The sequence below is a fragment of the Bacillus sp. EB600 genome (assembly GCF_024494385.1).
In the GTDB taxonomy this organism is placed as follows: Bacteria; Bacillota; Bacilli; order Bacillales; family Cytobacillaceae; genus JAEVLT01.
Window position 1 is genome coordinate 1 of the sequence record NZ_JAEVLT010000029.1, and the last position, 57,671, is coordinate 57,671.

At 38.9% G+C, this 57,671-nt stretch carries 47 protein-coding genes and 5 pseudogenes; 40 read left to right on the top strand and 12 right to left on the bottom strand.

Features of this window, described 5'->3' with window-relative positions:
- Window positions 1-303 precede the first annotated feature (303 nt).
- Window positions 304-513: a hypothetical protein gene (locus JN080_RS21405; RefSeq protein WP_256238010.1), complete on the bottom strand. Its 210-nt coding sequence runs from the start codon at window positions 511-513 to the stop codon at window positions 304-306.
- A gap of 544 nt (window positions 514-1,057) precedes the next feature.
- Between JN080_RS21405 and JN080_RS21410 the strand changes: the two genes are divergently transcribed.
- The 5 genes from JN080_RS21410 to JN080_RS21430 all read left to right on the top strand — a co-directional run bounded on the left by JN080_RS21410 (window position 1,058) and on the right by JN080_RS21430 (window position 5,238).
- Window positions 1,058-1,264: an SMI1/KNR4 family protein gene (locus tag JN080_RS21410; RefSeq protein WP_375141728.1), complete on the top strand. Its 207-nt coding sequence runs from the start codon at window positions 1,058-1,060 to the stop codon at window positions 1,262-1,264.
- Between the two features lie 475 nt (window positions 1,265-1,739).
- On the top strand, window positions 1,740-2,534 hold the full coding sequence (locus tag JN080_RS21415; RefSeq protein WP_256238012.1) for a DeoR/GlpR family DNA-binding transcription regulator: 795 nt from the start codon (window positions 1,740-1,742) through the stop codon (window positions 2,532-2,534).
- 36 nt (window positions 2,535-2,570) lie between these two features.
- On the top strand, window positions 2,571-3,554 hold the full coding sequence (locus tag JN080_RS21420; protein WP_256238013.1) for a Gfo/Idh/MocA family protein: 984 nt from the start codon (window positions 2,571-2,573) through the stop codon (window positions 3,552-3,554).
- Between the two features lie 39 nt (window positions 3,555-3,593).
- The gene (locus JN080_RS21425; RefSeq protein ID WP_256238014.1) at window positions 3,594-4,277 is read left to right on the top strand and encodes a fructose-6-phosphate aldolase; all 684 of its coding nucleotides are present in this window, start codon (window positions 3,594-3,596) and stop codon (window positions 4,275-4,277) included.
- Window positions 4,278-5,007: 730 nt separating this feature from the next.
- On the top strand, window positions 5,008-5,238 hold the full coding sequence (locus tag JN080_RS21430) for a hypothetical protein (protein WP_256238015.1): 231 nt from the start codon (window positions 5,008-5,010) through the stop codon (window positions 5,236-5,238).
- Window positions 5,239-5,531: 293 nt separating this feature from the next.
- Here JN080_RS21430 and JN080_RS21435 read toward each other — a convergent pair whose 3' ends face one another.
- The 3 genes from JN080_RS21435 to JN080_RS21445 form a co-directional block, all read right to left on the bottom strand.
- The gene (locus tag JN080_RS21435; RefSeq protein WP_256238016.1) at window positions 5,532-6,107 is read right to left on the bottom strand and encodes a GNAT family N-acetyltransferase; all 576 of its coding nucleotides are present in this window, start codon (window positions 6,105-6,107) and stop codon (window positions 5,532-5,534) included.
- 790 nt (window positions 6,108-6,897) lie between these two features.
- Entirely contained in the window at window positions 6,898-7,725 is an 828-nt protein-coding gene (locus JN080_RS21440) for an ATP-dependent DNA ligase (protein WP_256238017.1), read from the bottom strand.
- Window positions 7,726-7,846: 121 nt separating this feature from the next.
- Entirely contained in the window at window positions 7,847-8,248 is a 402-nt protein-coding gene (locus tag JN080_RS21445) for a YolD-like family protein (RefSeq protein WP_256238018.1), read from the bottom strand.
- A gap of 185 nt (window positions 8,249-8,433) precedes the next feature.
- Between JN080_RS21445 and JN080_RS21450 the strand changes: the two genes are divergently transcribed.
- The gene (locus JN080_RS21450) at window positions 8,434-8,622 is read left to right on the top strand and encodes a hypothetical protein (protein ID WP_256238019.1); all 189 of its coding nucleotides are present in this window, start codon (window positions 8,434-8,436) and stop codon (window positions 8,620-8,622) included.
- 528 nt (window positions 8,623-9,150) lie between these two features.
- On the opposite strand, the gene JN080_RS29505 is transcribed toward JN080_RS21450, so the two are convergent.
- Window positions 9,151-9,570, bottom strand: a complete 420-nt coding sequence (locus JN080_RS29505) for a helix-turn-helix domain-containing protein (RefSeq protein WP_305474636.1) — start codon at window positions 9,568-9,570, stop codon at window positions 9,151-9,153.
- A 678-nt stretch (window positions 9,571-10,248) separates the two neighbouring features.
- Here JN080_RS29505 and JN080_RS21460 point away from each other — a divergent pair.
- Both JN080_RS21460 and JN080_RS21465 read left to right on the top strand, forming a co-directional pair.
- Window positions 10,249-10,725, top strand: coding sequence for a hypothetical protein (locus JN080_RS21460; protein ID WP_256238020.1), 477 nt, complete (start codon window positions 10,249-10,251; stop codon window positions 10,723-10,725).
- A 433-nt stretch (window positions 10,726-11,158) separates the two neighbouring features.
- A pseudogene (locus JN080_RS21465) lies at window positions 11,159-12,483 on the top strand (IS3 family transposase); the annotation flags it as partial.
- A gap of 482 nt (window positions 12,484-12,965) precedes the next feature.
- Here JN080_RS21465 and JN080_RS21470 read toward each other — a convergent pair.
- Window positions 12,966-13,844 carry a LysR family transcriptional regulator gene (locus tag JN080_RS21470; RefSeq protein ID WP_256238021.1) on the bottom strand — a complete coding sequence of 293 codons (879 nt, stop codon included), beginning with the start codon at window positions 13,842-13,844 and terminating at the stop codon, window positions 12,966-12,968.
- 276 nt (window positions 13,845-14,120) lie between these two features.
- On the opposite strand from JN080_RS21470, the gene JN080_RS21475 reads away from it, so the two are divergent.
- The 22 genes from JN080_RS21475 (at window position 14,121) to acnA (ending at window position 42,043) form a co-directional block, all read left to right on the top strand.
- Window positions 14,121-16,196, top strand: coding sequence for a (Fe-S)-binding protein (locus JN080_RS21475; protein ID WP_375141725.1), 2,076 nt, complete (start codon window positions 14,121-14,123; stop codon window positions 16,194-16,196).
- A gap of 23 nt (window positions 16,197-16,219) precedes the next feature.
- On the top strand, window positions 16,220-17,986 hold the full coding sequence (locus tag JN080_RS21480) for a thiamine pyrophosphate-requiring protein (RefSeq protein WP_256238023.1): 1,767 nt from the start codon (window positions 16,220-16,222) through the stop codon (window positions 17,984-17,986).
- Window positions 17,987-18,101: 115 nt separating this feature from the next.
- A complete protein-coding gene (locus tag JN080_RS21485; protein ID WP_256238024.1) occupies window positions 18,102-19,118 on the top strand; it encodes a tripartite tricarboxylate transporter substrate binding protein in 1,017 nt (338 codons plus the stop codon).
- Window positions 19,119-19,208: 90 nt separating this feature from the next.
- Entirely contained in the window at window positions 19,209-19,661 is a 453-nt protein-coding gene (locus tag JN080_RS21490; RefSeq protein WP_256238025.1) for a tripartite tricarboxylate transporter TctB family protein, read from the top strand.
- A 13-nt stretch (window positions 19,662-19,674) separates the two neighbouring features.
- Window positions 19,675-21,180 carry a tripartite tricarboxylate transporter permease gene (locus JN080_RS21495; RefSeq protein WP_256238026.1) on the top strand — a complete coding sequence of 502 codons (1,506 nt, stop codon included), beginning with the start codon at window positions 19,675-19,677 and terminating at the stop codon, window positions 21,178-21,180.
- A 429-nt stretch (window positions 21,181-21,609) separates the two neighbouring features.
- Complete coding sequence (locus tag JN080_RS21500) at window positions 21,610-22,956, top strand: MFS transporter (protein ID WP_256238027.1); 1,347 nt, start codon at window positions 21,610-21,612, stop codon at window positions 22,954-22,956.
- 156 nt (window positions 22,957-23,112) lie between these two features.
- On the top strand, window positions 23,113-24,552 hold the full coding sequence (locus JN080_RS21505; protein WP_256238028.1) for an aldehyde dehydrogenase family protein: 1,440 nt from the start codon (window positions 23,113-23,115) through the stop codon (window positions 24,550-24,552).
- A gap of 88 nt (window positions 24,553-24,640) precedes the next feature.
- A complete protein-coding gene (locus JN080_RS21510) occupies window positions 24,641-25,816 on the top strand; it encodes an MFS transporter (RefSeq protein ID WP_256238029.1) in 1,176 nt (391 codons plus the stop codon).
- Window positions 25,817-25,982: 166 nt separating this feature from the next.
- The gene (locus tag JN080_RS21515; RefSeq protein WP_256238030.1) at window positions 25,983-26,750 is read left to right on the top strand and encodes an electron transfer flavoprotein subunit beta/FixA family protein; all 768 of its coding nucleotides are present in this window, start codon (window positions 25,983-25,985) and stop codon (window positions 26,748-26,750) included.
- Between the two features lie 39 nt (window positions 26,751-26,789).
- On the top strand, window positions 26,790-27,761 hold the full coding sequence (locus JN080_RS21520) for an electron transfer flavoprotein subunit alpha/FixB family protein (RefSeq protein ID WP_256238031.1): 972 nt from the start codon (window positions 26,790-26,792) through the stop codon (window positions 27,759-27,761).
- A 25-nt stretch (window positions 27,762-27,786) separates the two neighbouring features.
- The gene (locus JN080_RS21525) at window positions 27,787-28,980 is read left to right on the top strand and encodes a CaiB/BaiF CoA transferase family protein (protein ID WP_256238032.1); all 1,194 of its coding nucleotides are present in this window, start codon (window positions 27,787-27,789) and stop codon (window positions 28,978-28,980) included.
- Between the two features lie 10 nt (window positions 28,981-28,990).
- Complete coding sequence (locus tag JN080_RS21530; RefSeq protein ID WP_256238033.1) at window positions 28,991-29,959, top strand: hydroxymethylglutaryl-CoA lyase; 969 nt, start codon at window positions 28,991-28,993, stop codon at window positions 29,957-29,959.
- A 42-nt stretch (window positions 29,960-30,001) separates the two neighbouring features.
- Entirely contained in the window at window positions 30,002-31,162 is a 1,161-nt protein-coding gene (locus tag JN080_RS21535) for an acyl-CoA dehydrogenase family protein (RefSeq protein WP_256238034.1), read from the top strand.
- Window positions 31,163-31,188: 26 nt separating this feature from the next.
- Window positions 31,189-31,995, top strand: a complete 807-nt coding sequence (locus tag JN080_RS21540) for an enoyl-CoA hydratase/isomerase family protein (RefSeq protein WP_256238035.1) — start codon at window positions 31,189-31,191, stop codon at window positions 31,993-31,995.
- Complete coding sequence (locus JN080_RS21545; RefSeq protein WP_256238036.1) at window positions 31,961-33,424, top strand: MmgE/PrpD family protein; 1,464 nt, start codon at window positions 31,961-31,963, stop codon at window positions 33,422-33,424. The genes JN080_RS21540 and JN080_RS21545 overlap by 35 nt, the downstream gene beginning before the upstream one ends.
- Window positions 33,425-33,458: 34 nt before the next feature.
- Complete coding sequence (locus JN080_RS21550; protein ID WP_256238037.1) at window positions 33,459-34,292, top strand: fumarylacetoacetate hydrolase family protein; 834 nt, start codon at window positions 33,459-33,461, stop codon at window positions 34,290-34,292.
- A gap of 64 nt (window positions 34,293-34,356) precedes the next feature.
- Complete coding sequence (locus JN080_RS21555) at window positions 34,357-34,575, top strand: aspartyl-phosphate phosphatase Spo0E family protein (RefSeq protein ID WP_256238038.1); 219 nt, start codon at window positions 34,357-34,359, stop codon at window positions 34,573-34,575.
- 143 nt (window positions 34,576-34,718) lie between these two features.
- Complete coding sequence (locus JN080_RS21560; RefSeq protein WP_256238039.1) at window positions 34,719-35,858, top strand: cupin domain-containing protein; 1,140 nt, start codon at window positions 34,719-34,721, stop codon at window positions 35,856-35,858.
- 31 nt (window positions 35,859-35,889) lie between these two features.
- On the top strand, window positions 35,890-37,074 hold the full coding sequence (locus JN080_RS21565) for an FAD-dependent monooxygenase (protein WP_256238040.1): 1,185 nt from the start codon (window positions 35,890-35,892) through the stop codon (window positions 37,072-37,074).
- Window positions 37,075-37,213: 139 nt separating this feature from the next.
- Window positions 37,214-38,425, top strand: coding sequence for a CaiB/BaiF CoA transferase family protein (locus tag JN080_RS21570; protein ID WP_256238041.1), 1,212 nt, complete (start codon window positions 37,214-37,216; stop codon window positions 38,423-38,425).
- 14 nt (window positions 38,426-38,439) lie between these two features.
- Window positions 38,440-39,381, top strand: a complete 942-nt coding sequence (locus tag JN080_RS21575) for a hydroxymethylglutaryl-CoA lyase (RefSeq protein ID WP_256238042.1) — start codon at window positions 38,440-38,442, stop codon at window positions 39,379-39,381.
- A gap of 22 nt (window positions 39,382-39,403) precedes the next feature.
- Window positions 39,404-42,043 (top strand): aconitate hydratase AcnA, encoded by a 2,640-nt coding sequence (gene acnA, locus JN080_RS21580; RefSeq protein WP_256238043.1) that lies wholly within the window; start codon window positions 39,404-39,406, stop codon window positions 42,041-42,043.
- A 1,344-nt stretch (window positions 42,044-43,387) separates the two neighbouring features.
- Here acnA and JN080_RS21585 read toward each other — a convergent pair.
- The 4 genes from JN080_RS21585 to JN080_RS21600 form a co-directional block, all read right to left on the bottom strand.
- The gene (locus tag JN080_RS21585) at window positions 43,388-44,431 is read right to left on the bottom strand and encodes an AbrB family transcriptional regulator (RefSeq protein WP_256238053.1); all 1,044 of its coding nucleotides are present in this window, start codon (window positions 44,429-44,431) and stop codon (window positions 43,388-43,390) included.
- Window positions 44,432-44,534: 103 nt separating this feature from the next.
- Window positions 44,535-45,515: a VOC family protein gene (locus tag JN080_RS21590; RefSeq protein ID WP_256238044.1), complete on the bottom strand. Its 981-nt coding sequence runs from the start codon at window positions 45,513-45,515 to the stop codon at window positions 44,535-44,537.
- Between the two features lie 62 nt (window positions 45,516-45,577).
- Complete coding sequence (locus JN080_RS21595; RefSeq protein WP_256238045.1) at window positions 45,578-46,747, bottom strand: acyl-CoA dehydrogenase family protein; 1,170 nt, start codon at window positions 46,745-46,747, stop codon at window positions 45,578-45,580.
- Window positions 46,748-46,771: 24 nt separating this feature from the next.
- The gene (locus tag JN080_RS21600; protein ID WP_256238046.1) at window positions 46,772-47,668 is read right to left on the bottom strand and encodes an alpha/beta fold hydrolase; all 897 of its coding nucleotides are present in this window, start codon (window positions 47,666-47,668) and stop codon (window positions 46,772-46,774) included.
- 167 nt (window positions 47,669-47,835) lie between these two features.
- Here JN080_RS21600 and JN080_RS21605 point away from each other — a divergent pair, with 167 nt between their 5' ends.
- Window positions 47,836-49,641, top strand: coding sequence for a V4R domain-containing protein (locus JN080_RS21605; RefSeq protein WP_256238047.1), 1,806 nt, complete (start codon window positions 47,836-47,838; stop codon window positions 49,639-49,641).
- A 357-nt stretch (window positions 49,642-49,998) separates the two neighbouring features.
- On the opposite strand, the pseudogene JN080_RS21610 reads toward JN080_RS21605, so the two are convergent.
- Window positions 49,999-50,961, bottom strand: a pseudogene (locus JN080_RS21610) (MFS transporter); the annotation flags it as partial.
- A 669-nt stretch (window positions 50,962-51,630) separates the two neighbouring features.
- Here JN080_RS21610 and JN080_RS21615 point away from each other — a divergent pair.
- The 9 genes and pseudogenes from JN080_RS21615 (at window position 51,631) to JN080_RS21650 (ending at window position 56,605) form a co-directional block, all read left to right on the top strand.
- Complete coding sequence (locus JN080_RS21615; RefSeq protein ID WP_256238048.1) at window positions 51,631-52,104, top strand: flavin reductase family protein; 474 nt, start codon at window positions 51,631-51,633, stop codon at window positions 52,102-52,104.
- 52 nt (window positions 52,105-52,156) lie between these two features.
- Window positions 52,157-52,435, top strand: a pseudogene (locus tag JN080_RS21620) (hypothetical protein); the annotation flags it as partial.
- 174 nt (window positions 52,436-52,609) lie between these two features.
- The gene (locus JN080_RS21625; protein WP_256238049.1) at window positions 52,610-52,813 is read left to right on the top strand and encodes an aspartyl-phosphate phosphatase Spo0E family protein; all 204 of its coding nucleotides are present in this window, start codon (window positions 52,610-52,612) and stop codon (window positions 52,811-52,813) included.
- A 189-nt stretch (window positions 52,814-53,002) separates the two neighbouring features.
- Window positions 53,003-53,481: pseudogene (locus tag JN080_RS21630) on the top strand (hypothetical protein).
- 21 nt (window positions 53,482-53,502) lie between these two features.
- Complete coding sequence (locus JN080_RS21635) at window positions 53,503-54,225, top strand: FAD synthetase family protein (protein WP_256238050.1); 723 nt, start codon at window positions 53,503-53,505, stop codon at window positions 54,223-54,225.
- Window positions 54,226-54,544: 319 nt separating this feature from the next.
- A complete protein-coding gene (locus tag JN080_RS29975) occupies window positions 54,545-54,715 on the top strand; it encodes a biotin carboxylase N-terminal domain-containing protein (protein ID WP_375141727.1) in 171 nt (56 codons plus the stop codon).
- A 65-nt stretch (window positions 54,716-54,780) separates the two neighbouring features.
- Window positions 54,781-55,209, top strand: a pseudogene (locus JN080_RS29980) (ATP-binding protein).
- 31 nt (window positions 55,210-55,240) lie between these two features.
- Window positions 55,241-55,351 carry a hypothetical protein gene (locus JN080_RS21645; RefSeq protein WP_256238054.1) on the top strand — a complete coding sequence of 37 codons (111 nt, stop codon included), beginning with the start codon at window positions 55,241-55,243 and terminating at the stop codon, window positions 55,349-55,351.
- A 741-nt stretch (window positions 55,352-56,092) separates the two neighbouring features.
- Window positions 56,093-56,605 carry a hypothetical protein gene (locus JN080_RS21650; RefSeq protein ID WP_256238051.1) on the top strand — a complete coding sequence of 171 codons (513 nt, stop codon included), beginning with the start codon at window positions 56,093-56,095 and terminating at the stop codon, window positions 56,603-56,605.
- A 379-nt stretch (window positions 56,606-56,984) separates the two neighbouring features.
- On the opposite strand, the gene JN080_RS21655 is transcribed toward JN080_RS21650, so the two are convergent.
- Window positions 56,985-57,155, bottom strand: coding sequence for a hypothetical protein (locus tag JN080_RS21655; RefSeq protein ID WP_256238052.1), 171 nt, complete (start codon window positions 57,153-57,155; stop codon window positions 56,985-56,987).
- Window positions 57,156-57,671: the final 516 nt, after the last annotated feature.

The window sequence follows — 57,671 nt, forward strand, 5'->3', positions numbered from 1 at the left end:
ACTGTATAAGAATTTAATTATTTATGATATGGGTTACAATCAGGAGAAATTTCGTTTGAGACAACAGAATTATTGTAAAATAAGGCTACGGCTTTTTTTCCCTTTTTAACAATGAAATCGTCTTAATCGTATGAAACTAACGGAGTAGGTTATTTTTAAGAAAATAAGATATAAGGGAATTTATTAGCTTAGGGGGTTATAATGGCTCACAATTTATAAATCTAAGCCTACCTCAGCTTATGGAATAACTTGAAACACCCAGATTATTTATGCTGCTTATCCCCAATAAAAATAAGCATCCAATTATTCGGATGCATACTTAATTATTCCATGTAAATAAACTGAGTATTCTCTATGTACATATTCTCTTAATTTAATTTTTTGTTCTGTTTCTAAAAGTCTAACCAATTCTTGAATCTTTTTTTCATCTTCTTTTGTAGTAGGAATTTCTAATGAAAACATATTACCTCGACTACCATTTAATAATCTTTTTAATAACTCAGCTTTATTCATTGAGTCATCCCCTTTAGCTGTTATATTCGACATAAAGTGGACTTTTTCCTTGGAATATCTTATATTGTTTCAAGTTTACCGACTTTCCACTAAAAGCATCTGATTACAGGTACCCTGATAGAAATGGATAGCTTTTTTTATTTGCTTTTTTTTGTACCAGTTGCTATCGCCATCTTCATTTAGCCTATATAACTTATTGGTAAAAACATTAGTATAAAAATCTCCATTTCTTAGCCTCATAATATCCCACCTCTAATGTATATAAACTGTATTATGCCCAAGATACCCACCTAGAGTCATTAGACATGTACAGTCCAAAAATCCCATGGATATACATGGAAAAGACGTGACAATCAAGGGCGTAGGGACAGAGCATGGAAAGTATGTAAAGTAAGGAATACCTGCAGCTGAATTTTTCCTTATTCAGCTAACGGACAGGATTGTTTAAGAAGGAAATATGAGTATCGTTCTTGAGAGGGGTATTGTGGAAATGGAATTTTATAAGTGTGAAGGTTTTTGGAACAAGGATAGTAAGTATAAACAGATTGAATATACGATAAACGACGAAATAATAAAAAAAGCAGAAGCTACTTTGGGAATTAAATTCCCTCAGTCATTTATTGATTTAATGAAAATACAAAATGGTGGAGAACTAAACTTTCCTTATTTTTTATTGCCTGATTTAACAGAAAAACAAAAAATTCCTAGCATTGAACCTATTCATTTTAAAGAGGATGATTTGAGTAGTTAATTCACATAAGCGATTTTATCAGCAATCAAAAAAGACCTTCGGCTGGAAGCTCCTTTTAGCTGCTTGTTCAATTAAAGCGCCTTTTAATGGAATCTAAACTTAATAGAGTAACATATAAGACAAGTCTAAAATTATAATTCGTATATTTGCCCATCATCCGAATGTGATAAATCAATCAAAGTAACAGCAGCCACATTAACACTAAATTCTTGTTCAATTATTTGTTTATTTACACTAACTTGTATTTTTGCAATTTCATTTTGGTTTGAAATGCACGTGCCAACTTTTCACAGGTTTTCCCCTGAATAAAGTTGAAATCTACGATATTAATCTTTTGCTATTACGTCCAATTTCGGAGGTTAAAAATTTATTTATTGTAAATGGAGGATAATCTTAATTTATTTTTTTGCATATATGTAAGTATTTTTTTATGAAAAATAAAAAAACTTAAAAATGCTTAACAAAAGTACTTAATATGACTTATAATGATTTTAAAAAGAAGATGATTGATATTTACCAAGAGGAAAGATTATTGATGATTTTAGAATATCTAAAAGATCAAAATAAGATATCCAATCAGGAAATCTGTAATATGTTGAACATTTCTCGTGATACTGCACGTAGAGACATTATCAAATTAGTTGAGGAAGGAACTGCAATTAGAACCCATGGAGGAATTGCATTACCACATCTGAAAGATGAAATAAAAGCTTATAAAGAGCGATTACATACTTCAACAAAAGAGAAGTATTTGATTGGAAAAGCTGGTTCAACTTACATTCAAGAAGATGAATTATGTTTCCTTGATGTCTCAACAACAGTTAAATGTCTTTGTGAAGCATTGGAAGTCCCCTCAACTCTGTATACTCATTCACTTGATAACGCAGAAGTACTATCAAACAAAAAAAATATAAAGGTACACTTAATCGGAGGAGCACTTAATTTCGAAAATCGATTTTTTTATGATCCAGACATTGCTATAAAATTAAATAATATTTACTTCGACAAAGTCTTTTTAGGGGCAACCGGATTTTTAGAAGATGGAGTTTACTTTGCAAATCGAGAAGATGCATATATTAAAAAGATTGTGGCAAAGCGTTCTAAACAAGTCATTCTTTTAGCAGACTATGAAAAGTTTAATCACACTAGCCGCTATAAAGGATTCTCATTTTCTAGTATAGATACGTTGATCACGGATAAAGAGCCACCTCCTATATTTTTAGAAAAATTGGAAAAATCAGATGTAGAAATTGAAATCGTTAAAGAATAAATGAAGAAGTATTAAAATAAGGAAAGAGGTTGGAGAATGGTACGTGTTGGGGTAGTCGGTACAAATTGGATAACAGACCAATTGCTAGATGCCGCAAAACCAGTTAAAAACTTTGAACTAACAGCTGTTTATTCCAGAACGAGTGAAAGAGCAAATGAGTTTGCAAATAAGTATAATGTTGAAAACATTTTTACGAATCTTGAAGAAATGGCCTCAAGCTCAATAATTGATGCAGTATATATCGCTACACCGAACTCCTATCATGCACAACAAGCGATATTATTTTTAAAAAACCGCAAACATGTTTTATGCGAAAAACCTTTAGCAGCAAATGCAACAGAAGTAAAGAAAATGGTTGAAACTGCAAAATTAAATAATGTGTTATTGATGGAGGCCATGAAATCGACACTTCTTCCTAACTTTAAAATCATCCAAAACAATCTACACAAAGTAGGCCAAATTCGAAAATTCTTTTCAAGCTATTGCCAGTATTCATCGCGTTACGATAAATATAAAGAAGGAATTGTACTAAATGCCTTTAATCGAATTTATGCAAACGGAGCATTGATGGATCTCGGTATATATTGTTTATACCCATTAATAGCATTGTTTGGAGAACCACGTGATATAAAAGCAACTAGTATTATGTTGGAATCAGGTGTAGATGGTGAAGGTAGTGTGCTACTTAAATATGAAGATAAAGAAGCAGTCGTTATGTATTCAAAAATTAGCAACTCTTACTTACCTAGTGAAATTCAAGGTGAAAATGGCTGCATGATTATAGATAAATTGCACACACCAGAACAAGTAGAGATCCGTTATAATGATGGATCTATTGAACAATTGACAGTTGAACAACCGTATCCCGTAATGTATTACGAAGTAAAAGAATTTTTAGATTTAATCGAAAATAGAGATACAGAGTCTTCAATAAACTCTTATAAAAATTCATATAAAACAATGAAAGTGATGGATAGAATAAGAGAACAAATCGGCCTTAATTATCCAAATGATAATTAGTGTAAATCTGATCTTATTTAAAAATGAAAGGATGTTGAAATGATGTTATTAGTGATTGATTCAGCTAACATAGAGGATATTAGAGAACTTGTTGACTATTTTCCAATTGACGGTGTAACTACAAACCCTAGTATTATAGTTAAAGAAAAAAAGAACTTTTTATATTTACTTAAAGAAATTAGAGATGTAATCGGAAATGATAGAGAGTTATACGTACAAACATTAACATTTAAAGCCACAGAAATTATTGAAGAAGCAAAGTATATTATCGAAAAAGTTCCAGGTAAAGTGGTCATTAAAATTCCTGTTACAATCGAAGGGATAAAGGCAATTAAAACATTAAAAACATTAGGTATCAGAACAATGGCGACGACAATATACACACCGCTACAAGGATATGTTGCAGCAAAAGCAGGTTCATCTTATGTAACTCCCTATGTTAATCGCATTGATAATCTTGCAGGAGATGGTATACAAGTTGTTAAAGAATTAACACAAATATTGGATAAACATAAGTTTAACTGTCAAGTACTTGCTGCAAGTTTTAAAAACGTTCAACAAGTTCATAATGTTTGTATTAATGGAGCACATGGTGTAACACTTGCACCAGATATTATTAAAAATTTACTTTCACATCCTTCAACTGAAGCAAATGTCAGCATGTTTAACGATGACTGGTATAAAGAATATGGTGTAAAATCCTTATTAATAAATAATGCTTAAGCTACCGACACGTTTAAGGCTACCTTCAAGTAACGAGTAAGAGTCTGAAATTGAAATAAAACTAAAGAAAGACGCTCAATCTCGTCTTGTCGTGCCAGATACTCTTTGGCAAGTGATTGTCAACACACCTGGATGGTTTTTCAATTGAAGATTTAAAAAATGAAGGTTTGTAAGTGAGAAATTTGGCTTTTTCTTATTTGAATTTCCTTAACATTGTAAATGTGCGGTTATCTATACTTCAGAGTAAAAAATCTTGGTTTGATAAGCGTTTTACATTGAAGACATGTAAACAATGTAATCGTCTTGATAACGAGCATCGCCGTCTCAAATTCTACTACCGTTTGTTGCCTTGAAGGCAACTAAAACGCCTTAAGGCGTTCTCTATTAGTAGAATGCTTTTGCTCTTCACCGGAATAACACATATAATGGCACAGTTTATCCAAGCATGTTTATTCGCTGCCTTTTTATTTTTAATCTTCACTACTTTGAATACATTGTTTACTGAAGTTAAGATATCAAGTATTCAAAGTAACCTTTCATTCAAGTTTTCTTCTTAGAATATTTTAAATACTAATGATTTTCTTAGTATAGATAACCGCACTTTCCTGATGCTACCCATTTTTAGAACAAGTTATTTTTTAGGACTTAGTAATTGTTGAAAAAGTAAAAAAAGAGGAGTTTTATTCCTCTATGTCAAATTAGAATAGAAAAAAGAAGGGGGAGAATAAGATTGACGCAGAGGGCACTTGGAATGTTTATGATTCCAGTACATACTAAAGTCCAATTAGAGAATGAGTTTAAGGAAATAAAAAATAAATACGAACAATTGAATCCTAATAAGGAAATCATATTAGATGTTAGACCGAACCTATCTGGTGTGGAATTTAATGGGACTGAGGACATTAATTTTTATGTTACAGTATCATTAAAGCTAAAAGGAAAAGAAAAGACAATCAATTAGGCTACAGGATTTCGTTTCCTTCTAGCTTTTAGCTAATTTTATAAAAGGGACAGAAAATGATATGCTGCTATCTCTACATAATATCCATTACATAAAAAACACGTATTGAGGCGACTTTTTTTCTCCAGTTTAGCATCCTTGGGGTCCCCACATTTCTTAGTTCTGGAATGAAAGTAAAGCCGATCCAGCTTTCAGGTGTTCAGTAGCAAAAGGAGCCATCGGAAAAGCTTTCGGTAGCCAAACTATGTTCCTTTCCGATGAATTAACAAAAAGGAGAAGAGTTAAAAATCCATTTACAGATTTTCTAATAAATTTTCATTTTTATTTTCTTGATTAAAGGTCAAAACCTTACTAACTGGTTCATATGATTCTCCATAAAAATAATGGTCTTTATAGGTGTGAATCAAATCATATGTTTCTTTCATAGCTTCAAAGATCTTTTCTTCCGACTCATTATTAGGAGCCCAATAAAGAATCTCCATCTCATTAACCTCTTTTGTTGCCAGGGATCTTCTTCTATACCCAATTGACATAGCATGCTCAAACCCTTCACGCTTATAAAAATGTAGTCTTTTTTCAGTATCACTGTCTTCATAGTTAACTGGTTCTACCTCAAGTAATATCGGTTTATTTTTTTGTTTCATCTTTTCTATAAGCTTATGCCCTAGCCCTTGACCACGGGTATTTTTTGAAACAAAAAGGTAATCAATAAATACAAAATTGTCTAGTTCAGCGTACATTAAAACATGATTAGGACCCTCATTTTTATGATATATATCTGATCGCTCTTTAAGTAGTGTTTCCATGTGCTTTTTTGATTTCATTTCTTCTACGGGAAAATATTGATTTAACTTTTCATACCAATGCATTATTATACTCCTTTTAACGTTTTTCCTGAAAAGTATTCAATTAAAACAGAAATGTCTTTAATGCAAGTATTCGTAAATTTTCTTATTTAATACGAATTTTTTTTAAAAGCCCCATCCTTGCATCAAAGATAGTGATTGTTTCAAATCTTCATCCAAGTTGAGGTTAAGGGGATGATCATGATCTTTACAATGATCAGCCAATGACAATATAGAGATCTCATCTAGAGCAAGAATGTTCTATATTTCTAGGTGATTACCACATTGTGAGAGAAAACGGAAAAAATGAGGAAGCCCGGTAGGACACCCGGACTTCATGCTATGGTTTGCAATTGTTGTCTGTCAAGAGATAAGGAAGATCTAGGTAACGCATTTAATATGTCATTGATTGTTTACAGTTTAGTTAATGGATAGGAACAATTTGGTAACATTCTTATTAAAAAAGGAGATTGACCGTGAACCAAGAAAATTGGGCATTTTCTCAGTAGTTTCCCCTGGGCTAAAATTCTGTTCGTTGACAGAACAATTTGACAAGGTTCTAAAAAGCATACTTTTAAGCAAGCTTACGGGTGAAGATGCTTAGACGGAATGCTCATACATCTAGACTTTGATGTCGATCGACTCTTTTCTATCAGTGCTCAAGCATATAAAAATAGTCATCCACTTTTGAAGGTGAATGACCATAGACCAGAGCAGTAGAAAAACTTTGACGAGTTGCTTTCCCTATTTTATGAAACATACTTCTAATTAGGCTAAGGTGAAAAAAAGAAGGTCTGTCCAAGCAGACGGTCCTTTAAAATTTATACTCTACAAAAGAGGGAAGTCTCAATAAACCTGCTTTTGTGAAATTTCTAAACTTTACTCGACATTTAATTTTCGGTTCCAGGAAGATAAACTTCTTGTTTTCTTCTTTTATTAGATCTTGATACTGTTTATAAAATACTTTCTTTGCTTCAGGGACCATAAACTCCATTATTCCACCTGGTTTTAAATGGCCATTTTCCTCAACCGCCAGCAACAATCCGAATTTATCTTTCCTTAAACCGGTTACGAATACATCCTTATATTGATAGTTGATGACTTTTAACCAATCTTTTGAGCGTTTATTTATTTGGTATTTCGATGATGCCTTTTTCAGCACAATACCTTCTAGCTCTTTTTGTTTTACAACATCATAATAAGCTTCTGCATGGCCATACATCCATTGAACCTTCACAACCGTTTCAGTTTGTTTAAGAACGGAATCAAGCAATTCTTTTCTTTCGATTAACGATAGGGTTAATTTTTCTCCTTTAAAATAGATCATATCAAACACACAATATTGAATCTTGTGTTCAGATCTTCGTGACTGAAATCTTTCCATCATTGCTTCAAAATCTGGTCTTCCGTATATATCAGTTACAATGATTTCTCCATCTAACATTGTACCGTCAGGAATATCAAGATTGAGCAGTTCAGGAAACATAGAAGTTACTTCATTATTGTACCGGGTGTAAAGTTTTATGGTGTTATTAAATTTAGATAGGATTAATCGTATCCCGTCTAACTTTAATTCCGTTATATATTTATCATCATCAAAGGGATGATCAATTTTGTGTAATAACATTGGTGAAACAAACAAAACATACCACCTCAACTTAATGGTAACATATAAAACTACAAATTTACTTCTTCTTACAAATGGTAATTTAAAGTAAATAACTCTACATTAAGGGATTTGCCCCTTCTAAGAAATTGGTCTGTTAACGTGAAAAGTATGTTTCTATTGAATAAGTAACAAACCATGGGTCCTTTTTTCTTTTAGCAAAAAGGTGATGCAATCTTCTACTTAGTAAGGACGTCTGTAATGGATGAGAAATACTGATGGATTCCTGTTGATCCTGAATTTGAATTTTTTTCTTTAGAGGATCAATTTTCTTTACAAGTCCAACGCGTGCAGTAAAAAAACCGTTTTTCCATGTAATCTCTAATAGCATTTGAGTTTTCAGACTTTCAGATAGAAGCCGTTCCATCTCTTCTATTTTGGTTTCATCTAAAAGTGGTCTAGGTGTTTTCAAATCATCCAGCCGAAGTTCCTTCAACATTTTTATGTTTTCTGGCATTAAAAAAACTCGCCACTTCTTATTTCCCCGATCTCTAAGCATAAAAATTCCTCCATTCGATTTATTATAGGAACATTAGTTCTATAAATTCAAGGCGTGTCTACCGGAAAATTTTATGATATGCCTTAATTCTTCGAAATTTACTTCATTAACTCACCTTCTGGAATTATTGAGAGGAGCTGAATAATTTCCTTTTTTTTGTTCATATTAAACTGGAGGTGAAACGTATGAAAGAAAATAAGTGGAAGTTAATTGGCGACGCAAAGGAGTACCTTAATGACTTCAGAGGAGCTGAAGCCAGGGAGATGAGCAAGGAGGAAATAGCTTCCTTCAGAGGGATTCTGAGTGAGCTTGAAAGGGAAATAAAAGAGGTAAATAGTGAGCTGGACTTTGCTGAGAGTAATATTGAGAGCTGAGATGATTACACCGCATTTCAAGAAATAAATTCAGATAGAAGTGTTCAAACATATGCACCATTCGCATTAAACAATGATACTCCTACAGTTCAAGTTGATTTCAATAGTAATTTGTTTAATCAGAAACTTACATATGAAATACCAGTTCAAGGCAGTTGACCTATGCCTCCAAATTGGGGAATACTCTACTTTTTGCAAAGTTCTTCTTAACATATTTCACTACATTTTCAACCTTCCCTTTGCTCTGGGGATCTGCCTTTCTACATAGATAAATCCGGAATCCACGTTCTTGCTTATACGCTTGGAATTCACCAGTTAAGATAATATCACCGGCATTTTCACTGACGGTTATCAATGGTCTTGGTCATAAACAATTTCCTTCGGAATTCCTCCAAAGAATTGAAATGCTTTTTCGTGACACCGAATAGTATCCCTTGTAGTGAAAGGCCTATCCAACCATTCCACATATTTATAACGAGAATGAGAGAGAACGAAGGTAATAAAATATAATTTAATAGGCTTTTTTTCTTAATTCTTAACTGTTATTTCCCCCCAATCCACTTGAATCTGTTGCCTCATTGGCAGTTCTTCGACAGCTTCATGGTGCCGAATACGAATTACCTTAGGAATATGGTAAATATCCCTTAGTTCACTGACATAACCTCGAACAGTACTACTACCAATTTCTATTGGAGGAAATTTCTCTTTTAACCAATCCTCCACTTGAGCAGAAGAAAGATCTGGATTTTCCTTGAGCCAGCTTAAAATAAGATCCCGGTGTGCATCTAATTTCTGCCTTCTATCTCCTGTTGATAATACCAACTCTGATGCTTCATTGAAGCTCATATTCAAGTACTTATAAACTGTATTTCTAGAAATCTCTAGTTTTTTTGCAATCGCTGCTATTTTAAATCCCTGCCTTTTTAGTTGATGTATATCTACGTACAACAGTAACTTTTCCACCTTTCAAAACCTACGGCTAACAATGATGATATAAAATCATGATATAGTAACTGTTGGCTAATTTGGTAAAAAAGTGTTCAATTCTATCTGGCAGAAACTGTTGACTTTAGTTTAGCAGTTACAAACGTATGTAATGATACAAAATAACCAGATTTCTAACTTTGTGGAAACATTATCTACAGTTATTTTTATAGTATTCAACGTATTCAAAGGTATGGGAAAATGGACTTGGGCAACAGGAGAAAGAAACTACCTTGAAGTTTAGTGTGGAAGTGTAATTCTTCCAGACTAAACTTCAAGGACAGCAAGCGAAAGCGCGGTAGGTGTGATAGATAGACTCGTTGCCTGATGGAAAAACTGCTACAGCCTTCAGGATCAATTATATCCACAGGGGGCTCAAGTCGAGCCCATAGTACGTGTATCTATGACTACATGTAATCAATGATAAAAGGTGCATTCTTTCAACTTTTTTGAGCTGATACTGTAGATAATGGCCCTTTAATAGAATAAGACTCACAAGCAAAATTGAATATTTATGTTGACTACAAAATGAAATTTGTGAAGAATTTCACTTAAAGGTTCGGGTTTGTGAAATAAAGTTATATGAAAATATATGGATAAATTAGTATAGTAATGCACACAATAAACTTTGGAGGTGCTATAATGAAAAACTTAAAATTATATTATTTCGCTTTGCTAATCCTACCTTGGCTAACAGTTCTATTCCTAGGTCGAAATTCATTTAAAAAATATCTTCCAGCAGCTATTTTTATGAGTACAGTCACAACAGCTTTAGATTTATTCGGTGAAAAGAAAAAATGGTGGCGATTTTATAAAGAGATACCTCCTTTAAAAAGTATGAACCTTTTTAATTGGGGTCCTTACTTGGTTTCAAGTCTTTGGATGTTAAAAATAACTTATGGGAAATTCCCATTATATATAATCTCTAATACGATTCTGCACATTTGTTTTATTTATCTTGGAGGAATAAAATTTGGTAAACATTTTAGAATATTTAGCTTTGAGAAATTAACAAAATTTCAATACTTGGTTATCGACTTTTTAAGGGCTTTAATTCTTTATGGTTTTCAATTCATAAATAATTTTAGTCAAAATGCAAAAAATGTTTCTCACAAGTAATGAAAGTTAAAAATTTATTGCAAATTTCCCTAAAAACTAAACGCTGTTCCTTGTACTTACATATGGAAAAAAACTAACGTTTTTTTGATTAAAAAAGCAGGCATCGAGCCTGCTACGGCTGCAGTAGCAGCCTAAAACCTTTGAAAGAATGATTCAAGGAAAAGAAAAAACTCAAAATCTTTAAAATATAGACATAAAGAATAAAAGACAAAAGGAAACAGCCTATTTTCGCCATGGTGCAACTGTTCATAAAACAAACAGATTTATGATTTCCCATTAGAATAGAAAGATCTTACAAAAACAAGCGCAAAGGAGAGGCTCTATTGAAAACTTGTCCATATTGCGGCAGCAACATTGAAAAAATGGATCATCAGCATTATTATTGTGATTTTTGTTGTATGAAGCTTCATTTCTTGATTGTTAAGGAGAATCACGAGCGTCTAGCTTTTTCACTAGTAAGGAAGTAAAATCTCTATCCAATAATCCATATGTCAAATCTGTTAGTTCTAAGGGTATCACCTACACTGATGAGTTTAAAAGGATTTTTGTAGTTGAAGATGAGAAAGGAAAATTACCAAGACAGATTTTTGAAGAAAATGGTTTTGATGTTGAAGTTCTCGGTATAGTGAGAGTACATAGGGCTGCTTCTAGATGGCGAGGTGCTTATAATAAATCTGGAGTATTGGGACTTCGAGATACACGTAAAGATAATTCAGGAAGACCGACTAAAAGGGAGCTTAGTTTAGAAGAAAAAAATGCAAAATTAGAAGCTCAATTTCAATTGTTGCGAGCTGAGAATGAATTATTAAAAATGTTAGATATGATGGAAAGGGGGCTGGAGAAAAGCGAGTAAAAGTCTCTGCTGAAGAGAAGTTTCTTTTAATTCTCTCAGTCATTGAAAAGTACCAGCTTAAAGATATGGTTAGTTTTTTATGTGAGATTTCGGAAGTATCACGTTCAGGTTATTATAATTATTTTTCATCGGAATCTAAAAAAAAAGAGATCGACGTGAGAAAGAGGATTTGATACTAAAAGAAAATATCTTAAAAGCTTTTCAGTTTAAACAACGCAATAAAGGTGCTCGTCAGATTAAAATGACTTTAGAAGGACAGTTTCATATTACTTACAACTTAAAACGAATCCGAAGGATTATGAAGAAATACAACATAGTTTGCCCTATTAGAAGAGCCAACCCATATAAGAAAATGTTGAAATCTACTCAAGAGCACTCAGTAATGCCTAACTTATTAAATCGGGAATTTAAACAAGACATCCCATATAAGGTATTACTTACAGACATTACTTATTTATATTACGGAAATGGACAAAAGGCTTATTTGTCCACAATTAAGGTAGTTCAACGAATGAAATGTTAGCCTATAACGTTTCAACGTTAGATTTAGCTACAGATACATTAGTAGAGTTAAAGAAAAATAGACGGGTAAAGTTTGCAGAAGGAGCCTTTATTCATTCAGATCAAGGAGTACACTACACTAGTCCTACTTTTCAAAAGCAGGTAAAAAAACTAGGACTTGGACAATCAATGTCAAGAAGAGGAAACTGTTGGGATAACGCTCCACAAGAGTCTTTTTTCGGTCACTTTAAGCATGAGGCATTTATAAAACCGTGTAATTCTTAGAGGAACTCAAAAAGGAAATACGAAGTTATATTATCTACTATAACAATTATAGATATCAATGGAATTTAAAGAAGATGACCCCTGTTGAATACAGAAATCATCTTCTCCATGTGGCATAACCTTTTTTAAAAATGTCCTTTACAAAGGGTACACTTTAAATATCTGGCTGACCTTATAATACGAACGAAGCAGGTTAATTTAATAGTTCTTCTTTAAAATAAAAGCAATAAATGAATTAAACCAAGTGATAGTTACATTTGATTAAAAAGGAAGTCATTCTATCTTATTATGCTCACGGGTACGTTATAAGTAAAAGGATGCCACATATAAATATGTCAAATATGTGGCATCCTATATTTTTTATGACTATTTACGATTTAGTTCTTGATAATTGACATTATGTTGAATTTGTGTTTTGGTCATTGTTTTTTCTATATGGACATAAAAAGACCGATCTCCATTAAAGATATTCAATTTAAGTACACCGAATGATGGTTAGTAGATCAAAAATGTTGAGAAATTAAAAGAGTAGCATTGGTAAGCCTTAAACTGTCGGGTCTAGTCCACTCCATGGAAGTGGACAGTTTCATAAATAGTTCAATCAAAACATCTCAATAAACCGCTGGGCACCTTTCGATAGAGGGCGCTCTTGGTCCCAAATAAGAGAAATTTTATTTTGCAGAGGGCAATCCTCTATTTCAATAATTTTAATATCGTCTGACGGGTGAATGGAAAATGTTGATTTTGGCATAGCAGCTGCTCCCATCCCGGTTGCGATAAAGGAAAAGATAATGGCAGCGTCATGGGATTCGCAAATAATGTTCGGTTTTACTCCTTGCTTTATACAGGCATCCTGGAAGGCGGTATATTTTCCATGCTTGTTTTCTCGTACGAACATGATAAACGGAATGTCTTCGAGATCCTTCATACGGATAGATGTTCTAGACGCATCCCACTCCCATTTACTTGGTATGAATAATACATATGGCTCTAAGAGTAATGTTTTTGATTCATAATCTAGATGCAAGTCTGAAACGAAGCGAACGACAGCCAATTCTACTAATCTATCCTCTAAAAACCTAACAACTTCATGAGGGTGGCCGTCCTCTATACGAAACGTAACGAGTGGATATTGTTTGTGGAACTCTTGAATTCTTTCCGGTAAATAGGCAACGGCACATGATTTTGCAGTACCGATTGAGAGCTGTCCCCGCAAACCGTCTCCTGTTTCTTTTACTTCCATTACAGTGTCATCGATTTGAGTTAGAATACTAATTGCACGTTGGTAGAGAAGCATTCCAGCCTCCGTTAACTCGACGCTTCTGCTATTCCGGATAAACAAAGTGGCCCCTAGCTCTTCTTCGATTAGCTTTAACTGTTGGCTTAAGGGCGGCTGAGCCATATTCAATCTTTTAGCAGCTCGTGTAATTTGTCCTTCATCTGCAACCGTTACGAAGTAACGTAATTGACGTATATCCATCTGAAAATCACCTATCCATATTTTAATCATATCGCAAATCTATTAAATAGATATTTGAAATATTAGTATATCAAATGCTACTATGAAAATAAATAATATTCATAATATTTTAAACTTAAACAACAATTGTTGGAGAAAATCTAGCAAAAGACCATGCGCATGGTTTCAAATGCAAGAATGAAGAGTTAAGGATATAAAGCCCATTCAATCTAAAGTAAAAAGCAAATGGTTGATGGAAGCTTCAGATATATATTAATTAGGAAAGGGAGTGTATTGGTGCTGATATATTTGAATCTAGCAGCTGTTCTAGCTGTGACAGGATATGCGTTTTATTTATTTTTTCAAATAGTATACAGTCGGTATTTGTTTGTAAAGCTCGGCAAGAAACCCGCTTTCGAACTAAACCTCAATGAACGATTGAATAGCGTGTTAGTCAATGGATTTGGTCAAAGGAAATTGTTTAAAGACAAGAAAAGCGGTCTAATGCATTTTATTTTGTTCTATGGCTTTTTCATCATTCAAATAGGGCTTATCGAAATCATCATTAAGGGATTTATCAAAGGATACGAGTTCCCATTCGGTGTCGTACACAAATATTTCAGTCTCATGCAGGAATGGACAACCTTCCTCATGCTGTGTGCTATGGTATTTGCTTTTTACCGTCGTTATATTGAAAAACTAAAGCGTTTGCAACTCAGAAGGGATGTTAAAGCGGCTGTGGTCATCATTGCACTGATCACGCTGACGGTGTCCATCCTGCTGACGCTGGGGTTTGAAACTGTGATGCTCGGACATGAACGGAATTTTGTCTATAGACCGTTCTCCAGTGTGGTTGCAACAGTGTTCTCCGGTATTGGTACAACGGCAGCAACAGTATTGTTTTATGTATTTTGGTGGGTGCACCTGCTGACAGTGCTGTCCTTCATGGTGTTCGTTCCTCAGTCGAAGCAAGCACACGAGTTGTTCGCATTGTTCAACTTGTTCTTCAAGAAACTCGGACCTGTCGGAAAGTTAAGGAAGATTGATTTCGAAGATGAAGAGGTTGAAGAATTCGGTGTTGGAAAAATTGAGGATTTTACCCAGCAGCAACTGATTGATCTGTACGCCTGTGCAGAATGCGGACGATGTACAAATATGTGTCCTGCCTCAGGGACAGGCAAGTCTCTTTCTCCAATGGAATTGATCATAAAAATGCGAAACCACCTGACAGACAAGGGAGCAGCGATCACATCCCGATCGCCATGGATGCCTGTCTTTGCCTTTAAGAATACCAGAGCAAATCAATTGGCACTGCAGGGGGGAGCGGATGCCTATTCAGAGGTGGCAGCAACCGTAGAAATGCCAAACTTAATCGGGGATGTCATCACGGAAAATGAATTATGGGCTTGTACAACATGCCGAAATTGTGAAGATCAATGTCCGGTCATGAATGAACATGTGGACAAAATTATCGATATGCGACGATTCTTGGTCATGACGCAAGGGGAGATGCCTGCTGAAGCTTCACGCTACTTCAATAATATCGAGAGACAAGGAAACCCCTGGGGCACAAACCGCAATGAACGAATCAAATGGCGTGAAGGCATGGAGGATATCATCAAGACTGTTGATGAGGCCCCTGAATTCGATGTGTTATTCTGGGTTGGTTCGATGGGGTCGTACGATATTCGCAGCCAGAGGATTGCCCGATCCTTTGCCCGTTTGATGCACAAAGCCGGTGTGAAATTTGCCATTCTGGGCAATGAAGAGAAAAACTCTGGTGACACTTCACGCAGGATGGGGAACGAGTACTTATTCCAGGATTTATGTTCTCAAAACATTGAGACGTTCCAGAAGTACGGTGTGCGCAAAATTGTGACAACCGATCCCCATGCCTTTAACACCTTTAAAAATGAGTACCCAGAGTTTGGGCTGGAAGCGGAAGTTGTCCACCATACTCAACTTCTGGCTGACCTGCTAAAAGAAGGCAAGCTCAAGCCTACTAAGAGGGTTGAAGAGAAAGTTGCCTATCATGATTCATGTTATATTGGACGCTACAACGATATCTTTGAATCACCAAGGGATATCCTTCGTGCCATTCCGGGAGTTGAACTGCTTGAGATGGAACGAAATCGCCAAAATGCTCTCTGCTGCGGTGCCGGCGGAGGAAGAATGTGGATGGAGGAGCGCGAAGGGACGCGGGTGAATATAGCTCGGACAGAAATGGCGCTTCAGGTAAATCCAACTGTTATCGGCAGCAATTGCCCATATTGTTTAACGATGCTTACCGATGGCACAAAGGCTAAGGAAGTCGAGGAGCAGGTGCAGACACTGGATATTGCCGAGATTATTGAAAAGTCCGTGGAATTTTAATAAATAACAAAGGGGTTAAACTCATGAACGATGTACAAAAGTTAGACAGGCATACGGCGACAGACTCTTTGTCAGACAGGTATACGGGGGCAGAGGCTTTGATGGAAGCACTGCAGGAAGTCGGTATTTCCTACCTGTTTTGCAATCTGGGCAGCGATCATCCTTCGATGATCGAGGCCCTGGCTAAGGCCAAAGTGGAAGGAAAGGAACTTCCAAAGGCCATCATTTGCCCGCATGAGAGTGTCGCTTTAGCTGCAGCTCAAGGCTATGCGATGCTGTCTGGCCAAGCACAAGGCGTGGTTATTCATACGGATGTGGGGACGCAGAATTTAGGAGGGGCCATTCATAATGCATTCCGGGCTCGTGTTCCGGTATTCATTTTCGCCGGAGAAACACCGTTCACTATGGGTGGAGAGCTTCCTGGCACCCGTAATTCTTATGTCAATTTCCTGCAAAATGTATACGATCAGCGTGGAATCCTGCGGTCCTATGTCAAATGGGAGTATGATATCCGAACGGGAAAGAACGTGAAACAGCTCATTTACCGTGCGATGCAGATGGCTCAAAGCGACCCGGCCGGACCTGTTTATTTGACCGGAGCGAGAGAGGTTCTAGAGGAGAATGTGGAAAAACTCCCGGATACATGGGGGAAATGGGCGTCAATTGAACAGGCATCCTTATCCAAATGGGGGATTGAAGAAATTGTAAGTGCTTTATTGGAAGCTGAAAATCCATTGTTGATTACTACTTATTTAGGGCGGAAAACGAAAGCAGTTCAAGAATTAACTGAATTTTGTAAAAAATTGGCAATGCCTGTGGTAGAGCAAATTCCAACCTACGTCAACTTTCCGAGGGAGCACCCTTTACATCTGGGGTACGATCCAAATCCATTGATTCCCGAAGCGGATGTCATAATCGCCATTGATACGGATGTCCCTTGGGTTTCTACACTAGTCCAACCAAAGGATGATTGTAAAGTTTTCTTTATCGATTTGGATCCAATTAAGGAAGAAATCCCATTGTGGCACATTCCGGCCATGAAGAATTATCGTGCAGATGCCTATGCGTCCTTAAGTCAATTAAATGAAGAACTTGCCCAGAGGAATATTGATGAGGATCAAGTTCGGGAACGTTATCAGCGTTTAGCCGAAAAACATAAGGAGCAGCGTGAGGCCTGGAAGCAGGAAGAACAAGTGAAAGGAAATACGATTACGCCGGAATGGCTGACAGCTTGTTTGCGAAACGTGGTGGACGAAGAGACCATCATATTAGATGAAACAATCACGAATACCATGACCGTTTCCAAGCATTTGCCGCGCTCCAAAGAAGGAACCATGTTTGGCAGCGGGGGTACCTCCTTAGGATGGAATGGCGGCGCAGCCGTTGGTATCAAGCTTGCTGATCCATCGAAAACGGTTGTTACCTTAACTGGTGATGGTTCCTACTTATTCAGCGTTCCATCAGCCGTTCATTGGATGTCGCGCAGATATCAAGCTCCATTCCTAACCGTTATTTACAATAATGAAGGCTGGAATGCTACAAAGATGAATGTATTAAAGCGCTATCCGGATGGTTTGGCCAAACAAACGGACAGTTACTGGGTGAATTTTGATCAATCTGCTGATCTAGCAAAAATTGCTGAAGCGGCAGGTGGGGCATACGCCAGGACGGTGACGGATCCATGGGAGTTACCTGAAGTATTGCAGCAAGCAATGAATGAAGTGAAAAACGGAAAATCTGCTGTGGTGGATGTCCGCCTTAAGAAAATTTCGGATCAGAAAGATTTTTAATCTATGTCCTTCTGAGAGTTTTATTTTATTGGGAGGTGATGTCTTAGTGCTGATTAGTTAAACATGTGTTGGTTGGAATAGATCAGAAATTAAATATTAGGGGGAAAGTTGGTAAATGAAAAAACTCCTTGCGATCTTTTTGTCACTTCTACTAATTGCACTGGCAGGTTGTCAGTCTTCACAATCAACAGCATCCAAGAAAGCTACAGCATCCGATAATAAAAAGCAGTCCAAAATTGAGTATCCGACAAAGCCGATTGAAGTGCTCGTACCGTTTGCTGCAGGCGGCTCGACAGACATTGGTGCAAGAATCATAGCAAAATACCTTCCGAAATATCTACCGAACGCTAATCTAGTAATTGTGAATAAGCCAGGTGGCAGTGGCTCGATTGCAATCTCTGATTTGTTTAACGCCAAGCCTGATGGATATACCCTTGCAATGTCTACACACCGTGCTATTTCCATGCAGCCTTTATATGGAAATGTAAAATACAACTATGACAGTTTTCAACCGATCTCCAAAGTATTCGGCAATCAGCAAATCATGATTGTAAAAGCAGATGCACCTTGGAAAACCTTCGACCAATGGCTTGATTATGTGAAGAAAAATCCTGATAAATTTTCATATGGAGTAGCTGGTGGACTTGGATCAGGTGCCCATATTCCGGTGGCAGAACTGGAAAAGCAGGCAGGCTTTAAAGCAAAGGCAGTATCATTTGAAGGAACGCCTCCAGCCATCACAGCCGTTTTAGGCGGTCATGTTCAGGGTGCCATGGTACAACCGAGCGATGCGAAGGCGCTCATTGAATCTGGCCAGCTCCGCGGATTATTTAATGTCTCAAGTGTACCTGTTCCTTATTTTAAAGATATTCCACTGTTGAAGGATAAAGGTTACGATGTTGCAATTGACAGCAATACCTCGCTTTTCGCACCGAAGGGTGTACCAGAAGAAGTCGTTACGAAGCTGGAAGAAGCAGTTAAGAAAACAATGGAAGATCCTGAAGTGAAAAAAGAATTCGAGAAGGCCTCTTTACAAAGTCAATATGGCGATCCTAAGGAAGTCCAAAAAGAGGTTAATGATGAGAATGTGAGATTTGCAAAAATCTTAAAAGAACTAGGTTTAATCAAATAAACCTTGTCATTGAACCATCATTGGGTACTCAGGTTGATTCCTGAGTGCCCGCCATTTTCGATTTGTTGGTGGAAGGGGATGAATTCTATCATGAGTAAAAACAGGTCAGGAATTTGGGCTGGAGCCGTCATTTTCCTTTTAGCTCTTTTCTTATTTGTAATGTCCTTGCAATATAACTATTCCGGTGCTCTAGGACTAGGACCGGGCTTTTTTCCTACTTGGTTGAGCGGTATCCTGATGGTCCTCTCAATTTGGTATATCTTTGAAAGCGTGAAAGGGAAAAATGCAAGCAGTGAGTCGTGGCCAACTGGACGTACTCTAAAAGATATTTTGTTTATTATTATCAGTTTGGTCCTTTTTATCCTTCTCTTTTCTTTATTCGGATTCCTGCTTGCGGGATTCATCTTTTTGGTTATTTTGTTCTACAAAGAGTATAGATGGTACACCACCATATTGATGTCGGCCGGAATAACAGTATTGTTTTACTGGCTGTTTAATTCGGTATTACAGGTGTACTTACCATTAAGCGGGGTTCTATTTTAAGGAGGACAGATAAATGGATTCATTGTTATTGCTTATGCATGGATTTGAAACGGCACTGAGCTGGTCGAATCTTCTCTACTGCTTAATTGGTGTATTGCTTGGGATGGTCATCGGCATACTTCCCGGTCTTGGTCCAGTGTCTGGAACTGCTTTGCTTATTCCTATTACCTTTGGGATGGAACCAGTATCTGCTATCATCATGCTTTCTGGAATTTTTTACGGAGCAATGTATGGAGGAACGATTACTTCTGTATTAATGAACGTACCCGGTGAGGCAGCATCGGTTATTACATGTATAGACGGTTACGAGATGACGAAGCAAGGTCGTGCGGGAGTGGCCCTTGGAGTGTCTGCAATGGGTTCGTTTATCGGCGGGATTGTTGCTGTAACTGCGCTTACATTTGTAGGTCCGGCTTTGTCTAAATTTGCGTTGAAATTTGGTCCTCCGGAGTTCTTTGCGATTATGCTTCTTGGTATGCTGATGATCGTGGCATTGATGGGAAAGTCCTTGGTCAGGGGATTAATTGCTGCCGTCCTCGGTTTATTGCTGGCCATGGTTGGACAAGACGCGACCAGTGGAGTACTCCGTTTCACATTTGGCTCCACAGAGTTGATGGATGGGCTTGATTTTACGGTCATGGCCATGGGTCTGTTTGGAATTTCCGAAATCTTGCTGAATGCGGAGAACCCAGCAAAAGTTACCAGACCAGAAAAGGTCAAAGGTCTTCTTCCTAAGCGGGGAGAATGGGGAGCAACTCTAAAAGCTGTTGGAAGGGGAACTGGTATCGGAATGATTCTAGGAGTTATCCCAGGTGCAAACTCCATTATCGCTTCAACCTTTTCCTACATTTTAGAAAAAAAGATTGCAAAAGACCCATCTCGCTTTGGAAAGGGAGCGATCGAAGGGGTAGCCGGACCTGAAACAGCAAATAATGCTCACAGCGGTGCAGCCTTAATTCCTTTATTTTCATTAGGACTGCCAAGCTCGCCGACCATGGCGGTTATTTTAGGAGCTTTCATTATGCACGGATTAACGCCAGGGCCAGCCCTGTTTACGAAAGATCCGGACTTTGTATGGGGCCTGATTGCCAGTATGTTTATTGGAAATGTTTTATTACTAATCATGAACATGCCTTTAGTTGGTATGTGGGCCAAAATTGCGATGATACCGTATAAATTATTGTTTCCGATTATCCTGATGGTCATTTTGGTTGGAACCTACAGTCTAAATGGCAGCCTTTGGGATGTTGGAATGATGCTGATTTTTGGGGTTATTGGTTATATCCTGAAAAAATTGGATATCCCGGTGTCCGCGATGATTGTAACTTTTATATTGGGATCACAATTGGAAACCTCTATGCTGCAATCCTTATCTATTTCAACAGATGGTTTTCTTATCTTCTTTACGCAGCCAATTTCAGCCGTTATTATGGGTATTGCCCTCATTATATTTGCCGCGAGCATCTTTAGCGTAGTGAAAAATAAGCGTGGGAATCTGGCAGACGATGTTGAAATGTAAGATAGGAGTAAATGAATGAAATAGACATATCGAAAGAACGGGGCAATTCTGCTTTGCGATTAAGCACGTTTACATCCCCACTGATATGTATGATGAATTTTATGAAAGGGCTTGCAAAAATGACGGATTCCTATAAAATTAGGTATCTTTTGAATGAAGAGGCCACAATGGGTCCATTAACAACCAACTTCGATATGAACAAACCATACTTAACCCGAAACAAGTGTTTATCGAGAAGCTAAAACGAATGGACAAGGGAGAGCAGAGGAAATTGCCTTACACATTACAGTGCAATTGGGGAATTTTCCTCTCCCATTTGAAAGAATTTCAAAGCATCGGTAGTTAGCTTTAAAATGATTCAAACAAAATGATATACCTTACTTCAATTTTGTTATATTTATCAGCTTAACGAGCATGAGGAGGAATAATATGGGAACTATTGATGTATCTGGAGTTATTAATGGAAGTAAGTTTTCCCGGTTTCATGGAGCATTACTTTTTTGGTGTGCCGTACTAGTCTTTTTTGACGGAATTGAGATTGGTATAATTGGTCCCATTGCGACTCCATTAATTAAGGAATGGTCATTAAATTCAGTTCAAGTTGGGGAGTTATCAAGTTATACAGCAATTGGAATGATTATTGGGGGACTACTAATAGGGCCTTTTGGTGATCGAAGCAGTCGTAAGAATATTATTATCGTATGTACATTTATATATAGCTTTTTTACCCTGATGGGTGCGTTCTCTCATGGACTTGTTGATTTTAGTATTTTTCGTTTTATAGCAGGTATAGGAATTGGGGGAATTGTTCCCAATGCTTTAGGATTAATATCCGATTTTTCTCCCATTAAGAATCGTTCATTCTCACTTACAATTGCAACTTCCTCAATAGCTGTAGGAGCTATGGTTGCACGATTTATTGCGATTTTCTTAATCCCGGCATTCGGATGGAGATCATTATTTATTGTGGGTGCAATACCACTTCTATTATTGCCCTTCCTTTTTAAAACGCTGCCAGAATCACCTACTATTCTTTTTAAGAAACAAAGGTTTGCACAATTGTCCAATATATTAAACCGCGTTGTAAATGAAGTGACTTACACTGCAAATGATAAATATCAAATCATAAATAAGGCCCAATCAAAGGTTCCTTTTAAAGCTTTATTTCAAAATAAGCTAGGGATTAGTACATCACTTATTTGGCTGTGTTACATGTGCTCGGCTTTAGTATCCAACGGCTTATCTGCATGGCTGCCAAATTTAATGGTAAGAGCTGGTTATCCATTAACAGCAAGTTTGTTATTTTCAGTTGTACTTGGGCTGGGGGCATTGGTTGGAAGTTTGACTGGTGGTCAAATCGCGATACGAATTGGCTTGAGGAAAGTAACAGCCTTCTCCTTTTTGTTAGGCGGAGTAGCTTTAGTTTTACTCAGTATCAACTATGGCAGTGCCGCTATTTTATTCGCAATCTGTTTTATAACTGGTTGGGGAACAACAGGCTCACAAAACTTATTACTAGCTTATTGTTCACAGTTTTATCCTGCAGAAATTCGTTCAACAGGATCTGCATTTGCCATATCATTTGGAAAAATAGGTACATTTTTGGGACCACTTGTTATAGGCGTCATCCTGACATTCAGTTCTTCTCCAATAACGAGCTATGTGACCTTTGCCATTATTTCTTTTATTGCTGCTTTATCGCTTTTCGGGGTCAGAGCTGTGAAAGAAAATTCAGATGTTCATACAAATGATAAAAGCAAAATAAATGCCAGCTAAAATTTGGACCTTTCTATAAATTACGAATAGAAATTTAATTGAATCAATGATTAGGGGCTTTTGGGCTCTTATTCCCACAATTAAGAAAATAAAAAACGTCAATATTGAACTTCTCATTAATAAATGAAGGAAATGGACATACCGAGGTGAAGACACATGAAAGTGAACTTGTTTATAAACAATGAAGATGTGACAACAGAGCATTATGATGAAGTGAGGGACCCAGGCAGATTAAGTGAAGTAGTAGGCTATATCGCCAAAGGGGATGCGAGCCATATTGATCAAGCTGTGCAGGCTGCACAGCGAGCCTTCCGCTCCTGGAGCCAAACCTCACTTGAAGAAAGAATGTCAATCCTAGTGAAATCAGCTGAAGAAATTGAGAGAAATGTGACTTCCATCGCCAGTGTGACAGCTAAAGAAAACGGTATTCTGTTTAGCAGAACCGTTGACGAAGTCAAGATGGGCTTGATGGATATCAGAAATATGATAGAATTGGCACCTTCTGCCTTTCAACCACAGACCATAGAGGATGAAAGCGGTTGGGTGAGAGTGGTGAAGAGGCCGATGGGTGTGATTGCTTGTATCGTACCTTGGAATGCTCCAATTATTCTGACTTTACAAAAAATAGTGCCAATTCTTCTTGCGGGCAATACCATTGTTGTAAAGCCTTCTCCAACTGCTTCAATGGGTGTGGCAACGATTTTAAGAACGATGGTGGAGTTTTTCCCTCCAGGAGTCATTAATGTTGTTCTTGGTGGCGGTGATGTAGGAAGTGCTTTAACCTCACATCCGCTAGTTCGTAAAATTTCCTTTACCGGCGGCGGGAATACGGCCGTGTCGATCATGAAGTCTGCTGCTGAAACACTCAAAGGGGTTCACTTTGAATTAGGAGGTAACGATCCGGCTATTGTATTAGACGATGCCGACCTGAATGAAGTTGTTCCAAAGATCGTTGAAGGAGCATTCCGAAGAACGGGGCAATTCTGCTTTGCGATCAAGCGCGTTTACATCCCCGCTGATATGTATGATGAATTTTATGAAAAGGCTTGCGAACTGACGGATTCCTATAAAATTGGGCATCAATTGAATGAAGAGGCCACAATGGGTCCTATTAACAACCAACTTCAATATCAAAGGATCAGTGAACTAATCGACAGACTTGAGCAAAGTGGCGCTAACTTAGTCAGGTTAGGGAAGGTACTGGAGCCTGAAAATTGGGATAATGGATACTATCTGCAGCCAGTAGTTGTAAGGGATATTGATCCAAACGCCGAGATTGTTACATGCGAGCAATTTGGTCCAGTGCTTCCGCTGATTCCATATCATACGGAAGAAGAGGTTATTCAAATGGCCAACGATTCAGAATTGGGTCTGGGTTCTTCCATATGGTCTTCGGATTTTGATCGTGCATTGGGCGTTTCGAACCAAATAGAAGCGGGTATGACCTTCATTAATGGTCATGGACAAACACCTTTAGGTTCAAAATACATCCCATTTGGCGGGGTCAAACAAAGTGGAATCGGAAGAGAAAAGTCCATCGAGGTTTTCAATGAATTTATTGAATATCACGGGATTAATTACCATAAGAAAAAATAATGATTAATTGTATAAAAAGCTCTCCATATTGGAGAGTCCTTTTTTATTTAATATCAGTTTAATGCACTCTATCTCGGCGGTGAATCTATTGAATTTTTACATTATTATCCTTATGAATACAATCCTTATCACTACAATTACGGGGATTAAGCCCATTGTTTCTTTATACGCCTATTCCTTAGGTATAACACCTCAAGAAATCAGCATGATTGTTGCTAGTTCTGCCATCTGTCCGGCCCTTTTGGCTTTACAAATTGGCAAATGGGTTGATCATATAGGAACACGTCCCATGGTGATCATTGGGAATGTCCTGTATTTGATTTCCTTATTGTTAAGTGTCATGTTCCCATCCTTTTTCATTTTTTTAATCCAGCTAGCTTTGGCTGGTATTGCTACTACCTGCATAATGCTCGCCTTGCAGAAGAGAATTGGCAGCTTAGGAGGCGACATCAATCGGACGGTGGCCAACTACAGTCTGTTTGGCTCAGTAGGCTCAATGATTGGCCCCGCTATTAGTTCTTTTCTATATGATTATTACGGGTACCATATCTTTATCTTTTTTAATATGTTGCTCATTGTCATCGCATTGTGCAGCGAGATGGGGATAAGGAATTTAGATGGAAAGAACACGCAAATAACGGTTAAGAACCAACAAGCAAATTTGCAGGGAAGTGAGTCGATTTGGGTCCTTATACGAAACCGTGATATAAGGAATGCCATTATTATTGGAGGATTAATCTTTTCCTATCGAGAGCTGTTTACCGTCTACTTTCCTTTGCTTGCCGACAATATGGGCATCAGTACAATGATAACAGGGATTCTCCTCTCCTTCAGCGGTCTAGCCATGCTTGTTATTCGATTCACCCAGACGTCTCTCGTTCGCTCTTTTGGCCGCATGAGAATCCTTACATGGTCACTTTTCGCTACTGGTATCATTTATCTTGTCACACCTTTTTCCCCTTGGATCGTATCGCTTTTCGTTTTGGTTGGCATTTTAGGAGCTGGTCTGGGTCTTGCACAGCCGCTTAGCACCGCTGCTCTACTGGAAGGAACCATACCCGAACATCGTGGAGAAGTATTAGGCGTTCAGATGATGATGAATCGTGTCTCCCAATTTGCCATTCCGGTCATCTTTGGCGGACTGGGCGGCTTGATTGGTATTTCCGCTATTTTTTGGGGCAGCGGGTTTGTTCTTACAGCCGTTGGGTATATAACACGCCCATTGCCTGTGCATGTTGATAAGCTTAAGAAGCAGCAATTATAGTTTTTATCATCGAAAGAACTACCAAAAAAACCATATTTAAAACATATGTGAAGACTATTTTATAGATATTAGTAATATGTTTAATCTTATGATAAATTTTAAATATACAAACAATTCAAATATATTGATGAAAAATTAATCATTGTACATTCAGGAGGAGGCTAACATGAAAATTTTGGTGCTACTAAAGCAAACATTTGACACAGAAGAGAAAATTGTACTCTCCAATGGAAAAGTAAGTGAAGACGGAGTTAAATACGTCATTAATCCTTATGATGAATACGCTGTCGAGGAGGCAGTGTCGATTAAGGAAAAACACGGTGGAGAAGTAACGGTTGTAACGATTGGCCCGCCACGCGTCGAGACTGCATTGCGTGCAGCTTTGGCAATGGGAGCTGATAAAGCAATCATCGTGGATGATGAATCCGTATTCGGTGATGAATATATGATTTCCAAAGTATTAGCGGCTGTTGCAAAAAGAGATACCTATGATTTGATATTAGGCGGATATATGGCGGTTGATGATGGTTCTGCACAGGTTGGACCACGCTTAGCCGAAGAACTGGGAATCGCGCATATCTCTACCATTACGAATATGGAAGTTCATGGAAATATAGTAAAAGTGGATAAAGACGTGGAAGGCGATATCGAAATCATTGAAGCGAGCATGCCTGTACTGGTTACAGCACAGCAGGGATTAAATGAACCGCGTTATCCTTCACTTCCGGGAATTATGAAGGCGAAGAAAAAGCCACTTGAACGGCTTACTGCCGCTGACCTGGGTTTAAATATTGAAGAGATTCTTTCAAAGACAGAAGTACTTGAACAATATTTACCACAGCAAAAAACGGCCGGGAAAATTCTTCAAGGTGAACTGCCTGAACAGGTCTTTGAGCTCGCAGAAGCGCTTCGCTTTGAAGCGAAAGTCGTGTAATCCTATCTGGATAATAAACATTTAAGGGGGAAGACATCAATGAGTAAAGATGTGTTAGTTGTTGCTGAAAAACGAAATGGCAGTTTGAGAAATGTTTCATTTGAAGCACTTGCTGCTGCCAAAACAATAGCGGCAGGCGGGAAAGTGACGGCGGTATTATTTGGTCAAGGGGATAACAGTGATGCGGGCCAGCTGGCGCAATATGGAGCAGATCAAGTTTACTTGGTTACCGACGAGGAATTGAATGCGTATTCAACGGATGCATTCTCGAAAGCATTCACAGAAGTATTTCAAAATGTAAACCCGGGCGCCGTACTGCTTGGTCATACAGCTTTGGGTCGTGATTTGGCACCAAGAGTAGCAGCTCGTCTCGGACTCGGCTTAATATCTGATTGTACCGATGTTGAAGTGAATGGTGATGAAGTAGTCTTTGTTCGCCCGATTTACGCAGGGAAAGCGTTCCAAAAGAAAAAAATAAAAGACGGAATCATTTTTGCTACGATTCGCTCGAATAATATTGCCAAAGGCGAACCGGATGCCGGGCGTACAGCAGAAACGATCGAATATAAAGCGACCATTACGGATATTCGCACAGTCATTAAAGGTATCGTAAGAAAGACAGCAGGCACCATTGATTTAACAGAAGCTAAAATTATTGTTTCAGGTGGCCGGGGAGTGAAAAGTGCGGAGGGCTTCAACCCGATTAAAGAATTAGCAGATGTACTGGGAGCGGCAGTTGGTGCATCCCGTGCGGCTTGTGATGCGGGCTATTGTGACTACTCCATGCAGGTTGGGCAAACCGGAAAAGTAGTAACACCTGATTTATATATTGCATGCGGCATATCCGGTGCAGTTCAGCATTTGGCCGGAATGTCCAACTCCAAGATTATCGTAGCAATTAATAAGGATCCAGAAGCACCAATTTTCCAAGTGGCTGATTATGGAATTGTCGGAGACTTATTTGAAGTGGTTCCAATGTTGGCTGAAGAGTTCAAGAAAGTTCCAGTATAAGCAAAAATAGAGGGGAGAAAACAACATGGCTAATATTCTATCGGGACTTACAGTTATTGATTTGACGCAAAACGTGGCAGGTCCGTTTTGTGCACAAATGCTAGGGGATTTAGGAGCGACGGTCATCAAGATAGAACGTCCGGGACATGGAGATGATACGAGGCACTGGCACCCGCCTTTATGGGGTGAGGAATCCTCTACCTTCTTAGCATTAAATCGTAATAAGAAAAGCGTATGTGTTGATCTTAATCAACCGGAGGGGCAGAAAATTGTCCAGGAATTATGCCAAAAGGCAGACATCTTTATCCATAGCTTGAAACCTGGAAGTGAAGAGTCTCGCGGGCTGGGCTATGAGGCATTATCCGAAATCAATCCTTCTTTAATTTACGCGGCGATTAGTGCGTTCGGTGATAAAGGGAAAATGAAAAACAAGCCAGGCTACGACCCGCTTATTCAGGCATACAGCGGCATCATGAGCATGATAGGAAATGAAGGAGACGACCCGGCTCGTGTCAGCGTATCGATTGTTGATATGGCAACAGGCATGTGGTCTCTGATTGGTATACTAACTGCCCTTCACCAACGCAACCAAACGGGCAAAGGCTGCAAAGTAGCAAACAGTCTATTAGAAACGGGTGTTGCATGGGTTACATTACAGCTTTCAACGTTCATGGCTTCCGGAAGACTTCCAAGGAAGATGGGAACAGGAATGGCGACTTCAGCACCATATGAGGCTTTTAAAACAAAAGGAGATCAATGGGCAATTGTGGCAGCAGGTAACAATCGACTGTTCAAAAATTTATGTGCAGCGCTCCAAATGCCTGAGCTGGTCGAGGATCCTCGCTTTGAATCCAATCCAGCAAGAGTTCAAAACCGTAAAGAGCTTCACAGAATAATCGAAGAATGCACCCTGCGCTATGAGGTGGATGACCTTGTTAACTTAATGGAGGAATACAATGTACCAAGCAGCCCAATCAATACATTGGATCGGGTACTCCGGGATGAACAAGTGAATGCGCTTTCTCTGATTAAACCAGTTGAAGGATTTAGGGTTTCTGATTTCCGAATGGTCGATTTACCATTCCGTATCAATGAGGAACGTGGGAATCTTCAATCGTTGCCACCGCTACTGGGGGAGCATACGGATGAAATTCTTAGCTCACTAAATTACTCAGAAGAAGTATTGGAGCAGCTCAAGAGCAAGAACATTATTGGTTAGGAGACAGACGATGAATTTACCTCGACACGTTGAATTGTATGAGGTAGGACCAAGGGAAGGCTTTCAATCGGAAGCAGGCAAAATTCCTACCGAAGATAAGATTAGTTTCATTAATTCATTGAGCCAAACTGGACTCAAAAACATTGAAGTTACTTCCTTTGTTAGTCCGAAATGGGTGCCGCAGATGGCAGATGCGGAAATGGTATTAGCAAAGATTGATAGAGTGCCGGGAATTTCCTATCGAGCAGCATATCTGAATTTGAAAGGGCTTGAGCGGGCACTGGACAACAACGTGACATTGGACGGAAGTCTTGTCCTATCTGCAAGTAATGCCTTTTCAAAACGGAATATGAATAAATCGACGAATGATATGTTTGATACATTGCCAGAATGGATTGAAGCCTATAAGAATGCAGGCATTCAGGTGAAACAGATGGGATTTATGGCCTCCTTTGGCTGTAACTTTGAAGGCTATATTTATTTAGATCATTTGCTGGATCTCATGGGTAAGGTTATTTCCTTAGCAGAAAGCTACGGAGAACGGATACAGAAGGTCAAGCTAGCCGATACGATGGGCTGGGCAAACCCAGAACAGATAAAACGAACCGTTCGTGCCATTCAGGATAAATGGCCGGAACTTAACATACATTTACATTTGCATGATACACGCGGACTTGGTCTTGCGAACGTTTATGCAGCTCTTCAAGAAGGGCTGTGGGAATTTGATACGGCTGTTGCAGGTCTTGGAGGCTGTCCATTTGCTGCAGTGAAAGGGGCGCCGGGCAACATTTCTACAGAGGACGTCGCATTTCTATGCGAGGAAATGGGCATTGATACAGGACTGAACTTGGAGGCTTTAGTTGAATGCTCCAAGATGGCTGAAAGGATTGTAGGGCGAGAACTCCCTGGGCATCTGTCCAAGGGCGGTGTTCTTCCCGGAATCAGACCACAATCCTGGATGCAGGTACAAGGATCTTAATTTAATAGAAATATATATTCATAAAACATGGAGGAATGAAAAATGAATTTTGAATTTACTGACTTACAGAATGATATTCGCGATGGAGTAAGAGAGGTTTGCTCGCGGTTTGATTTAGATTATTGGAGACGATCCCATGAGGAACATTCCTATCCAACAGAATTTGTAAAAGCCATGAGTGACGCAGGCTGGCTGGGCGCACTAATTCCGGAGGAGTACGGCGGCTCAGGGTTAGGTTTTACAGAGGGAGCAATTATCCTGGAAGAAGTCAATCGTTCCGGTGGAAACTCTAACCAGGTTCATGCCCAGATGTATACGATGGGTGCCGTTCTCAGACACGGAAGTGAGGAACAAAAGAATAAATATTTACCACAAATTGCGGAGGGTTCCTTAAGACTGCAAACGTTCGCTGTTACAGAGCCTGACGCTGGTACGGATACAACAAAAATTAAAACATTCGCTGAGAAAAAAGGTGACCGTTACATTATTAACGGACAAAAAATCTTTATCTCCCGTTTCAACAACACAGATTTGATGCTGCTTCTTGCTCGTACAACACCGCTTGACAAAGTAGAAAAGAAAACACATGGCATCAGCTTGTTCCTAATTGATACCCGTGAAGTTGGAAAAGGCATTGAATCAACGACAATCTCAACGATGTTAGGCGGAGACACGAATCAATTGTTCTTCACTGACCTTGAAGTACCTGAGGAATGCTTGATTGGTGAAGAAGGAAGAGGACTTTATTGCGTAATGGACGGAATGGTTGCAGAAAGGATTCTTGTATCCGGTTCCGCGCTTGGTAATGGTAAGTGGTTTATTGACCAGGCAGTAAAATATGCAAACGAGCGTGTTGTCTTTAACCGTCCAATCGGTCAAAACCAAGGAATCCAGTTCCCGATTGCACAAGCCTATATGGAGCTTCAAGCTGCTGAGGCGCTGATGTATAAAGCAGCTTCTAAATTCGATAATAAACTACAAGCTGGGGCAGATGCAAATATGGCGAAGTACATGTGTTCTGAGGCTGCTTATCATGCAGCTGAAGCGTGTATGCAAACGCATGGCGGCTATGCTGCAGCAAACGAGTACCACATCAATCGTAAATGGATGCAAGCAAGAATGATGAAAATTGCTCCAATCTCTTCGAACTTAATTTTAAGCCATGTAGGTCAGCACGTATTGAAAATGCCAAGATCCTATTAAGAAGTCAGGAAAGGAGGGCGAATCTTGTGAGTATAGTGCAAGAATCTTATGAAATGTTGAAGGTTGAATATAAGGGTGATCATAACGAAATCCTGGTTGTCACGTTAAATAGACCTGAAGTAATGAATGCGATGAATACGCAAATGCTCGAGGAAAGGCTAAGGCTTTTCCGCGAGGAGGCTTACAACGAAGATTTAAGATGTGTGGTCATCACCGGTGCAGGAGAGAGAGCGTTCAGCACCGGAGGCGATTTAAAGGAACGCAATGGAATGAGCGACGGTACGTGGAAACGACAACATCATATCATTGAGGACTTGGTTCTGTTAACGCGGGATTTCCCGGTACCTGTTATCGCTGCCGTGGAAGGCTATGCCCTTGCTGGCGGATGTGAAATGGCGCTGTCAGCTGACTTTATCATTGCTTCAGAAACAGCTGTTTTCGGCTTATCGGAAGCATTAAGAGGAATTTTACCTGGCGGCGGAGGGCTGCAAAATCTGGCCCGGGCAATCGGTGTACGTCGAGCCAAAGAGCTCATCTATACTGGCCGAAAAATTGACGCTGCACTTGCATACGAATGGGGTATGGTCAACCGAGTCGTTTCCAAAGGAAAAGCACTGGAAACCGCATTGGAATTGGCAGCCAAGATTGCAGACACCGCCCCAATGGCAGTAAGAATGGCAAAAGTCTCCATTAATCAAGGATCTGAAACAGATTACCATACTGCCTACGCTCTGGATATTGCAGCATATAACCAGTTAGTGACATCACAAGACCGGTTAGAGGGAGTGGCAGCTTTTAATGAAAAGCGTAAACCAAGATGGAAAAACCAATAACTTGATGTCAAAGCTTACTGCCTTTATTACGGAAACATCCTATGAACAGCTTCCAGAGGAAATGGTGGAATTAGCCAAGCAGGCAATCATTGATACGGTTGGGGTGGCATTAGCCGGGTGGAATGAAACTGCCGTAGAAAAGGCTAAAAAGGTATATGGTTTACATGAGAACGGGCAGGAAGGTATTTCCTCCCTTTGGGGAGAGCCGGTGAAGGTCGATTGCGATAAAGCAGCCATCATTAATGGGACGGCCTCACATGTGTTGGATTATGACGATGCCTCGGTTGGTGTCGTCATCCATCCTAGCGCACCCATTCTGTCTGCGATTACGCCACTTGCCGAGAAGCTTAACAGCTCAGGTAAAGAGGTTATAACAGCTTATGCTATTGGCACGGAGGTCATGATCCGCATTGGACAAGTCATGGGGATAAGGCATTACAACCTCGGCTGGCATGCAACCGATACATTGGGCACGATTGGAGCTGCTGCGGCTTCTTCCTATCTGCTCCATCTCAATGAAGAGCAATGCTCCCATGCCATCGCCATTGCTGCCTCAATGACCGGAGGGTTACAGAAGAATTTCGGCTCCATGACCAAGTCGCTCCACGTAGGATTGTCGGCATCGCATGGTATTCAGGCAGCACTCTTAGCTGAACAGGGCTTTACCGGGAATCGTGATATTTTTGGAAAACGCGGCTTTTTCATGGCATATAGCGGCGGGGCCAATGAGGAAGAGCTGAAGAAGGCGATGGACTCCATTACATTTGGAGAGCCTTACGATATGTTGGAAGGACTATCCGTTAAGAAATTCCCTTGCTGCTTTGGTACGCACCGTTTTATCCAAGGAGCGCTGGAACTTAAAGACGAGCATCAGTTGAGCTTAGAGGATGTGGAAGAAATTGTGCTTCAAGCACAGCCGAGAAGCCTCCTGCCTTTGGTTCATTCCCGGCCAATAACAGGATTACAAGGAAAGTTCAGTGCTGAATATACTGTACTGGCATCACTAGCCGATGGATATGTAAGGCTGAGCAGCTTTGAGGACAATCAAGTGCAACGCACAGAGATTCAAAAGCTGCTGCCTGCGGTGAAGGTGCTGGAATTGCAGGAATCTGAGGATGACAAGCGACTTAATCGAAGATTAGCAGTAGAAATTAGAATAAAAACAAAGAATGGGCAAGTGTATGAAAAAACAGTTCAACATGCACCGGGCTCCAAAGAAAAGCCCATGAGTGAAACAGAGCATCGTGAGAAGTGGGGCAGCTGTTTAAGCCATTATGCCCAGTCTTCACTGGATCATGACAAGATAGAGTCAATCGCCCATGAACTGTATGATCAAGGTTTGCGAATGGACACGTATTCAACCTTTAGTGATTGGATGTACGAGATTCACAATCAGATGAATATTTATAAGCCAAAACAGATGATTTGATTCAATAAGGAAATCAATTGGAAGGAGTACCAAAATGAAAATTGCATTGTTCAACGAAAATCGCGTAGGTGTTGTCGATGGCACAAGTGTGATCGATATAACCGATTTAACATCTTGGAACAACGGGGATCCGCAAGCCTCTTTAGTCAAGTTGATGGGAGACTTTGAATCTTTGAAACCAAAAATTGAAGCAGGGCTAAGCTCTTGTCCGGTTTATCCTGTATCGGACGTTGCGCTCCGTGCCCCTGTTCCAAATCCGAGTAAAATTGTAGCAGCTCCAATCAATTATATCTTGCACAAACAAGAGATGAACACCGCCTTAACCGTAGACGGCCTTGGCTTTTTCCTCAAATCGCCTTCATCACTTATCGGACCTAATCAAACAGTATTGCTGCCGTTCAGAGACCGAAGAGTGGATCATGAAGCGGAAATTGCTTTCGTAGTTGGTAAGGAAGCAAAGGATGTCAAGGCAGAGGATGCGTCTAAGTACATCTTCGGATATATTGCTTTAATGGACATTACGGTACGGGGTAAGGAAGATCGTCCATGGCGCAAATCCTTCGATACATTTACACCAATCGGACCATGGATCGTAACAGGGGATGAAGTGGGGAACCCAAATGAATTGCAAATGAATCTATGGGTTAACGATGAAATCAGACAATCGGCAAACACAAGTGATCTCATTTACGATTGCTATAAATTCTTTGAGGCGGCTTCCAGTGTCATGACGCTGCTTCCGGGAGATATTATTACGACTGGAACACCTGAAGGCGTGGCTCCGATTACAAAAGGGGATACCGTACGCATTCATATCGAAAGAATCGGTGAATTTTCCGTACAGGTTGACTACAAGCCGGGCATTTAATTGAAAAAAATGAAATCATTTTTCATTTTATAGACTGACTGTTAACAAGAATGGAATGGTGACTATGAGAACTCATAAGGCTTTTACAAAAAAAGAGACATTAGAATATAGGATCAACCATTTGAGAAATGAAATGATCCAATCTGCTGCAGCCACTGGTTTGAATAGTCACAGGACCATTTACTATAGTCAGGAATTAGATAAACTCATCAACATCTATCAAAAGCATTTTTATCATATGGATAGGAACGAAAGAATCTTTCATAACGATAAAATTGTTTGAGGATTGCGACGCTAGGTAGCTATAATATCTAGCTTTTAACCATACTCTTTGATTAATTTCATAAGAACATTTTCATTTGAGTTTGCTCCATATATTGATAGGACTTTATCGTACGAACGTTATGACGAAAGAGGGGGAAGTATATGTCGGAACATAAAGCGAAACAACAATGGACACCGGAATTGCTGGATTTCCACCAGGAACTGAAGGATAAGAATATGGGCCCTTTATGGGCTTCCGTTTTCAGCTCACATCAGCCAAAGCCCCGTGCCGTACCCTATCTGTGGAAAAAGAAGCTGATTCTCGAGGCGCTTGACAAAGCCAAGGAGCTGCTTGCGGTAGGTACAGGTTCGATTGACCGTCGAGCCATCTATTTAGTGAATCCCGGGATGAAGCATTTGGAGCCTCATGGATGGGGAGGGGCAACGCAAACGTTGTACGCTGCTGTGCAAGCGCTTAATCCGGGGGAAATCGCCCCATCTCATAGGCATATGACATCAGCACTGAGGTTTATCATGGAAGGTCATGGGGCATCTGGCATTGTAAATGGTGTGAAATATCATTTCGAACCAGGGGATTACGTCATTACACCGGAATGGTGCTGGCATGATCATGTGAATGAAGGAAACGAAACGGTGCTATGGATGGACTGCTTAGATATCCCTTTCACTTCAGCACTGACAAGCTCCTTCTTCGAGTTGTATCCCGAGGCGCAGCAGCCTGTTGAATTTCCTGTAGATTATGGTACAAAGCGTTATGCAGGTGGTATGGTACGGCCAATTTCCGATCGCAAGCCTTCAGCTGCACCGCTCGGACGATATACATGGGATTTGACGAAGCAAGCACTGGATGGACAGAGTGAATTGAATCCGGATTCATATGACGGGTTCGCTGTAGAATATATCAATCCTTCTACGGGCAAAGACGCAAATGGAAGAGTCGGTGCCAGAATGCAGAAGCTGCCCGTTCAATATAAGGGAAAAGCACATCGCCATGTGCATAGTTCAGTCTTTCATGTGTACAAAGGAAGCGGGTATACGGTAATGAACGGTGTTCGTTTTGACTGGGAAGAGGGCGACTTCTTCGCATTGCCGGCCTGGACATGGCATGAACACGTGAATGCATCTGAAACAGAAGAGGCATTCTTGTTCTCTACGAATGATCTGCCAATCTTGGAGCCATTTGGCTTTGAACGAGAAGAAGCATATCCAGAAAATGGCGGTTATCAGGAGATCAAATCAGTTTTTGAGCCTGATCAATCAGATGTAATAGCAATAGATTAGTAGAATCATAAAAATAGATGGGGTGATTGTAATGGGAGAAGTCAAAGAGGTCATCATTGTAGGCGGTGGAATTGGCGGTTTAGCTGCTGCTCTAGGAATCGCAAAATTAGGAAAAAAAGTAACGCTACTCGAGCAGGCGCCACAGTTTGGTGAGGTGGGAGCAGGATTACAGGTAGCCCCAAATGGATTGCGGGCACTTGATGCTTTGGGAGTATTGGACGAAGTCTATAAGCAAGCGGTATTTCCTCGCCGTCATGTGTTCATGGACGCACTGAGCGGTAATGAGTTATCTGCCGTACAATTCGGAGATAAATTCCGTGAGAGCTTTGGGTATCCATACATCGTTATTCATCGTTCGGATCTGCATAGTGTTTTACTGAAGGCTTGTCAATCTCTAGATAATGTTTCATTTTTGACTAATCATCGATTGGAATCCATTAAGGAATTCGATGATTATGTTGAATTACATTGTGAAAATGGTGCTGTACTAAAAGGAGAAACAGTAATCGGTGCGGATGGAATTCGTTCGAAGACACGTACACTAGTCAGTCAAGCAGATCCAGTTACCTCTAAGTATGTGGCTTATCGCTTTACTGTTCCAAGTTCAGATATGACGATTGATATCAATTGGGATGAGAAATTCACGTGGATTGGGCCTGGCATTCATTTGGTTCAATATCCGGTGCGTCATAAGAATGTCATTAACCAAGTAGCGGTATTCAAAAGCTACAAATATAGTGAGAACTCTGATGATTGGGGCACGGAGGAAGAACTCCATCAAATGTTTGCAAATAGCTGCTCTACTATTAAGGAATCTCTCAAGTTTGCAGACCGCGGATTAATCACAAAGCTATATGATATCGAACCGCTGGAAAAATGGTCAACGAATCGCGTGACGCTTTTGGGCGATAGTGCTCATGCAATGCTGCAATATTTGGCTCAAGGAGCTTGTCAGGCTCTTGAAGATGCCGTTTGTTTAACGGAAAAATTACGGGAGCATGGTTCAAATATAGCCAAAGCATTGGACGAATACCAACAAGAACGCATTCCAAGAACGGCACAGGTTCAACGTGGTGCAAGGACCTGGGGAGAAATCAAGCATGCTGAAGATTCGGTTACCAGGCTTCTTCGCAATACAATTATGCTGAATCGTTCCGCAGATGATTACGAATATTTGGAGTGGTTATATAAAGAGAGAAAGTTTTCCACTGTGTAAAACTTTGGAGATAACTTTTCACTCAAGTATTTAATAGGCTATATTCCTTTATACATTCTAGGAAATAGCCTTTACGTATACTTCTTTTTATTAGATTAGAATGATTTGATATTATATAAATTCAAGGGCGTGATCATACATGAAAGTCAATAAAACAAGAGGTCCCTTAGAGGGTATTCGTATTCTCGATCTATCAACCGTTGTTGCTGCCCCTTATGGCGCTGCACTTCTTGGTGATTTTGGGGCAGAAGTCATTAAAGTTGAAATGCCTGAAGTCGGCGATCCATTGCGAAATCTAGGTCCCTATTATAATGGGGAAGGACTAAGATGGCCGGGCATGTCTCGGAACAAGAAATCCATTACGTTGGATTTGCGTCAGGAAGAGGGCAAGGAAATACTAAGGAAGCTGGTTAGCAAATCGGATATGGTCATTGAAAACTTCCGGACGGGTACACTGGAAAAATGGGGAATCGGCTATGAGGATCTAAAGCAATACAATCCCGATTTAGTAATGATCAGAGTAACAGGGTATGGACAGACAGGACCATATTCACACAAAGCAGGCTTCGGTACACCTGCTACAGCCTTCAGCGGTTTTACCTATTTACATGGATACCCCGATCGCCCGCCGATTAGCCCTTCTTTTTCCTTAACTGATTATGTGACAGGAATTTATGTTGCCTTTGCAGCGGTTACAGCTTTGTATCACAGAGATTGTCAAGATGAAGGGACAGGTCAATACGTAGATGTCAGCTTATATGAATCTATGTTCAGAATGATGGAATTCTTGATATCAGAATATGATCAGACTGGTAGCATCAAGGAGAGATCGCCAGGATTGAGTGGTCACTCAGCACCGGCCGGGAATTTCCTAACCAAGGACGGACATTGGATTATTTTGGTTACAAGCTCCGACAAAACCTTTGAGCGTTTGGCAAAAGTCATGAACCGGGAAGATATGCTGACGGATGAACGCTATCATACCAACTCGATTCGGTTGACGCGATTTGATGAAGTAAACGGGATTGTCTCCGATTGGGTGAAGACGAAAACAAAAGATGAACTCCAGCAGCTTCTCGACGAAAGCGGTGTTCCGATGAGCAGCATCTATAGCATCAAGGATATCTTTGAAGATCCCCAGTACAAGGCGAGAGAAAATATTGTGGAGGTTGACCATCCACGACTGGGTAAAGTCAAGATCCCAGGCGTTGTTCCAAAGTTTTCTGAAACACCGGGTTCCATCAGGCAAATTGCACCGGAACTAGGCGAACATAATGAAGAAATTCTTATGAAACTATTGGAGCTGGATGAAGGAACCATTGCTAGTTTAAAAGAGAAAAAAGTGATATAAAGGAGTGTTCGAACTTGGCTAGTAATAAAGAGGTTACGATTACCGAGGTTTGTCCAAGGGACGGGTTTCAAAGCGTCAGTGAGTGGATTCCAACGGAAGAAAAAGTCAGAATCATCAATCAATTAATTGATTGCGGCTACAAACAGATTGAGGTTACCTCATTTGTGCATCCTAAAGCGATTCCGCAATTGCAGGATGCGGATGAAGTATTGAAAAAAATCAAACGTTCAGAACATGTGAAGCTACGAGCACTGGTTCCCAATACACGTGGATTGGAGAGAGCCATTGCAGCTGGCGTGGACAAGGTGAAGCTGATGCTGTCCGCTTCTGATTCCCATAGTATAAGTAATGCTAACTGCAAGACGTTAGAGGCTTTTGAGAGGTTTGTACCGCTTGTTGAACTCACAGAAAAAAGCAGTATGAAGGTATCAGGTTCGATCTCTGTTGCGTTTGGCTGTCCTTATGAAGGTGAAATTCCGGTTGAGCGTCTTGTGATGATATGTGAACGTTATCGTTCTTTAGGAATCAACGAAGTGTCACTTGCGGATACAACAGGTATGGCAAATCCAATAAGAATAAAAAACAATGTTCGTGAATTAATAAGGAGATTTCCTGACTTCACTTTTTCCCTTCATCTTCATAATACAAGAGGCATGGCATTTGCCAATGCCGTCGCTGGATGGGAGGAAGGCATTGTTCATTTTGACAGCTCTGCAGGCGGATTGGGAGGCTGCCCGTACGCGCCAGGTGCAAGCGGTAATATCGCTTCAGAGGATTTGATTCACGGATTTGAGGAAATGGGAATTCATACCGGTGTTTCTTTAGATCGTGTATTGGAGGTAGCAAAGGATATCCAGCAAAGTCTTCCACAATATGTAGACAGCTTTCTTTTAAAAGCGGGCAAATGTTCGGATTTATCTGCCAGTCCAAAGGCTCAACAAAAAGTTAAGTTATAGTTATGGAAGTTTGGTGATTACAGTGTATCAGGAAATGTTAAATACTGCCTATGGACCGGTTCGCATTAATAGTCTGAAGTCGTTGGGACAAAGCGGAATGGTAAATGTGGATGACCTGCCATTTACGACGAAGATTTTGCTTGAATCGCTCATGCGAAATCAAAGCAGGCTTGGGCTTTCAGAACAGGATTTAATCCGGGTGGCTTCAAGTACAAGCTCCAATGAAACGGTTGAAATCTCGTTTTTGCCAACAAGAGTCATTATGCAGGATGCATCGGGTGTTCCAGCTTTAGTCGACTTTGCGTCGCTTCGTCAGCGATTGCTCGAAGAAGGAATTGATCCCTATCAAGTAAATCCTGTCATTCCCGTTGATTTGGTTATCGATCATTCGGTTCAAGTAGATGATTTTGGATCGGCCTCGGCTTTTTCAAATAATCTTCATATGGAATATGAACGTAACCAAGAAAGGTACGAGTTTTTAAAATGGGCACAGCAATCATTTACAGGCTTTCGCGTCGTTCCGCCTGCTAATGGTATCATCCATCAAGTGAATTTGGAATGCCTGACCAAAGTTGTACAAGTAACGAATCAGGATCATGAGAAAGTGGTATATCCTGAAATAATCATTGGCACGGACTCCCATACCACGATGGTGAATGCGTTAGGTGTGCTGGGCTGGGGGGTTGGAGGAATTGAAGCAGAGGCGGCCATGCTGGGGACCCCTGTTAGTATGTCAGTGCCTAAAGTGGTGGGTGTCGAAATTATTGGCCAGCTGAATGAAGGAGTAACAGCGACGGATGTTGCTTTAACCTTAACCCAGCTCCTAAGAAAGTACAATGTCGTGGGCAAATTCGTCGAATTCTTTGGTCCCAGCCTGAAGTATCTTTCCCTCCCCGATCGGGCGACCATCTCCAATATGGCGCCAGAATATGGGGCAACCTGCGGCTTCTTTCCGGTTGATGAGGAGACGTTAAAATTTTTGCGTATGACGGGCAAACGGGATGAGGACGTGGACCTTGTCGAGAGATATTGCAAAGAACAAGGATTGTTCCATCAATCTGATTCAAATAGAAGAGTTTATTCAGACATTTTAACGTTTGATTTACAGTCGGTGGAGGCAAGTGTTTCGGGTCCAAAGCGACCGCAGGACAGAATGCCGATTTCTGCGGTGAGACAGTCTTTTCCTAAGCCCCTTTCCGCAGCCAAGCCTAACGGGGTGAGTAATCATGGAACAGAATTGAAGGATGGATCCATCGTAATTGCAGCTATCACAAGCTGTACGAATACATCAAACCCATTCAATATGATAGGTGCAGGGCTTTTGGCAAAGAAGGCGGTAGAGTGCGGTTTTACTGTACCAAAAACCATTCAGACTTCTTTGGCGCCTGGGTCGAAGGCGGTTACAGCTTACTTGCAAAAAGCAGGATTACTTCCATATTTAGAAAGGCTTGGTTTTTATCATGCCGGTTACGGATGTGCGGTATGTGTAGGCAACAGCGGAAAGCTGGATGAAGAAGTTGAAAAGGAAATTCTGGAGCGTGATTTGACGGTTGCGGCGGTATTAAGCGGAAACCGTAATTTTGAAGGAAGGATTCATTCCTTAGTCAAAGCAAACTATTTGGTCTCTCCTCCTTTAGTCATCGCCTTTGCTATCGCAGGCACGATGGATATTGATATGGAGTGCGAACCGCTTGGCCGAACGGCTGATGGAAAAGAGATTTATTTGAAGGATATTTGGCCGAGTTCCGAGGAAATTGCCAGTCTGGTGGATTCTACCATTTCATCCGATCTATTTCGAGAAGCCTATGAAAATGTGTTTGAAGGAGACGAGAGATGGCAGGGTCTAAAATATGATGATGATCCGATTTTTAGATGGGATAATCGGTCCACTTACTTTAAAATGTCCCCTTTCTTCAAAGCGGAGCTCAATGAACACCAACCAGGAGATATTCACCAAGCTAGAGTCTTGTTAATGCTAGGTGATTCCATAACTACGGACCATATTTCTCCTGTCGGTCACATCCCATATGAGAGTGCAGCCGGGCAATATCTTGTTGAGCAAGATGTCGAACTCGTAAATTTCAACTCTTACGGTTCTCGCCGAGGAAACCATGAGGTACTTGTCAGGGGGACCTTTGCACATCCAAGGTTAAAGAATAAATTAATAGATAAGACAGGCGGTTTTACTCTCTATGTACCGAGCGGGGAAGAAATGGATGTCTATTCCGCATCCATAAGGTACCAACAGGAAAATACGCCTCTCATCATCTTAGCCGGCAAGGACTATGGAATGGGGAGTGCAAGGGATTGGGCAGCTAAGGGTACCTATCTTCTCGGCGTCAAGGCGGTCATCGCGGAAAGCTTTGAACGAATTCACCGTAGTAACTTAGCCATGATGGGGATTGTCCCCCTTCAATTTATGGTTGGCGAAAACTATGGATCGATGAATCTGACCGGTCTAGAGACCTATTCCATTATAGGGTTGAACGAGCCACTCAATCCGTTCCAAAAGGTAAGGGTTGAAGCCATTAAACTGGATGGCTCAAGGACTTCGTTCCAGACAGTATTGCGTTTGGATACCCGCATGGAGATTGAGCTTTATTTGAAAAAGGGTGTTTTTCAAAATATCCTAGACCAATGGGAAGAGAGAGAAGAAGTTTAGCGCGGCGTAAAATCCAAAATCAAACGCGCATTTCACCTTCAAAACTTACTCTACAGATAATAAGATCTCCAAATCTAGATTAAGTCCTGATACAAGTATGTCCTATTTTTAACCTCGACTAATTGGCCACACCAGAGCAGCCGAAATGTTCTTTACAGGCCGGAACAGGTAAACGCTTCCCGTACTCCTTAAGACGGCGAGACTTACGGCTCTAGGACATAAAAAAGGACGGCGAGGTTTACTCCTCTACCGTCTCTAGTGACTCATAAACTAACTCTTTCAGTTGTACTCTCCACGGAGCAAATTGTTCTTTTGGAGGAAGTTCTCCAGCAGGTATAAGAAGAAAAAGAAATCAAACATCAAGTCAAGATTATACGGCTAATTGAAAGTGCTTTAGGCGTCTGTCAGTCAGAACAGATAGCATTATAGTCTTCCTACCTTCTATAGAAGTAATTGGAAATGCTAAAATCATCGTGTCGGCTTACGAGGATTTAATATTAAAGGGAAAAGCAATTACTTTTGGTGCGATTGTTTCGAGGTTGTTATTGTGGATGTAAAAACAGATAGTGTAAAAGTCGAAGGAAGTATTGATGAATTAGGGGATTTATGTATGGATAGAGAATCTTATATTGATATGTTTAAACGAGAAGCAAAATTCTTTATATTGATAATAATATTTCTAATGCGAAAGAGTATTATGATGAAGTTATAAGAAACCAATCTTGAACGGTTGCGTTAATTAAAGAAGAAATAATTAAAGATTGAAATCATATTCTAGTTATTCCATAAAAGGGCGCTTAACAGTAGCAACAAGGATAAGCGCTCATTTTCAATTTTGGGATCATAATTGAACAGCAACTTTAAAGAAATCTGGATATTTATGTTAAAATTCAGGCGAAATTGTGAAGATATGTACTTAAACTCCCTCAGATAGATTCGATTTACTCGTAAATGCTCGCTTATTCGCAGGATTTCAAGCCACTTTTAAGAACACCATTTTCATTAACCAAATATCTCATAATAAATATTAGGCAATAATATTCAATAAAAAGTTTCTAGAACACAGATAGCGCAATTTATTAGGAATATTGGATTTCATTCATTGAACAAAGAAAAGCAAGAATTGCTAACTCAGTATGCGAATTTCAAGATTACGGATAGGTGTCTATTTCGATTATTCTCAGCCTCTTCATTAGATACAGAAAATACTGAGTTTCTACAATATTAATATCAATCAAAAAAACGCCCCACTGACATAAATTCAATCATCAGAGCGTTTTCGCCTTAGTTATAGATTCTCGAGTAAAAGTTTTCCAAAATAAGCTTTTATATATTAAAACTTTACTACACTGCTTGCTTGATTTTAGACAATCTCTTTTTTTCTCCCGAACGGTAAAACAATTTCATCAAAGGCAAAATTAAAATAAAGATGAACAGTAGCCTGAACGTTTGGAACATCGAAACAAGCGAGATTTCTGCTTTAACTGCATCAGCTAATAATACCATTTGATCTAAGCCACCTGGGGCTGTGCTTAGAAAACTTGTAGCGAATGTTGTGTCCAATGCAAACGACATTAGAAAGCTTGAACCGAATGTTAGGGCAATCAGTGCAAATGCGCTGAAAATGCCGCCTAAAAGTACACGTACTGGAAGCTTAATCATATGTGGCTTGAGCATTAGGCCAATATGGGCGCCGATTAGTAGCTGTGCGACGTTCATGAAAATGCCTGGTACTTGTGGCATTGTGATTGGTGTTGTGAGTTGCAACGTAATTACCAAAATAATGGGTGTGATGAAAAATGCGACAGGCAAATGGATGCGTTGCATTAAATGTGAGCATACCCATGCAAGTGCAATTAATAATACTAAATTAATCGTTAGCTTCGCGTCTGTTGGCTGCTGCTTACTTATTACTTGTCCAGCGACGATAAACGGTACGAATACAACGACTAGTAACAGCCGAATTACTTGAAAATAAGAAATAACGCCAATTTCTTCAACTTGTTCTTCTTCAGCAAATACAACGATTTGACCTAAACCGCCTGGGATAGCACCTAGTACAGCAGCTTTCATTGGGACCTTTGCCCATTTACTCGTTAAGTAGGCGATGCCAATTGATCCACCGATTAAAATAACGTTTAGCGTTATCATGTAAAATAAAATAGAGCCCATCATGCCGAATAAATCGATGTTAAATTTTACACCTATTACGGTACCAACCATGACAACACCTAAATCACACATTTTGCCGGACCATTTGAGTGGTCCTTTATAAACAAATTGGGCTAACATGACGACAACAATTGGGCCGAGCATCCATGGAATAGGGATGTGCAGCAAGCTAAAAATATAACCGCCAATTAAAGATAAAACTAATACCTTTAACATCGCCTTCAACAGTAACACCCCTTCCTATAATAATATTCCAATTTACATTTATTACTTAAGAAACCACCAGCGTTCATTGTCATGAATACTGGTGGTTTAGTTATTATGATCTCGCTAATTCTTTTACTTGGGCTTCACGCTCTACGTCATCGCGGCGACGATCACCCCAATATGCGGAACCATTTTTCAAATATTCTTCATAAGTCCATTTCACTGGTTCCCAGTCTGGCTCGAAGATTAAGTAGCCGTTTGTAAAGATTTCAAGACGTAAGCCGCTTCCTGGGTCTTTTACGTAAATGTACATTGCTTGAGAAATACCATGTTTACCAGGACCAACGAATTGTACATCTGCTTCGCATAAAATGTCAGCAGCACGAAGTAGGTCTTGTGCATTATCTAACCAGTATGCGATATGGTGCATTTCGTTTGGCTCTTTTGAACGTGATGTAGACATGATTGCTACGTCATGTACTAAGTTTGTTACTGATAACCAGCTTGCTACTTGGACATCGTCTGGATTTACAAAATATTCTCGTAGCTTAAAGCCTAATGCTTCTTGTAAAAATTTTACGATCTCTGTGTTGTCGTGAGAAGTTTGTAAGTTTACATGATCGATACGGCGTGGAGATACACCTTTCGCCCAAGATTTATAAGTTTGGTTTTTAAGTACTGATTTACGAGATACATCAGCAGGTGTTTTTTCCATATCGTAGTAAAGTTCGAAATGGTGACCGCTTGGTAATTCGAAGCAGATTGCTTCACCTTGCGCTACTTCTTCGCCTGCTTCTTTCCAACGTACTTCTGTACCAGCATCTTCTAATAATTTTGCAAAAGTGGCAATGTCCTCGCGACGTTTTGTACGCCAGCCGATGTGATCGATGTAAGAAGTCTCACCAGCTGTAATTGATAATGTATGGTGTTCGAAGTCGCCCCAAGCTCGTAAGTAGTGTACGCCATCTACTACCTCTGTTTCTTCTAAGCCGATTGTGTCGCGGAAGAACCATAAAGATTTTTCAAGATCTGCTGACACTAAAGCTACGTGTCCTAATTTTGCAATTTCCGGTGCGTAAAGGAATTTTTTCATTTATTTTCACCTCATAAATAGATGTTTTTTTTTTATAAATCACATTTTTTTGAATACTACTATTACCCTTGAATGTTTGTATTAACTCCGAACAAATGTCTACCGTAACCTAAAATGCCGTCTTCATATAAAGAAGTAATGTGTGTTGCGATTGCCATTAAGTCACGAGTGAATAGCTCTACTGGGTGACCTTTTAATAATGCGTGTCCACCTAAAGTAAGTAGTGATTTTACGCCGATTTGTGTACACTTATCGATAATCTTTGCACGGATTGCTTTATATTTTGCCCCTTCGTATGGGCCACCTTTATCTGTTTCCATCATTGCGATGTATTCATTTAATAAACTTTTAGCAGAAAGCATTTCAAGCTTTAACTCCGAAAGCACGCGTTGGCTCGTAGGAGAATCTTTTTCGTTTATGCCAGAGAAGCGTACGCGACCTGCTGTATGCTTTTCGAATTCGTCAAGTACACGCTTTGCACCACCAACAGCCATCGCTGCGAACCCTACATAGAAGCCAGGGTAGAATGGTGTGTTGTAGTATAAGTAGCCTTGATCGAACTCTTCATACGGTGGTTGGCTCTTTTCGATAATTTTGCTAAAGCGTAAAATTGCATCAGGCTTAACGAAAACTTTATCCACGATTAATGTATTACTACCTGATCCACGAAGACCAAGCGAATCCCAAGTTTTCACAACTTCTAAGTCAGATACTTTTAATAAAATACCTACACGCTCAGGTTCGTCGTTGTCTTCGAATTTCATAATTGCGCCAACCCCAACCCAATCGCAGTAATTGATGCCGCTTACAAAGTTGTACTTACCTGAAACGATATAGCCGTCTTCAACTGGTTCTACTTTGCCGATTGGTGCAAATACATCAGCTACAAAGCCACCTTGGTTAATGACTTCATCGCGAATGTGCCTTGGATAGTAGCATACCCAAGAGTTGTGTACTGAGAAGAAGTATGTTAACCACGAAGCAGATAAGTTGTGGTAACCAACTGTACTTACCATATCAACGAACGTGCGCCAATCAAGTTGTGGATAGCCAAACTCTTTCGGTAAAATTAAACGATGAATTCCCTCCTCACGGATAATATCCGCGATGCGTGGAGAAATTGTCGAGTTTAGATCTGCTTCGATTGCTTCTAACTCTGCAGCTTCACCGATACGCTTTGCTTTTTGCATAATTTCTTCATAAGTCGCTTTATTTTCAACTACTGTTACCATTTGATCATTCCTTCCAAAAATAGTTTATTGTGCTGTAACTGCTTGATCTTCTTCCACTGCTAAAAAATCGATGACAAGTTTGTTCACGATTTCTGGTTGGTCAGTTTGTGCTTGGTGACCGCAGTTTTCGATATATTCGAATTTAATGTTCGGTAATAATTTCTCAAGCTTATAACCTGTCTCAACTGGTGCAACAGAATCTTGGTTACCCCAAATGAATAAGCCAGGGATTTTTAATTTTGGAAATGCATCTTTAATGCAGTAACGATCCCAAAGCATTGGTTCTTCATTCATTTTTGCTAAGTAAGCATCGAACGCTAGATTTGATTCTCTTACACCTGGGCGAGTTGCTGCTTGATGACGTAGTTGAATTAGTTCTTCAGGAATGACTGTGTCTTCACTTGAATTGCGATACATAAATTTACGTAACGATTCTTCTGTATAGTCGTAACCAATCACTTCTAAGAATGAACGTAGCTTTCTTTCGGGTACTTCTTGCATCGCTTGATAAATTGTATTACTGCCGATGTAAACAACCTTATTTACTTTTTCAGGGTGGTCAATTGCATATTTAGCTGCAATGTATGCACCTTGTGAGTTGCCGACAAGTGATACTTCATCTAGGCATAATGCTTCAATAAAATCATGTACATGGTTCACTAAGCTTTGATGACCATTTACTGGCCATGCGTGAGGGCGTGCATCTGTGAAGCCCATTGATAGTTGGTCTACTGCGTATGCGCGGAAGCCAGCTTTTGCTAATGCAGGTAACATAAAACGCCAACCCGCTGCGCCGCAAGCTCCAGGTCCTGCACCATGTAGTAAAATTACAGCTGGTCCTTCTGTTCCGGCCCAGGAATAATGTGTACGTACACCGTTCGCTAATACGTAACTATTATGAAATCCTTCAAAAATTGTCATTGTTTTGCCCCCTTGTTGTTATTTTCTGTTTTGAGTATAACTGTTAAAATTTTTAAACGTCATAGCGATTTTTATTGAATGAATAGTAAAAATAATTAAAATTTATTGAAAAATGAATTTTGCTTTTGTAATATGGGAAATAGAAAATCAATGGGGGTGAGATTTTAGTGAGTGAAATTGCATTTGATTCTAACGAAACGAAAAATATTTTAATGTCGGCAAATGCCTTCCACACATTAAAAAACAATTTATTTAACAACATTGGCTCTCATAAAACGAAAGGCTTTTTATTCCGATTTGGTAAAGAGTTTGGGATGGAATCAGCAAAAAATATGCTCCGAAATAAAAACTCGATGAATCCTGTCGGTAAAAGGCATTCGCGATTAGGTCACGTAAAAGATGTTATTTTCATGGGGGAAATTGTGCGCCATCCGGACGGCACGATTGAATGTATTGATACGTGGGGACAATGGGTAGAATCTTTCGAAGCAGAATTACATCTTAAAAATTACGGATTAGCAAATGAATGTGTTTGTCATATGTTATGTGGCTTCGCGAGTGGTGCATTGACATATGAGTTTGGCGAGTCCATTATTGCCGTTGAGTACAAGTGCGTCGCAAAAGGTGATCCATGCTGCGAGTTTAAAGTGCGTTTGGAGCGCGATTGGCTTAAAGAGAAGGAGGATCTTATTAACCTTTATCAAAACGACAACATTCTATCCGAGCTTGAAATGACATACGATGCACTTTTGCATCATAAGCAAATGCTCGAAAAAATTTCGATATTTCAAGGTCAACTCACACAAAAAGTAACAGATAAGCATTCGATGGATGAAATTGTGCAGGCAGCGTATGAGCTGTTAAACATCCCGATTTTGATTGAGGATAAACATGGCACTCCGTTAAGTCAAATTGGTTTAACGGAAGAAAAGCAGCTAGTAATAAAAAAAGATATGGCGAAATTATCGCATTTTGTCGATAAGCACAACGTATCGCATTACAAAGGCGATAATCATCGGAAGTTGACGTCACCTGTTCTTATTAATAAAAAAAGTTATGCCACATGTTCGTTTATTTACTTTGATGAAAAGCATATGGATGAAAACGACCACTTATTTTTAGAGCGTATTTCGACGGTCGTGGCGTTATGTATTTTATACGAGGAGGCGCAGTTTGAAGATCAACAACGTATGCGTAGCTCGCTATTAGAGCGCTTAATCCATAGTCGAAATATTAAAGATATCGAATCTTACTATAAATTTTTACCGTTTAAGTTTCAGCCACCGTTTTCTACAGGTATTATTAGTGTGAAAAAGAAAAAGAAAAATCACGAAATTATTGACATACATGACCAGCTGACAGAACTGTCTAAGTTAGCAGGGGAGTGGGATTTATCTTGTATTTTTGCAATACTAGGGGAAGAAATTGCTCTACTTAACTCACTAAATAGCGATAAGCAAGGTTGGCAAAAGAAAATCACGAAAATTTTTCAAAAGATGGAGAAGCAAAATAGCAATTATAAATATTCAATCGGGCTTAGCGGAACGTTTAGCAACTTTAAAGATTTCGATCGTTCTCTACAAGAGGCGCGTATCGCACAGCGCTTCCCAAACCAAAAGCTACTAACAGATTACGAAGATTTAGGAATGCTTGGCGATATCGTAAAAAACATGAGCATTGAGCAGCTGCATGAAATGGCGAAAAAGACGTTAAAAGACTTATACAATTTCAATGATCTACGTAAAAAAGAATTGTTGCACACGCTTTACGTCTATTTATTAAATAGCCAGCGCTTAAAAGAAACGATGGATGAGTTGGCGTTATCAATCGGCGGTATCCAATATCGTATAAAGCAAATTGAGGAACAGCTACAAATTTCACTAAAAAACGCATCAACAGCAGCGTATACTTTATTAGTTATTCAGGCGCTAATATTGTCGGATAGCTTAAACTTTGAGGAATTTGCACGATAAAAAACAAATTATATTTAATTGAAATACTTAAATGTTTTATTAATTGTTTGAAGCGTACGCCGAAATGGCAACGGTTTCTTGGTGAATATCACTATTAAACAAAAAAGACTGTGGACAAACTCCTTTTTTGAGTTTGTCTACAGTCGGATACATTTTTTCTTATGGGATAAACTATGTTGAATTTTTTTATTAATCTACAACAACATCTAAGTTCATTTGTTCTTCTTCGGCCGTACGACGACTTGCATCTTCTTTTTCAGTTGCTGTAATTTTTAATTTACGTGTAGCTAATAACACCATTGCGGTTACAACATATAAACTAATTATAATTAAGACCCCTGAGTTGAACGAACGTCATCACTTGCAAGAGTAATTAAGTAACCAGTAATCCATGGACCAATTATACCAGCTATACTTGAAATAGATACTAAGTTTTTCGGAATGATCAACCTTGGGATCGCAGTATTTAACGGTAATAAGCTTGTGTTCATTACTAATCCTACTCCTAAGAAAACATGCTAAAACTGGGGAAGATACAATCGTTGTCATTGCGTAAGAGGCCGAACCAACAAGTAATACTGTAACTAATACACGGTCATAAGATTTGATAATGCTTTTATTTTTCTTGAATAAGACGTCTGTAAATTTACCTGCACAAATTGCGAATACTGTACCTGCAATACCCATTCCAGCGAATATTAAGCTCATACTTTGTGGCTCAAGATCAACGATTTTTGTTAAGTAAGTTGGTGCCAATGTAAGAACCCAAGTTGTAATCCACATTGATACGAAACCTATAATAAAAAAAGATAATACAAACGGGTTGATTAATACTTTTAAAATATACTTGAACGGTACTTCCTTGTTAGAAGCTAAAGATTTTACGTCTTCGACCAGTGGTTGCTTCGGCTCGTCTCTCATAAAGAAGAAGAGTGCCCATGCAAAGCTTGCTACCCCAAACAATGCAAATGAATGCTGCCAACCTAAGTTTGTAATACCCATAACTATAAGTGATGCAGCTAAATACGTACCAACTGTTGTACCAGAAGTCATAATAGCTGTAGCGACACCACGTTGTGCACTAGTGAACCATCGGGCAAGGTGTACTAGGCAAAAACCGAGTGTACCACCATCGAAGAAACCTAAGACAACACGTAGTAAAATTAAGTGTGTTAACGTTTCCACAAAATAAGCGCTTGCAAATGAAATTGTCCATCCAGTAGCAATCATCATTAATAAATATTTTGTGTTGAAGCGATACGTTAATGTACCTAAAATAATACTTCCGACAGCATATGCAGCGAAGAAGCTACTTCCTACTAAACCAAACTGATCGTAAGATAAATTTAGTTAGACATGATTGGTTCTGCGGCTAATCCTAAAACTGATTTATCCGTATAGTTTAAAACAGATAGTAAGAATAGAAATCCTAATACAACCCAACGCATATAAAATCCCCCTTGTATTACCGTATTGTCACCATCCACATTGTTTCACAATTCAATTGTTAGATTTTTCCAAAAGTTCTCGAGATAATTCCACGACTCCATTTTTCTCCAAGACAAGTGTCAACGTTTTCAAAAAATTGTTAGGATAATTTCACACCTCCATTTGTTTTGCAAGAAACGCATTCATTCAGCATTATTTTTACTTTTTAAAAAGTGTATAATGGGAAAATTCTGAATACGAATCTTCCATGAAAAGAATTCTATTTAAAAAAAAGAGATTTACAAGAAAAAAAGAATGATACTAATTTGGGTTTGAAAGAGAACAAAAAAGAAAAAACTAAATTTCCATTCCAAAAAGTGAAGTTTTAAACATTAGGATATATTGATAAATTTGATTTTTTCTAAAAATTTTTCACAAAAAAAAATTTGGTTTAGTGTAAATTTTATTGTTTTTATCTGAATTTTCAATAAAAAATACAGTGATAAATTTAAATAGACTCATTTATGATTAAATCATTCGGTTAAGAATGGAGGAATTGGGATGGATGATCGTTTATTTAGAGATACAATGGGAAAGTTTGCTACAGGCGTAACAGTTCTTTTAACAGAATACGAGGAAGAAACACATGGAATGACAGCAAATGGTTTCATGTCAGTATCATTGGATCCGAAACTTGTCTTAATTTCTATTGGACATAAAGCAAAATTTTTAGAAAAAGTTTCACAGTCTAAAAAATATACAGTAAATATTTTAGCGGAAGATCAAGAGTATTATTCACGTCATTTCGCTGGGAAACCTGGTGAAGCAGTAGAATTTGAAACGTTAGCTGAGCTACCAGTATTAAAAGGGGCTATCGCTCAAATCGCATGTGAAGTCGTATCGGAACATGTAGAAGGTGACCATACATTATTCATTGGTAAAGTAGTAGATTTACGTCTTGAGGATAAAAATCCGTTATTGTTCTTCAGTGGTAAATATCGTCAATTGACTGAGGTAGAAACAGTTAAGCCATAAAAGGAGAATTGTCTATAAATATTCAAATAATGGCTGAAGCATTGCTTAGAGCAGAAATGTGAATATGGTTACGTGCGGTGGTCAGGCGACGATTCCAATCATTCATGCAATAAATAGTATTGTGCCTGTAGAATGTGCTGAAATTGTCGCAACAACCGCAAGTCTTTCTGCTGGCCCTGGTACACGCGCACATATCATGAATTTACAAAATGGTGCAGCGGACTATTTACCGGCATACGCTGGTAACTTAGATATTATGACGGCAGCTGCAGTGCAAGTTGGCAATGAAATTGCGCGTCATTTACAGCGCGTGAAGGAAGTTATCTCATGACATTAAATATTTTAGATGTATCGTTTACTGTTGAGTGATAATAAAGTTGTTTAATATTTCATGTGCAAGCGAAAAGACTAAAAAAATATAAGCCCTTCACCACTGCCGACCTAAGAAAGGATTTTTTTTAATAAACATTTTAAGATAAATGGATGAGTGATTAGGGGAATTTATATGATATTTATAGAGTTAGATGAAATAGAATACAGAATTAATCAACTGAAAAAAGAATTGATTCAGATTGCTGAAATAACTGGATTAAATAGCCGTGAGACCATTTATTGCAGTCAGAAATTAGACCAACTCATTACGATCCATCAAAAATCTTCTTATAAAGAAAATAGAAATATGTTGTTAAATGGTAATAAAGCCGTTTGAATATTAACATTTAAATAACTTTAATATCATTAGTTTTGAAATTTAATCTTCATGTTACGATCGAAATTAAACAACTTATTTTTTGTTTGCTATGAATTTAGAACTGTTTTATGCTAGTTAGACGCTTCGAAATTAAATGACTTTATTGTTACTGTACAGTTACGCGATGGAAGTCACTCTGTACGTCATATGTTTACAGAGGAACAAGTACGTGCAGCAGCAAAAGGTTTAAATGCAGCGGGTGTTCGCTATTTTGAAGTATCACATGGAGATGGCTTAGGTGGCTCTTCATTACAATACGGCTTGTCAGTAACTGATGAATTAAAGCTTATTGAAGTTGCTGTATCAGAATGTACAACTTCAGAAGTAGCTATGTTATTAATTCTTGGAATCGGTACAAAACAGGATTTAGAAAATATTTATATAAATTAATGGACACAGCAAATGATGTGATTGCACCAATAATGCAACAATCATAAGAAATAACTAGTAGTAGCTTAACTTTAGGTTATGCTGGCGTGTACTCAAGCTTCTTGCTACATCCACAAAAAGCTGCAAAACAATTTGGTGTCGATGAACGTGACCTTTTAATAAAAATCGGACAAATGAAGGCTGTTGGTGGACAAGAAGATTTAATTTATGAAGTAGCACAAAATTTAGCAAGGTAAAAGAAAAAGGAGAGAATCGCAATGAAGGTAATCTATGTGAATGCTAATAACTTACAAGAGATTAGACAATCATCTCCTAATGTAGCAATGGCGCTTGGTTATTTTGATGGTATGCATTTAGGGCATCAAAATGTAATTCAAACAGCTAAAGAAAAAGCAAAAACACAAAATTTATCACTAGCGGTTCTCTCTTTTTTCCCGCATCCAAAAAGTGTGTTATTTTCGGAAATGGAAATCTCATATCTAGAGCCACTAAAACAAAAAGTTGAAAAGTTAGAAAGGCTTGAAGTGGATATTTTTTATATCGTAGAATTTACAAAGGAATTAGCTAAAGTAGAAGCGAACGATTTTTTAGATGATTATATTATAGGTTTGAATGCTAAGGAAATTATTTGCGGTTTCGACTACACATATGGGGCAAAAGCAAGTGGTACTGTTAAAACACTGGCAGTTTATGCGGCTACACAGCAAGTAGGCCTAACTGTTGTCGAGGAGCTAAAGTGGAATAATCAAAAAATTAGTTCGACTTTGATTCGGAAGTACTTAACAGAACGAAAGCTTAGTGAATTACCGAATTTATTGGGAGACTTTTATAAAACTAAGTATTGTCAAAAGAATGGTATACTACCGAATTATTCGTTACCGAATGTAGGTAGTTATAAAGTATTGATTGAAGATCGACATTCTTTTATTGAGTGTGTTGCGACTGTAAAGTGTAAAAAAATATATTCAGATTCATCATGAAATGTCCACACTACCGAATTTATTAACGATACAATGGGTTGATCGATTCGAAACAATACCAAGTTGATTATTTAGCCTTTGATTTTACGTTGATAGTAGTTCATTTCTCCAATCATTATCTCTCTTTAAATTAGATAATTTTGGCAGAACCATTACTAAAATGGTTCTGCTTTTTTATTTTCGGTAATGAATATAGAACAGATTGGATTGATAAAATGGAAACGCTATAAAAGTAGTAGTAGCAAATCGTAGAGAAATGCTATTTGAGTATTCTGTGCATTAACAGGACTGAATATTACAACAGTAGCATTTTATTCACGTGAAGACAGTGGTTCATATTCATCGTTATAAAGCAGATGAATCGTATTTAGTTGGTGCTGGTAAAAAGCCAATAAATGCGTATTTAGATATTGAGGTAATCATTGCAATTGCAAAAAGTTGTGAAGCAGATGCAATACACCCTAGATATGGCTTTTATCGGAAAACTTAGAGTTTAAAAAGCGCTGCGAGCAAGAAGGGATCATCCTTATTGGGCCTGAATCGCGTCATTTAGATATGTTTGGCGATAAAGTAAAGGCACGTGAACAAGCTATCCAAGCAGATATTCCATCTATTCCAGGAATAGATGGGCCAGTTAAATCATTAGAAGAAGTAAAGCAGTTTGTGGATACATATGGTTATCCTATTATGATTAAAGCTGCCTAGGTGGCGGTGGACGAGGAATGCGTATGGTAGAAAATGCAGAAGATATTGCATCAGCATATGAACTGGCGAAATCTGAAGCGAAAGCAGCTTTTGGTTCAGATTAAGTATATGTTGAAAAGCATATTGCATAATGAAGTACAAATCATCGGTGATAAACATGGAAATATAGTACATCTATATGAACGAGATTGTTCAATTCAACGTCGGCATCAAAAAGTAGTTGAAATTGCGCCATCTATCTCATTATCATACGTAATAGAAGTTGTGAAGCTGCAGTAAAAATTTCCAAGGAGAGGAGCTAGTGGCTGAAATGACTGCAGCCATGTTGTACGGATTGGCCGGAATTGATAACAGTACTTTAGAGAATAGTGCAAGCTATATTGATTCATGGGTTAGAGTTTTTAAGAAAGAAACAGGTTAGTCTTGCAAGCAGCAGCACAAGCACAGAAAGCAGCCGATTATATTTTAGGAGAATCAAAGACAAATGAAAACTAAGGGGAAGCAGCAATAGATAAAATTACCAAAAAAGCACCGGCTGAAACATCATCCGGTGAAAGGGAGAATTTGTCTATGACTATTATACTATCTGATTTTTATAAAGAAGATAAAAGCAATTGAAATGGTAGGATTACAAGACGACCTTGAATATCATCTCCTATGGTTGTAAGCCTAAAAAAATATATATTCTACCATGTTTTGAAGCGATGAAAGATCAGTATAAACCAACAAAAAGTACGATGATTATATCCGTCTTAAGAGGATACAGAAAAAGGACCGGCTCGATCCGAGCCGGTGCCACTTCACGGATGGAGGAAAAAACATCCGCTTTTTCTTGATGGAAGCAGGCATCGAGCCTGTTTTATGATTGCGGGTGCAACCTAGAATCTTTGAAAGATCAAGCAGAGAAGTGAAGAAGCTTGGATCCATCATGAGGGCTTTATTTCCCTAAAAAAGGAAATTGAAATATTTTTAAAGAAATTAGTACCTTATAGATTAACGATGTAAAATATACAAATTAATAAATGTCCTACGAACGAAAGAAAAAAAGATAAAAGGTAGGAGCATATCTTTCTTTTGACGTACTTGTTTAGAAAGCGATTAGAGCAATTTCTTTTGATGGTATTAAGAATCTTAAAAAATGATGTAAAGGAGAGGAACTAAATTGAAAACTTGTCCATATTGCGGCAGCAACATCGAAAGAATAGATCAGCAACATTACTATTGTGATTTTTGTTGTATGAATATTGATGCAAGGATCGTTAAAGAGAATCGTGAGCGCCTAGATGCCCGTTTTCGCGAGTGTGCCTTGGCTGCTCACATTGATAAGACAACACCGGAAATCATGACGTTTTCCACCTTTGAGTTGCTATGTTTACTTAAAATGATACGAAAAGAGCGTAGTGACATGTATCATCATATGCATGTGTTTCGTCGGGCTGGTGAAGATGGCAGCAATGATTTTAAAGAAGCTGAAAAGAAATCTGGCCGGGATTACATGTACTTCACTAAAAAGGCATTTATCGTTGAAAATATCATTCGGTCCCGTTTAGGTTTTGTCCCCGAACAAATTACAGAACGTTATTTGGTAAGGTACATGGAAAACATTAAAAATGATAAAAAAACAGGCCCTATGATTATTCGGGTCCAACGGAAAAAAGGATATGATAAAACTTGATTATGTAAAATTTAAATAAAAGAAGCAATATAGCATGTATACCTAGTAGAGTAGAACGTTGTGAGGAATTAACTGTGCTTATTGTGAAGGCAAACGTCATTTTGAGAGTGAATAAGGAAAAAGGGGGAGATCTATTTAACCTTTCCTGTTCATACACAAATTGAGAGCCGTTGATGTATCAGAAAAAAGACCGCAAGGGCAGCGGTACAAGAATTTCGTGTATTTGAACTAAGTAATATCCCCACGTATTAAAGTATGCTCTAAAAAAAGTTTTGTTTGAGAAAGTATACAAAATTCTAAGGGAATTTTGCGAAATACAGCTAAAAAAGCCTAATAACATCTTTTAAAAGTATTTTTATTAACAATAATTATTGTATTACTATTTTGTTCCCGTCCGTTTCTTACGTAAATAATCAATCAGCGAAGAGATGATTCTTTCCTCTATGCCTTCATAGTTTGGTTCCATCAAAATGCGTTCGGAATCAAATAGATAGGCCTCTAAAAGATAAAGTATTCTTGTGGTTGCATACCCTCTTTTATTTTTTATCATTTCGTTCCATACAAAGGTTTCAAATTCTTTGGATTATCCTTTAGGTTTGATACATTCATGCAGCTGTGTTTTTTTGACTTCGATAAATCCTTCAAATAGATTTTTCCGTACGATTTCCTACTACATGGCTGCCCGAATGGATTCTATATTTATTTCCCTTTTTTCTTTCACAATATTTGTTGCATTACTTAGTTGGGTTTCATCCGGGATCCTTGTTTGAATAAAGGCGTATAAATCATCTTTCCTAATTATCCACCCTTCTCTTCGGGAAGCAGGTGGTATGCCTTTTAATACACCTTCTCGATGCCATCTTCGGACACTTTCTTTATGGCTCGTAATTTTATATCGTTTTAAGATGTCAAAAGTTGTTTCTACATTTTTCTTAACAAAAACATTTATTGTAATGGGAAACGAAAAATTCCTTAACTAAAAGCCAGCGGATTATTTTGGGTTTTGGGGGCTTGTACCTTATACGTTTAATTAAAATAATTGTGATTGCTTGTAATATATATGAAG

What these genes read in the sequence shown, in the direction of transcription:
- JN080_RS21490 (WP_256238025.1), top strand. Translation starts at nt 19,209, where the DNA reads ATGAGTAAAAACAGGTCAGGAATTTGGGCTGGAGCCGTCATTTTCCTT.
- JN080_RS21460 (WP_256238020.1), top strand. Translation starts at nt 10,249, where the DNA reads ATGAAAAACTTAAAATTATATTATTTCGCTTTGCTAATCCTACCTTGG.
- JN080_RS21655 (WP_256238052.1), bottom strand. Translation starts at nt 57,155, where the DNA reads ATGATAAAAAATAAAAGAGGGTATGCAACCACAAGAATACTTTATCTT.
- JN080_RS21600 (WP_256238046.1), bottom strand. Translation starts at nt 47,668, where the DNA reads ATGACAATTTTTGAAGGATTTCATAATAGTTACGTATTAGCGAACGGT.
- JN080_RS21615 (WP_256238048.1), top strand. Translation starts at nt 51,631, where the DNA reads ATGGATGATCGTTTATTTAGAGATACAATGGGAAAGTTTGCTACAGGC.
- JN080_RS21520 (WP_256238031.1), top strand. Translation starts at nt 26,790, where the DNA reads ATGAGTAAAGATGTGTTAGTTGTTGCTGAAAAACGAAATGGCAGTTTG.
- JN080_RS21525 (WP_256238032.1), top strand. Translation starts at nt 27,787, where the DNA reads ATGGCTAATATTCTATCGGGACTTACAGTTATTGATTTGACGCAAAAC.
- JN080_RS21435 (WP_256238016.1), bottom strand. Translation starts at nt 6,107, where the DNA reads ATGCATTGGTATGAAAAGTTAAATCAATATTTTCCCGTAGAAGAAATG.
- JN080_RS21545 (WP_256238036.1), top strand. Translation starts at nt 31,961, where the DNA reads ATGAAAAGCGTAAACCAAGATGGAAAAACCAATAACTTGATGTCAAAG.
- JN080_RS21590 (WP_256238044.1), bottom strand. Translation starts at nt 45,515, where the DNA reads ATGAAAAAATTCCTTTACGCACCGGAAATTGCAAAATTAGGACACGTA.
- JN080_RS21415 (WP_256238012.1), top strand. Translation starts at nt 1,740, where the DNA reads ATGACTTATAATGATTTTAAAAAGAAGATGATTGATATTTACCAAGAG.
- JN080_RS21495 (WP_256238026.1), top strand. Translation starts at nt 19,675, where the DNA reads ATGGATTCATTGTTATTGCTTATGCATGGATTTGAAACGGCACTGAGC.
- JN080_RS21595 (WP_256238045.1), bottom strand. Translation starts at nt 46,747, where the DNA reads ATGGTAACAGTAGTTGAAAATAAAGCGACTTATGAAGAAATTATGCAA.
- JN080_RS21645 (WP_256238054.1), top strand. Translation starts at nt 55,241, where the DNA reads ATGACTGCAGCCATGTTGTACGGATTGGCCGGAATTGATAACAGTACT.
- JN080_RS21560 (WP_256238039.1), top strand. Translation starts at nt 34,719, where the DNA reads ATGTCGGAACATAAAGCGAAACAACAATGGACACCGGAATTGCTGGAT.
- JN080_RS21530 (WP_256238033.1), top strand. Translation starts at nt 28,991, where the DNA reads ATGAATTTACCTCGACACGTTGAATTGTATGAGGTAGGACCAAGGGAA.
- JN080_RS21555 (WP_256238038.1), top strand. Translation starts at nt 34,357, where the DNA reads ATGAGAACTCATAAGGCTTTTACAAAAAAAGAGACATTAGAATATAGG.
- JN080_RS21515 (WP_256238030.1), top strand. Translation starts at nt 25,983, where the DNA reads ATGAAAATTTTGGTGCTACTAAAGCAAACATTTGACACAGAAGAGAAA.
- JN080_RS21450 (WP_256238019.1), top strand. Translation starts at nt 8,434, where the DNA reads ATGAAAGAAAATAAGTGGAAGTTAATTGGCGACGCAAAGGAGTACCTT.
- JN080_RS21500 (WP_256238027.1), top strand. Translation starts at nt 21,610, where the DNA reads ATGGGAACTATTGATGTATCTGGAGTTATTAATGGAAGTAAGTTTTCC.
- JN080_RS21535 (WP_256238034.1), top strand. Translation starts at nt 30,002, where the DNA reads ATGAATTTTGAATTTACTGACTTACAGAATGATATTCGCGATGGAGTA.
- JN080_RS21425 (WP_256238014.1), top strand. Translation starts at nt 3,594, where the DNA reads ATGATGTTATTAGTGATTGATTCAGCTAACATAGAGGATATTAGAGAA.
- JN080_RS21550 (WP_256238037.1), top strand. Translation starts at nt 33,459, where the DNA reads ATGAAAATTGCATTGTTCAACGAAAATCGCGTAGGTGTTGTCGATGGC.
- JN080_RS21585 (WP_256238053.1), bottom strand. Translation starts at nt 44,431, where the DNA reads ATGTTAAAGGTATTAGTTTTATCTTTAATTGGCGGTTATATTTTTAGC.
- JN080_RS21485 (WP_256238024.1), top strand. Translation starts at nt 18,102, where the DNA reads ATGAAAAAACTCCTTGCGATCTTTTTGTCACTTCTACTAATTGCACTG.
- JN080_RS21405 (WP_256238010.1), bottom strand. Translation starts at nt 513, where the DNA reads ATGAATAAAGCTGAGTTATTAAAAAGATTATTAAATGGTAGTCGAGGT.
- JN080_RS21505 (WP_256238028.1), top strand. Translation starts at nt 23,113, where the DNA reads ATGAAAGTGAACTTGTTTATAAACAATGAAGATGTGACAACAGAGCAT.
- JN080_RS21625 (WP_256238049.1), top strand. Translation starts at nt 52,610, where the DNA reads ATGATATTTATAGAGTTAGATGAAATAGAATACAGAATTAATCAACTG.
- JN080_RS21565 (WP_256238040.1), top strand. Translation starts at nt 35,890, where the DNA reads ATGGGAGAAGTCAAAGAGGTCATCATTGTAGGCGGTGGAATTGGCGGT.
- JN080_RS21420 (WP_256238013.1), top strand. Translation starts at nt 2,571, where the DNA reads ATGGTACGTGTTGGGGTAGTCGGTACAAATTGGATAACAGACCAATTG.
- JN080_RS21480 (WP_256238023.1), top strand. Translation starts at nt 16,220, where the DNA reads ATGAACGATGTACAAAAGTTAGACAGGCATACGGCGACAGACTCTTTG.
- JN080_RS21445 (WP_256238018.1), bottom strand. Translation starts at nt 8,248, where the DNA reads ATGCTTAGAGATCGGGGAAATAAGAAGTGGCGAGTTTTTTTAATGCCA.
- JN080_RS21470 (WP_256238021.1), bottom strand. Translation starts at nt 13,844, where the DNA reads ATGGATATACGTCAATTACGTTACTTCGTAACGGTTGCAGATGAAGGA.
- JN080_RS21635 (WP_256238050.1), top strand. Translation starts at nt 53,503, where the DNA reads ATGAAGGTAATCTATGTGAATGCTAATAACTTACAAGAGATTAGACAA.
- JN080_RS21570 (WP_256238041.1), top strand. Translation starts at nt 37,214, where the DNA reads ATGAAAGTCAATAAAACAAGAGGTCCCTTAGAGGGTATTCGTATTCTC.